The 57,671-nt window shown below is 59.6% G+C and carries 50 protein-coding genes and 1 tRNA gene (2 of these 51 running past the window's edge); 37 read left to right on the top strand and 14 right to left on the bottom strand.

The features are described from left to right. The 6 genes from ACYVI2_RS14465 to ACYVI2_RS14490 form a co-directional block, all read left to right on the top strand. Positions 1-193: the 3' portion of a YbaB/EbfC family nucleoid-associated protein gene (locus ACYVI2_RS14465; protein ID WP_415809038.1), read on the top strand. The gene continues 134 nt to the left of window position 1, outside the view; the window shows 193 of its 327 coding nt (coding positions 135-327); the start codon falls outside the window, past its left edge; the stop codon is at positions 191-193. An 83-nt stretch (positions 194-276) separates the two neighbouring features. Further along, the gene (recR, locus tag ACYVI2_RS14470) at positions 277-885 is read left to right on the top strand and encodes a recombination mediator RecR (protein WP_415822565.1); all 609 of its coding nucleotides are present in this window, start codon (positions 277-279) and stop codon (positions 883-885) included. 162 nt (positions 886-1,047) lie between these two features. Beyond that, a complete protein-coding gene (locus ACYVI2_RS14475; protein WP_415822566.1) occupies positions 1,048-2,088 on the top strand; it encodes an ABC transporter substrate-binding protein in 1,041 nt (346 codons plus the stop codon). Further along, entirely contained in the window at positions 2,081-2,890 is an 810-nt protein-coding gene (locus tag ACYVI2_RS14480; RefSeq protein WP_415822567.1) for an ABC transporter ATP-binding protein, read from the top strand. Before ACYVI2_RS14475 ends, ACYVI2_RS14480 begins: the two co-directional genes overlap by 8 nt. Position 2,891: 1 nt before the next feature. Continuing rightward, positions 2,892-3,689, top strand: a complete 798-nt coding sequence (locus ACYVI2_RS14485) for an ABC transporter permease (protein ID WP_415809042.1) — start codon at positions 2,892-2,894, stop codon at positions 3,687-3,689. 86 nt (positions 3,690-3,775) lie between these two features. Next, the gene (locus ACYVI2_RS14490; RefSeq protein WP_415822568.1) at positions 3,776-4,303 is read left to right on the top strand and encodes a carboxymuconolactone decarboxylase family protein; all 528 of its coding nucleotides are present in this window, start codon (positions 3,776-3,778) and stop codon (positions 4,301-4,303) included. Positions 4,304-5,218: 915 nt separating this feature from the next. On the opposite strand, the gene tal is transcribed toward ACYVI2_RS14490, so the two are convergent. Continuing rightward, a complete protein-coding gene (gene tal / locus ACYVI2_RS14495; RefSeq protein ID WP_415821781.1) occupies positions 5,219-6,172 on the bottom strand; it encodes a transaldolase in 954 nt (317 codons plus the stop codon). 255 nt (positions 6,173-6,427) lie between these two features. Between tal and carA the strand changes: the two genes are divergently transcribed. The 3 genes from carA (at position 6,428) to ACYVI2_RS14510 (ending at position 11,715) form a co-directional block, all read left to right on the top strand. Continuing rightward, entirely contained in the window at positions 6,428-7,585 is a 1,158-nt protein-coding gene (gene carA / locus ACYVI2_RS14500; protein WP_415821782.1) for a glutamine-hydrolyzing carbamoyl-phosphate synthase small subunit, read from the top strand. Positions 7,586-7,595: 10 nt separating this feature from the next. Then, entirely contained in the window at positions 7,596-10,838 is a 3,243-nt protein-coding gene (gene carB / locus ACYVI2_RS14505) for a carbamoyl-phosphate synthase large subunit (protein ID WP_415821783.1), read from the top strand. A 118-nt stretch (positions 10,839-10,956) separates the two neighbouring features. After that, on the top strand, positions 10,957-11,715 hold the full coding sequence (locus ACYVI2_RS14510) for an SDR family oxidoreductase (RefSeq protein ID WP_415821784.1): 759 nt from the start codon (positions 10,957-10,959) through the stop codon (positions 11,713-11,715). A gap of 355 nt (positions 11,716-12,070) precedes the next feature. On the opposite strand, the gene ACYVI2_RS14515 is transcribed toward ACYVI2_RS14510, so the two are convergent. The 5 genes from ACYVI2_RS14515 to ACYVI2_RS14535 form a co-directional block, all read right to left on the bottom strand. Beyond that, the gene (locus tag ACYVI2_RS14515) at positions 12,071-12,709 is read right to left on the bottom strand and encodes a histidine phosphatase family protein (protein ID WP_415821785.1); all 639 of its coding nucleotides are present in this window, start codon (positions 12,707-12,709) and stop codon (positions 12,071-12,073) included. A gap of 40 nt (positions 12,710-12,749) precedes the next feature. Beyond that, entirely contained in the window at positions 12,750-13,691 is a 942-nt protein-coding gene (locus ACYVI2_RS14520; protein ID WP_415821786.1) for a LysR family transcriptional regulator, read from the bottom strand. An 8-nt stretch (positions 13,692-13,699) separates the two neighbouring features. Further along, positions 13,700-14,785 (bottom strand): ABC transporter ATP-binding protein, encoded by a 1,086-nt coding sequence (locus tag ACYVI2_RS14525; RefSeq protein WP_415821787.1) that lies wholly within the window; start codon positions 14,783-14,785, stop codon positions 13,700-13,702. Positions 14,786-14,787: 2 nt separating this feature from the next. Then, on the bottom strand, positions 14,788-16,491 hold the full coding sequence (locus ACYVI2_RS14530; protein ID WP_415821788.1) for an ABC transporter permease: 1,704 nt from the start codon (positions 16,489-16,491) through the stop codon (positions 14,788-14,790). Positions 16,492-16,567: 76 nt separating this feature from the next. Further along, positions 16,568-17,890, bottom strand: a complete 1,323-nt coding sequence (locus tag ACYVI2_RS14535) for an ABC transporter substrate-binding protein (protein ID WP_415821789.1) — start codon at positions 17,888-17,890, stop codon at positions 16,568-16,570. Between the two features lie 269 nt (positions 17,891-18,159). On the opposite strand from ACYVI2_RS14535, the gene ACYVI2_RS14540 reads away from it, so the two are divergent. Together ACYVI2_RS14540 and greA are read left to right on the top strand one after the other, a co-directional pair. Beyond that, complete coding sequence (locus ACYVI2_RS14540) at positions 18,160-19,482, top strand: solute carrier family 23 protein (protein WP_415821790.1); 1,323 nt, start codon at positions 18,160-18,162, stop codon at positions 19,480-19,482. A 345-nt stretch (positions 19,483-19,827) separates the two neighbouring features. Next, entirely contained in the window at positions 19,828-20,304 is a 477-nt protein-coding gene (greA, locus tag ACYVI2_RS14545; protein ID WP_415807848.1) for a transcription elongation factor GreA, read from the top strand. A 95-nt stretch (positions 20,305-20,399) separates the two neighbouring features. Here greA and ACYVI2_RS14550 read toward each other — a convergent pair whose 3' ends face one another. After that, entirely contained in the window at positions 20,400-21,008 is a 609-nt protein-coding gene (locus ACYVI2_RS14550; RefSeq protein WP_415821791.1) for a YhbY family RNA-binding protein, read from the bottom strand. A gap of 18 nt (positions 21,009-21,026) precedes the next feature. On the opposite strand from ACYVI2_RS14550, the gene ACYVI2_RS14555 reads away from it, so the two are divergent. The 5 genes from ACYVI2_RS14555 (at position 21,027) to ACYVI2_RS14575 (ending at position 26,919) form a co-directional block, all read left to right on the top strand. Beyond that, entirely contained in the window at positions 21,027-21,662 is a 636-nt protein-coding gene (locus tag ACYVI2_RS14555) for an RlmE family RNA methyltransferase (protein ID WP_094822496.1), read from the top strand. Positions 21,663-21,810: 148 nt separating this feature from the next. Beyond that, positions 21,811-23,700 (top strand): ATP-dependent zinc metalloprotease FtsH, encoded by a 1,890-nt coding sequence (ftsH, locus tag ACYVI2_RS14560; RefSeq protein WP_415821792.1) that lies wholly within the window; start codon positions 21,811-21,813, stop codon positions 23,698-23,700. Between the two features lie 27 nt (positions 23,701-23,727). Beyond that, positions 23,728-24,570, top strand: a complete 843-nt coding sequence (gene folP / locus ACYVI2_RS14565; RefSeq protein ID WP_415821793.1) for a dihydropteroate synthase — start codon at positions 23,728-23,730, stop codon at positions 24,568-24,570. Next, a complete protein-coding gene (glmM, locus tag ACYVI2_RS14570) occupies positions 24,567-25,910 on the top strand; it encodes a phosphoglucosamine mutase (protein ID WP_415821794.1) in 1,344 nt (447 codons plus the stop codon). The genes folP and glmM overlap by 4 nt, the downstream gene beginning before the upstream one ends. A gap of 208 nt (positions 25,911-26,118) precedes the next feature. Continuing rightward, positions 26,119-26,919 (top strand): GNAT family N-acetyltransferase, encoded by an 801-nt coding sequence (locus ACYVI2_RS14575; protein WP_415821795.1) that lies wholly within the window; start codon positions 26,119-26,121, stop codon positions 26,917-26,919. A 146-nt stretch (positions 26,920-27,065) separates the two neighbouring features. Here ACYVI2_RS14575 and ppx read toward each other — a convergent pair whose 3' ends face one another. Beyond that, a complete protein-coding gene (gene ppx / locus ACYVI2_RS14580) occupies positions 27,066-28,553 on the bottom strand; it encodes an exopolyphosphatase (RefSeq protein WP_415821796.1) in 1,488 nt (495 codons plus the stop codon). Positions 28,554-28,732: 179 nt separating this feature from the next. On the opposite strand from ppx, the gene ppk1 reads away from it, so the two are divergent. The 5 genes from ppk1 (at position 28,733) to pstB (ending at position 34,854) form a co-directional block, all read left to right on the top strand. After that, positions 28,733-30,802 carry a polyphosphate kinase 1 gene (gene ppk1 / locus ACYVI2_RS14585; RefSeq protein ID WP_415821797.1) on the top strand — a complete coding sequence of 690 codons (2,070 nt, stop codon included), beginning with the start codon at positions 28,733-28,735 and terminating at the stop codon, positions 30,800-30,802. Between the two features lie 143 nt (positions 30,803-30,945). Then, the gene (pstS, locus tag ACYVI2_RS14590) at positions 30,946-31,986 is read left to right on the top strand and encodes a phosphate ABC transporter substrate-binding protein PstS (protein WP_415821798.1); all 1,041 of its coding nucleotides are present in this window, start codon (positions 30,946-30,948) and stop codon (positions 31,984-31,986) included. 111 nt (positions 31,987-32,097) lie between these two features. Then, a complete protein-coding gene (gene pstC / locus ACYVI2_RS14595; protein WP_415821799.1) occupies positions 32,098-33,114 on the top strand; it encodes a phosphate ABC transporter permease subunit PstC in 1,017 nt (338 codons plus the stop codon). A 30-nt stretch (positions 33,115-33,144) separates the two neighbouring features. Further along, positions 33,145-34,002, top strand: coding sequence for a phosphate ABC transporter permease PstA (gene pstA / locus ACYVI2_RS14600; protein WP_415807859.1), 858 nt, complete (start codon positions 33,145-33,147; stop codon positions 34,000-34,002). A 42-nt stretch (positions 34,003-34,044) separates the two neighbouring features. Further along, on the top strand, positions 34,045-34,854 hold the full coding sequence (gene pstB / locus ACYVI2_RS14605) for a phosphate ABC transporter ATP-binding protein PstB (protein WP_415821800.1): 810 nt from the start codon (positions 34,045-34,047) through the stop codon (positions 34,852-34,854). Positions 34,855-35,048: 194 nt separating this feature from the next. Here the strand turns inward: pstB and ACYVI2_RS14610 are convergent, their stop codons facing one another. Beyond that, positions 35,049-37,283, bottom strand: a complete 2,235-nt coding sequence (locus tag ACYVI2_RS14610) for a TonB-dependent siderophore receptor (protein ID WP_415821801.1) — start codon at positions 37,281-37,283, stop codon at positions 35,049-35,051. Positions 37,284-37,474: 191 nt separating this feature from the next. Between ACYVI2_RS14610 and ACYVI2_RS14615 the strand changes: the two genes are divergently transcribed. Continuing rightward, positions 37,475-38,485 (top strand): helix-turn-helix transcriptional regulator, encoded by a 1,011-nt coding sequence (locus ACYVI2_RS14615; protein WP_415821802.1) that lies wholly within the window; start codon positions 37,475-37,477, stop codon positions 38,483-38,485. Positions 38,486-38,511: 26 nt separating this feature from the next. Here the strand turns inward: ACYVI2_RS14615 and ACYVI2_RS14620 are convergent, their stop codons facing one another. The 3 genes from ACYVI2_RS14620 to ACYVI2_RS14630 all read right to left on the bottom strand — a co-directional run bounded on the left by ACYVI2_RS14620 (position 38,512) and on the right by ACYVI2_RS14630 (position 41,753). Then, a complete protein-coding gene (locus tag ACYVI2_RS14620) occupies positions 38,512-39,369 on the bottom strand; it encodes an amidohydrolase family protein (protein WP_415821803.1) in 858 nt (285 codons plus the stop codon). 220 nt (positions 39,370-39,589) lie between these two features. After that, on the bottom strand, positions 39,590-40,753 hold the full coding sequence (locus ACYVI2_RS14625; protein ID WP_415821804.1) for a mandelate racemase/muconate lactonizing enzyme family protein: 1,164 nt from the start codon (positions 40,751-40,753) through the stop codon (positions 39,590-39,592). 34 nt (positions 40,754-40,787) lie between these two features. Beyond that, positions 40,788-41,753, bottom strand: coding sequence for a Bug family tripartite tricarboxylate transporter substrate binding protein (locus ACYVI2_RS14630; protein ID WP_415821805.1), 966 nt, complete (start codon positions 41,751-41,753; stop codon positions 40,788-40,790). Between the two features lie 112 nt (positions 41,754-41,865). Between ACYVI2_RS14630 and ACYVI2_RS14635 the strand changes: the two genes are divergently transcribed. Further along, on the top strand, positions 41,866-42,789 hold the full coding sequence (locus ACYVI2_RS14635) for a LysR family transcriptional regulator (protein ID WP_415821806.1): 924 nt from the start codon (positions 41,866-41,868) through the stop codon (positions 42,787-42,789). Between the two features lie 393 nt (positions 42,790-43,182). On the opposite strand, the gene ACYVI2_RS14640 is transcribed toward ACYVI2_RS14635, so the two are convergent. Both ACYVI2_RS14640 and ACYVI2_RS14645 read right to left on the bottom strand, forming a co-directional pair. Beyond that, positions 43,183-43,782, bottom strand: a complete 600-nt coding sequence (locus ACYVI2_RS14640; protein WP_415822327.1) for a nitroreductase family protein — start codon at positions 43,780-43,782, stop codon at positions 43,183-43,185. Between the two features lie 132 nt (positions 43,783-43,914). Then, positions 43,915-44,562 carry a phosphatase PAP2 family protein gene (locus tag ACYVI2_RS14645; protein WP_415822328.1) on the bottom strand — a complete coding sequence of 216 codons (648 nt, stop codon included), beginning with the start codon at positions 44,560-44,562 and terminating at the stop codon, positions 43,915-43,917. Between the two features lie 17 nt (positions 44,563-44,579). Between ACYVI2_RS14645 and ACYVI2_RS14650 the strand changes: the two genes are divergently transcribed. The 14 genes from ACYVI2_RS14650 to ACYVI2_RS14715 form a co-directional block, all read left to right on the top strand. After that, positions 44,580-45,482: a hypothetical protein gene (locus ACYVI2_RS14650; RefSeq protein ID WP_415822329.1), complete on the top strand. Its 903-nt coding sequence runs from the start codon at positions 44,580-44,582 to the stop codon at positions 45,480-45,482. A 10-nt stretch (positions 45,483-45,492) separates the two neighbouring features. Beyond that, a complete protein-coding gene (locus ACYVI2_RS14655; RefSeq protein ID WP_415822330.1) occupies positions 45,493-46,131 on the top strand; it encodes a hypothetical protein in 639 nt (212 codons plus the stop codon). Positions 46,132-46,139: 8 nt separating this feature from the next. Then, positions 46,140-47,516: a YcaO-like family protein gene (locus tag ACYVI2_RS14660; protein WP_415822332.1), complete on the top strand. Its 1,377-nt coding sequence runs from the start codon at positions 46,140-46,142 to the stop codon at positions 47,514-47,516. Between the two features lie 29 nt (positions 47,517-47,545). Then, on the top strand, positions 47,546-48,346 hold the full coding sequence (locus ACYVI2_RS14665) for a SagB/ThcOx family dehydrogenase (protein WP_415822333.1): 801 nt from the start codon (positions 47,546-47,548) through the stop codon (positions 48,344-48,346). 48 nt (positions 48,347-48,394) lie between these two features. Further along, on the top strand, positions 48,395-48,778 hold the full coding sequence (locus ACYVI2_RS14670; RefSeq protein WP_415822334.1) for an RNA-binding S4 domain-containing protein: 384 nt from the start codon (positions 48,395-48,397) through the stop codon (positions 48,776-48,778). A gap of 143 nt (positions 48,779-48,921) precedes the next feature. Then, positions 48,922-48,998: transfer RNA gene (locus tag ACYVI2_RS14675), tRNA-Pro, on the top strand. Positions 48,999-49,151: 153 nt separating this feature from the next. Beyond that, a complete protein-coding gene (locus tag ACYVI2_RS14680; protein ID WP_415822335.1) occupies positions 49,152-49,538 on the top strand; it encodes a VOC family protein in 387 nt (128 codons plus the stop codon). Between the two features lie 313 nt (positions 49,539-49,851). Further along, positions 49,852-50,808, top strand: coding sequence for a tripartite tricarboxylate transporter substrate binding protein (locus ACYVI2_RS14685; protein WP_415822336.1), 957 nt, complete (start codon positions 49,852-49,854; stop codon positions 50,806-50,808). Positions 50,809-50,998: 190 nt separating this feature from the next. Continuing rightward, positions 50,999-51,919: an AraC family transcriptional regulator gene (locus ACYVI2_RS14690; RefSeq protein ID WP_415822337.1), complete on the top strand. Its 921-nt coding sequence runs from the start codon at positions 50,999-51,001 to the stop codon at positions 51,917-51,919. Positions 51,920-52,184: 265 nt separating this feature from the next. After that, entirely contained in the window at positions 52,185-54,359 is a 2,175-nt protein-coding gene (locus tag ACYVI2_RS14695) for a TonB-dependent siderophore receptor (protein ID WP_415822339.1), read from the top strand. A 40-nt stretch (positions 54,360-54,399) separates the two neighbouring features. Then, positions 54,400-55,338: a Fe2+-enterobactin ABC transporter substrate-binding protein gene (gene fepB, locus ACYVI2_RS14700; protein WP_415822341.1), complete on the top strand. Its 939-nt coding sequence runs from the start codon at positions 54,400-54,402 to the stop codon at positions 55,336-55,338. A gap of 20 nt (positions 55,339-55,358) precedes the next feature. Continuing rightward, positions 55,359-56,417, top strand: coding sequence for a FecCD family ABC transporter permease (locus ACYVI2_RS14705; RefSeq protein ID WP_415822342.1), 1,059 nt, complete (start codon positions 55,359-55,361; stop codon positions 56,415-56,417). Then, positions 56,414-57,490 (top strand): FecCD family ABC transporter permease, encoded by a 1,077-nt coding sequence (locus tag ACYVI2_RS14710; RefSeq protein WP_415822343.1) that lies wholly within the window; start codon positions 56,414-56,416, stop codon positions 57,488-57,490. Before ACYVI2_RS14705 ends, ACYVI2_RS14710 begins: the two co-directional genes overlap by 4 nt. Further along, a protein-coding gene (locus ACYVI2_RS14715) for an ABC transporter ATP-binding protein (RefSeq protein ID WP_415822344.1) crosses the window boundary here: on the top strand, positions 57,487-57,671 show its 5' portion. 676 nt of this gene lie beyond the right edge of the window; 185 of the gene's 861 nt are visible here — the first part of the coding sequence; it begins with the start codon at positions 57,487-57,489; the stop codon falls past the right edge of the window. The genes ACYVI2_RS14710 and ACYVI2_RS14715 overlap by 4 nt, the downstream gene beginning before the upstream one ends.

The following is a 57,671-nucleotide window of genomic DNA, read 5'->3' on the forward strand; positions in this document are numbered from 1 at the left end:
GACTTGCCGCCACGACGTCAAGCGTGTCGAGATCGATCCGAGCCTGTTGGCCGACGATAAAGACATGCTCGAGGACCTCGTAGCAGCGGCGTTCAACGACGCGCTGCGCAAGGCCGAAGCCACTGCGCAAGAAAAAATGGCCGGCGTGACGGCCGGTATGCCCTTGCCGCCGGGAATGAAGCTGCCGTTTTAACCCTGTCAGGTGAGCGGGTGCGTATTTTTTGCGCGCCTGATTGCCGCTTTTCGTCGTTTCTTTTCGTTGTTTCTGTGGCCGAGATGGATCCTCAACTGCCTGAACCTGAGCCGCTGGTCTCGTTGATCGAGGCGCTGCGCCGCCTGCCCGGCGTCGGTGTGCGTTCGGCCCGGCGGATGGCTTATCACCTCATGCAGCACGACCTGCAGGGGGCCGATATGCTGGGCAGGGCCTTGGCAGGAGCTGTGCAGAATCTGCGTCATTGCGCGCGCTGCAACAGCTTTACCGAGGACGAGATCTGCGCCACCTGTGCCAATCCCAAACGCGATCCGTCGTTACTCTGCATTGTCGAAACGCCGGCCGATCAAAATATGATCGAGGCCAGTCACGGTTATCGTGGTTTGTACTATGTGTTGATGGGCCGTGTGGCGCCGCTTGAGGGCATTGGCCCTCGCGAGCTGGATTTCGATCGTTTGCTCGAACGGGTCTCCGACGGGGTGGTACAGGAGGTCATCCTGGCCACCAATTTCACGGCCGAAGGCGACACGACCGCGCATTTCCTGAACGAGGTCCTGGCCGACAAGGGTCTCAAGGTCACCCGTCTGGCACGTGGTGTGCCGGCCGGCAGCGAGCTGGAATATGTCGACGCGGGGACGATCGCCTGGGCGCTGATGGAGCGCAAGTCGGCATAGCTCCCGATGTATGATGCTGCGGCGATGGTCGAACAAGGTGTTCGCTGGCGTGATCGGCATGGTCGCGTCCGAGCCCCGGTTTTGGCCCTGCATAATGATTACGTGACGGCCAGTCAGGCCGCAATGGACACACAGGCCGCGTAGCGGCAAAGGAGACCCTCCATGTCAATCACTCGTCGTGATTTACTCAAACTGGCCGGTGCGGCCGGTGCGATGAGCATGGCGCCAGCCATTGTGCGGGCCCAGAAATTAGAAAAAACGAGCGTGCAGATCGCCGTGGGCGGCAAGCCCCTGATTTACTACCTGCCGCTCAGTATTGCCGAGATCAAGGGCTACTTCAAAGACGAAGGCCTGGATGTCAAGATTGCAGACTTTGCCGGCGGCTCCAAGGCCCTGCAGGCCGTCGTGGGCGGTAGCGCCGATGTGGTGTCCGGTGCCTTTGAGCACACGCTGCACATGCAGTCCAAGGGGCAGTTCTATCGTGCCTTTGCGCTGCAGGGACGCGCACCCATGATCGGTTTCGGGGTCTCGAAAAAGACTGTGCCCAACTACAAGAGCCCGGCCGATCTGAAAGGCAAGAAAATCGGTGTGACCGCGCCTGGCTCGTCGACGAACATGGTGGTCAGCTTCTTCCTGGCGCAACACGGCTTGACCGATAGCGATGTGTCGTTCATCGGCGTCGGGGCTGGCGCGGGGGCAGTGACGGCTTTGCGCAGCGGCCAGATCGATGCGATGTCCAATACAGACCCCGTGGTGTCGATGCTCGCATTGGCCGGCGATATGGACATCATCGTCGATACTCGCACATTGAAAGACACCCAGGCTATCTTTGGCGGCAACATGCCTGCGGGCAGCTTGTATGCCCCGCAAGTCTTTCTCGATGAAAATCCCAACACGACGCAGGCATTGACCAATGCGATCGTGCGCGCCGACAAATGGCTCCAGCAAGCCAGCGCCGATGAGATCGCCAAGACGGTGCCGACCCAGTATCTGTTGGGAGAGCCCGACGTGTACAAGGCGGCGCTCGAAAAGAGTAAAGAAGGCTTCTCGCCTGATGGCGTGATTCCCGAGGACGGTGCCGCTACCGCTACGAAGGCATTGGCCGCCTACGTCAAGGGTTTCGACGCCTCCAAGATCGATCCGTCGAAGGCCTGGACCAACGAATTTACCCAACGTGCTAACCAGAAATACCCCAATGGCTGACGCCGCACTTTTACTCGACCACATCACTTGCACCTTCGTGTCCCGCGATGGCGCAGACAAACGCTATACCGCTGTGCAGGACACGACCTTGGCTATCGCACCGGGCGAGTTCGTCTCGGTCGTGGGGCCTACGGGCTGCGGCAAATCCACCCTGCTGAACGTGGGGGCGGGTTTGTTGCGCCCGTCGTCGGGGCAGGTCAAAGTCTTCGGGCAACCCTTGCAGGGCATCAATACTCGTGCCGGCTACATGTTTCAGGGCGAGGCGCTGTTGCCGTGGCGCAGCGCCTTGGAAAATGTCATCGCCGGCTTGGAGTTTGCAGGTGTAGACCGCGCCGAGGCGCTGGAGCGTGGCCGTGATTGGATGCGGCGCGTGGGCCTGGGCGGCTTCGAGGAACGTTATCCGCACCAGATGTCGGGTGGTATGCGCAAGCGCGCCATGCTGGCGCAAACGCTGATTCGCGATCCCGACATCATCTTGATGGACGAACCCTTTTCGGCACTCGATATCCAGACGCGTCAGTTGATGGAAAACGAGGTGCTCGATTTGTGGATGGCCAAGCGCAAAGCCGTGCTGTTCATCACGCACGATCTGGACGAAGCCATCGCGATGAGCGATCGGGTGGTGGTGCTATCGGCGGGGCCGGGCACGCATCCCATCGGTGAGTTCGCCATTGATCTGCCGCGTCCGCGCGACGTGGCCGAAGTGCGTACCCATCCGCGCTTTGTGGAGTTGCACGCCGCGATCTGGGGCGTGTTGCGTGAAGAAGTTCTGAAGGGCTATGCCCAGCAAAAGCGAGCCTGATATGTCGAAATTGTCTAAACCGGGCTCGTCGTTCAGCCTGCGCTTTTGGCAGCTGTTGCTGCTGGCCGTCATTCTCGTCGTGTGGTACGTCGTATCGCTGGATCCCAAGGTTGCATTCTTTTTTGGCCAACCGCTCGAGGTCTCCAAGCGCATCTGGGCATGGTTCATTACCGACGCTGATATCTATCGCCATTTGTGGGTGACGCTCTCGGAAACCGTGCTGGCGTTTTTCATTGGCACGATATCGGGTTTGGGTTTCGGGCTGTGGCTGGGGCTGTCGAATACCGCCAGTGCCATTCTTGATCCGTACATCAAGGCTGCCAACTCGATGCCGCGCGTGATTCTCGCGCCGATTTTCGGGATGTGGTTTGGCCTGGGGATCTGGTCGAAGGTCGCGCTGGCAGTGACGCTGGTGTTCTTCATCGTGTTCTTCAACGTCTACCAAGGCGTGCGCGAGGTCAGTCCGACGTTGTTGGATAACGCGCGTATGCTTGGCGCAGGCCGCCGTCAATTGCTGCGCCATGTGTACCTGCCTTCGGCAACGAGCTGGGTGTTTTCCAGCTTGCATACCTCGGTGGGCCTGGCGTTCGTCGGCGCAGTCGTGGGCGAATACCTCGGCTCGGCCAGTGGCGTGGGTTATCTGATTTTGCAGGCCGAGGGCACGTTTGACGTCAATACGGTATTTGCGGGCATCGTGGTGCTGACGGCCTTTGCACTGTTGCTCGACTATCTGGTCGGCATCGGCGAAAAACGATTGATGAAGTGGCAGCCCAAAACGGGTGAGACCGAAAAAATCTGAGCGGAATCCGCCCCAAGAGCCACGTGGTTTTTGGGGCTTTTTTTGCCTTGCGGCTGCCTGCATGAGTTTTTTTAGGAGATTGCATCATGGCACGTCTTTCTTACGCGGATTTATCGCATCCAGAGGCAAAGCCTCTCGTCGATCGCATCGTTGCCGAGCGTGGCAGCGTCCTGCATCTGTATCAGATGCTGCTGCACAGCCCGGCCGTAGCCGGCGGCTGGCTGAATTATCTGACCTCCATTCGCCAATTGAGCACCTTGCCGGGTGATCTGCGCGAACTCGTCATCATGCGTGTGGCTGCTATCAACGGCGCGCCGTACGAGGCAGATCAGCATGCTCCCATCGCTTTGCGCGAGGGCATCAGCCAGGCACAACTGGACGCGCTCGAGCAATGGGAATCGTCAGATCTTTTCTCGGAAAAAGAGCGTGCAGTGCTGGCCTATACCGACACGATGACGCGCAACGTTCAGGTGCCGCAACCGGTATTCGATGCGGCACGCCAAGCCGTCGGCAGTGATAAATTGATGGTTGAGCTTACCGCGACAGTGGCCGCCTACAACATGGTGTCGCGCTTTTTAGAGGCGCTGCAGGTGCATTCGCACGATCATCGGTGAGTTGTTCCGCGGGGAGTGGCGTGCTTATGGACGTCGAGCCGAGGCAATCGGGCCGTGGGGGCTTCACAAAGCCGGTCCGGCCCGCCGGGGCCGGACACCGTGTTCGCTCGTCTCGTCCGCGCCTTCGCGCTACCTTCGACTTCCGCTCCACTCGGCTTTGAGGCGCCCCCACGGCCCGATTGCCTCGGCTCGACTCGCAGTAATTCAAGCTCATCACACCGCTGGCACGAGTTTCCTGCTTGGCGTTTTTTTGTTGCTCTGATGGTAAAGAGAAAGATCTTGCAGGGCACACGCGAATCGCTATCGGTCCAGGCATGCGACGGGGTGGCGTGGTGCTTGGTTGGAAGATCTGCTTGGCTAGAGTTAATGCATGCGAAGATGCGTCGCACATCTTTGGATATCGCGAAGTCGTGGTACGAACAGTCGTCTGCTGATTTATGAGAAATCGTTGCTCGAAAGATCTTCTGTTGATCTATGAGAAATCATCGCTCGAGAGATCGTCTGTTTATCGCCAATGCCAAAGCCTTCGCATGCAGATCACGAACGCTATTCATAGGCGCGCCAGTAGGCGCCTATGAATAGCCGCCCTGCCAGATTTTATCCTTGCAAAAATCCGATCCTACGAAGCCTACGTAGACCGCTCGTGCCAGCGACGAGGGAATCAGAGACGATGCGAGTCGAAGCGGGGCAGTGACCGTGTTGGCGCGCCTCGGAGTCGCGCGAGCGGAAGTCGAAGGAAGGCCCGAAGGGGCCGTACGAGACGAGCGATGCGGCAGTCGGACGCGAAGGCGGCCGACCGACTCCGTGAAGCACCAACACGGTCACTGCCCCGCTTCGACGCCCAATAGAACTCGATCCCCGCCCTGCCCACAACTGCAAACCTGAACGATCAAAACAGGGTCGATTCAGACCCGACTAATTGGCAGCGGCGAGCAAAGCGTCGAGTTTGACCGCATCGGCCGAGAACAAACGAATCCCCTCGGCCAGTTTTTCCGTCGCCATCGCATTTGCGTTCAACTCGGTGCGGAACCAGATCTCGTCAGCCGTACGGTGCGCGGGGACGTCCGTACCTATATTGTCGATGCTCAAGCGCGCGGGCACATCGCCTTCGGTCTGATCCAACTCGGTGAGCAATTCCGGACTGATGGTCAGCAGATCGCAACCGGCCAAGGCCCGGATCTGGCCGGCATTGCGAAAGCTCGCTCCCATGATCTCGGTCGCGATGCCGTGACGCTTGTAATAACGGTAGATCTCGGTGACGGACTGCACGCCGGGATCATTTTCCCCGGCACGTTCGGACTCGACCCAGTCGGCGCCGGCGGATTTCTTGTACCAGTCGTAGATACGGCCCACAAACGGCGAGATCAATTGCGCGCCTGCGTCGGCGCATGCCATGGCTTGCGGCAGAGAGAACAACAGCGTCAGGTTGCAGCGGATGCCGTCGGCTTGCAGCGCGCGGGCGGCCTGGATGCCTTCCCAGGTGGAGGCGATCTTGATCAGCACGCGTTCGCGCGCAATGCCGGCCGCCTCATAGAGCGCGATCAGGCCACGGCCCCGCTCGATCGTGGCGCGGGTGTCGAACGACAAGCGGGCGTCGACTTCGGTCGATACCCGGCCCGGTACGATTTTCAGAATCTCACGGCCAAAGGCGACCAGCAATCGATCCGTCTGTTCGGCCGCAGACGCGCCTCGATGTTCTTGGACAACCTGTTGCAACAACGGCCGATAGGCGTCTTTCTGGACGGCCTTCAGGATCAGCGAAGGATTGGTCGTGGCATCAGTCGGGCGTAATGCCCGCATGGCTTCGAAATCGCCGGTATCGGCAACAACCGTGGTGTGACTGCGTAAAGCTTCAAGCTGGCTAGACATGGGACGGGTCGGCGTAGGCAAAGGTTGACGATAAAGGCCTAGGGTATCACTACGCGCAGCCCCTTTTTTTGACAAAAAGTACCGCCAAGCTGCGTTTTCGGCTCTCCGCCCTGACGGAGCATTTATTACATTTTGTGGAGGTTCCTCAGCCGAAAATACGGCTCCCGGCCTTAATTGGCGCGGTTTTCGGGGAAAAATGGCCCGAGAGGGTATAATTACAAGGTTTGATTATCGATTCTGAAACCGGGGTTTACTGTGCTGCCGCAACTTTTTCCCGAGGGCGCTGATCGCTTCCCTCCTGCAATTCTAGCTTTGGCGGACGGTACCATTTTCCGAGGCGTGTCCATCGGCGCGCCGGGTCACACAGTCGCCGAGGTCGTGTTCAACACGGCCATGACAGGCTACCAGGAAATTTTGACCGATCCTAGCTACAACGGCCAGATCGTCACACTGACTTATCCGCATATAGGCAATACCGGCGTCAATGCCGAGGACGTCGAAACCTCTCGCGTCCTGGCGTCTGGCCTGGTGGTGCGTGACTGCCCGTCGCGCGTCTCGAATTTCCGTGCGACGCAATCGTTGCCCGACTACCTGGCTGCCCAGGGAGTGGTTGCGATTTCCGGTGTGGACACGCGCAAACTCACGCGTATTTTGCGTGACGGCGGCGCTCAGGGTGCTTGTATCCTGGTCGGCGACGATGCCGATCGCGCCGTCGAATTGGCTCGAGGCTTTCCCGGCATGGCCGGCCAAGACCTGGCCAAGGTCGTTTCCGTCAAAGACTCGCTCGACTGGAAACAAGGTACCTGGCAATTGGGCGAGAGCTTCACGTCGCCCGCCCAAGACCGCTTTCACGTGGTCGCGTACGACTTCGGCGTGAAATACAACATCTTGCGCCTGATGGCCGACCGTGGCTGCCGTATTACGCTGGTGCCGGCCCAGACGTCTGCCGAAGACGTGCTCAAACTCAATCCGGACGGCGTGTTCCTGGCCAACGGCCCTGGCGACCCAGAGCCTTGCGACTATGCAATCGAGGCGACCCGTGTGTTCCTCGAACGCAAGATCCCGACGTTCGGTATCTGCCTGGGCCACCAGATCATGGGCCTGGCTGTTGGCGGCAAGACAGTCAAGATGAAGACCGGCCACCATGGCGCGAACCACCCCGTGCAGGACCTGCAATCCAAGCGCGTGTTCATCACCAGCCAAAACCACGGCTTTGGTGTGGATGCGGCGACCTTGCCGGCCAATACCCGCACGACGCACGTGTCGTTGTTTGATGGCACCTTGCAGGGTTTTGAGCTGACCGATCGTCCTGCTTTCTGCTTCCAGGGCCACCCCGAGGCCAGCCCGGGCCCGCACGACATTATCGTGCTGTTCGACAAATTCATCAGCCTGATGGCCGGCCAGAAGAAATAAATACCGCATTATGCCCAAGCGTACAGACCTAAAAAGCATTCTCATCATCGGTGCCGGCCCCATCATCATCGGGCAGGCATGCGAGTTCGACTATTCCGGCGCCCAGGCGTGCAAGGCGCTCAAGGCCGAGGGTTACCGCACCATTTTGGTGAACAGTAACCCCGCCACCATCATGACCGACCCGGAAACGGCCGATGTGACCTACATCGAGCCCATCACCTGGCAGGCCGTGGAAAAAATCATCGAACGCGAAAAACCCGATGCGCTGCTGCCCACGATGGGCGGTCAGACTGCATTGAACTGCGCGTTGGATCTGGCCCGTCAGGGCGTGCTGCAAAAGCACAACGTCGAGCTGATCGGCGCCAACGAACACGCCATCGAAAAGGCCGAAGACCGCCAGAAATTCAAGCAGGCCATGACCGATATCGGTCTGGAGTCGGCCAAATCGGGCGTGGCGCACAGCATGGATGAGGCCTGGGAAGTCCAGCGCCGCATCGCCAGCGAAACCGGCACGTCGGGTTTCCCGGCCGTGATTCGCCCTAGCTTCACCATGGGCGGCTCGGGCGGCGGTATCGCCTACAACGCCGAAGAATTCGAAACCATCTGCCGTCGCGGCCTTGAGGCCTCGCCGACCAGCGAACTCCTGATCGAAGAATCCCTGCTGGGATGGAAAGAGTTCGAGATGGAAGTCGTGCGCGACAAAGCCGACAACTGCATCATCGTTTGCTCGATCGAAAACCTGGACCCCATGGGGGTACACACCGGTGATTCCATCACGGTGGCGCCTGCTCAGACGCTGACCGACAAGGAATACCAGATCATGCGTAACGCATCCATCGCGGTGCTGCGCGAGATCGGTGTGGATACCGGCGGTTCGAATGTGCAGTTTGCGGTCAATCCGGACAATGGCCGGATGATTGTCATCGAGATGAACCCGCGCGTATCGCGTTCGTCGGCACTGGCCTCGAAGGCCACCGGTTTCCCTATCGCCAAGGTCGCCGCGCGCCTGGCCGTGGGCTATACCCTGGATGAGTTGCGCAACGAAATCACCGGCGGCGCTACGCCGGCTTCGTTCGAACCGTCCATCGACTACGTCGTCACCAAGGTGCCGCGTTTCGCGTTCGAAAAATTCCCGCAGGCCGATTCCCGCTTGACCACCCAGATGAAGTCTGTGGGCGAAGTCATGGCCATCGGCCGCACGTTCAAAGAGTCCTTCCAAAAGGCTCTGCGCGGCCTGGAGGTCGGTGTCGACGGCCTGAACCAGAAAACCACCGATCGCGAAAAACTGCAGATCGAGTTGGGCGAGCCGGGCCCCGAGCGTATTTGGTACGTGGGCGATGCGTTCGCACAAGGCTTCACCCTGGAAGAAGTCCACCAGATCACGCACATCGATCCGTGGTTCCTGTCGCAGATCAAGGAAATCGTCGACATCGAGCTCGCGCTCGAGCAAAAGACGCTGGCCGATCTGGACTACGACACGCTGTGGCACCTCAAGCGCATGGGTTTCTCGGATCGCCGCCTGGCGTTCCTGTTGGATTCCGTTGAGTCCGAGATCCGCAAACTGCGTCATCAGTTGAATGTGCGCCCGGTCTACAAGCGCGTAGACACCTGCGCTGCCGAGTTCGCCACGCGTACTGCCTACATGTACTCCACGTACGAAGACGAGTGCGAGGCGCAGCCGACCGATCGCAAAAAGATCATCGTGCTGGGTGGCGGCCCGAACCGTATCGGTCAGGGTATCGAGTTCGACTATTGCTGCGTGCATGCGGCATTGGCGTTGCGCGAAGATGGTTACGAAACCATCATGGTCAACTGCAACCCTGAAACCGTGTCCACTGACTACGACACGTCCGATCGTCTGTATTTCGAGCCGTTGACGCTCGAAGACGTATTGGAAATCGTGCACAAGGAAAACCCTGTCGGCATGATCGTGCAGTATGGCGGTCAGACCCCGTTGAAACTCGCGCGTGCGCTCGAGGCCAATGGCGTGCCCATCATCGGCACCAGCCCCGAGTCCATCGACGTCGCCGAGGACCGCGAGCGTTTCCAGAAGCTGCTGAACAAGCTCGGCCTGCGTCAGCCGCCCAACCGTACCGCTCGTACCGAAGGCGAGGCGCTCGCCCATGCCGCCGAGATCGGTTATCCCTTGGTGGTGCGTCCCAGCTATGTGCTGGGCGGCCGCGCCATGGAAATCGTGCACGAGCAGCAGGATCTCGAGCGCTATATGCGCGAGGCGGTCAAGGTCAGCAACGATTCACCCGTGCTGCTCGATCGCTTCCTGAACGATGCGACCGAAGTCGACGTGGACTGCCTGGCCGACGGCGAAACCGTGTTCATCGGCGGCGTCATGGAACACATCGAGCAAGCCGGCGTGCACTCGGGCGACTCCGCCTGCAGCCTGCCGCCGTACTCGCTATCGCCTGAGATCATTGCCGAGATCAAGCGCCAGACCTCGATGATGGCGCGTGCGCTGAACGTCAGCGGCCTGATGAATGTGCAGTTTGCGATCCAGGGCGGCGACGTCTACGTGCTCGAAGTCAACCCGCGCGCATCGCGTACGGTGCCTTACGTGTCCAAGGCCACCGGCCTGCAGCTTGCCAAGATCGCGGCTCGCGCCATGGCAGGGCGTACGCTGGCCGACCAAGGCATCACGCGCGAAGTCGTGCCGCCGTATTACTCCGTCAAAGAAGCTGTGTTCCCGTTCGTGAAATTCCCGGGTGTGGACACCATTCTGGGACCGGAAATGAAATCGACCGGCGAGGTCATGGGTGTGGGCATGAGCTTTGGCGAGGCTTTCGTCAAATCGCAGCTTGCAGCCGGTGTGCGTTTGCCCGAAAACGGCACTGTCTTTATCAGCGTGAAAGACCAGGACAAAGCCCGCGCCGTCGAAGTCGCGCGTGGTTTGCACAACTTGGGCTTCAAGCTCGTGGCGACCCGCGGAACTGCCGCGCAGATTTCCGCTGCCGGCATTCCGGTGCAAATGGTCAACAAGGTCACCGAAGGCCGTCCGCATATCGTGGATATGGTCAAGAACGGCGAGATCTCGCTGGTGATCAATACCGTCGAAGAACGCCGCAATGCGATCGCCGACTCTCGTACGATCCGTACGCAGTCGCTGGCCGCTCGCGTGACGTTCTTTACGACGATCGCCGGTGCTCGTGCCGCGGTCGAGGGTATGCAATACCTGCGCCAAGGCCTCGGCCTGCAGGTGTATCCGCTGCAGGAACTGCACGCCAGTTTGCCTCAGCAATAAGCTCATCCGTCGCGCTGCGGTAAAAACAGGCCCTGTATGGGCCTGTTTTTATTTCTGGCTCTACTATCATTGACGAATATCCTCCTGGCCCGTGTTTGGGTCGATCTTGCGAGTTGCCATGACAGCGGTTTTTATTACGGGTGCTTCCAGTGGTCTAGGCCGGGCCTTGGCGTGGCGTTATGCCCGTTCGGGCGCACGGCTCGGCTTGGTCGCGCGACGTGGCCAGGCGCTGCGTGAGTTGGCCGATGAGTTACCGGGAGAACACCTTTGCTATGCGCTGGATGTGCGCGACCGCGATGCTTTGCATGCTGCCGCCCAGGATTTTTTGGCGGCGAATGAGGGGCGAGTCGATGTCGTCATTGCCAGTGCGGGAATCAGCGCGGGGACACTGACTGAGTACACGGAAGACTTCGACGTTTTCAAAGCCATCGTCGATACGAATCTGCTGGCTACTGTCGCTACGTTCGAGCCGTTTATCGAATCGATGAAGCGGGCGCAGAACGGCCGGCTTGTCGGTATTGCCAGCGTAGCGGGGATTCGAGGCTTGCCTGGCGCGGGTGCCTACAGTTCATCTAAAGCCGCGGTGATCACCTATTGTGAAAGCCTGCGGCTGGAGCTCGCGAGTGCTGGGGTCGATGTGGTCACGATTGCGCCAGGCTACGTAAAAACCGCCATGACCGAGAAGAACCCATACGGTATGCCGTTCTTGATGGAAGCCGATGCGTTTGCCGCTCGTGCTCAAGTGGCTATCGAACGCGGGGTGTCGTATACCGTCATCCCTTGGCAAATGGGCGTTGTGTCAAAGCTAATGCGCCTGCTGCCGAATTGGATCTACGATCGCGCGGCGCGCAATGCGCCGCGGAAGCCCCGGCGCTGATTGATGTTGGGCGCTATTGGTCGTTTGCTGGCGGAGATCAGCGCTTTGGGGGACGTCCCTGGCGGGTGCCTGAAAGCCGCACCGGGCCTATCGCGGCGACTCGGCCCATGAGCAGGGGCCTCGGCCCGCTTCGCGGGCTGAATCGCCACTCAACGGCCCGGCGCGGCTTTCAGGCACCCGCCAGGGACTCGCAATGGTTGCCCATCACGGGTGGCAATTGCCGCGCGTTACGGGTCAAGCGGTCCGCGCGAGTGTCAAACGTTGCGTGTTACGGGTATCAAAGGTTGCGCATTACGGGTATCAAACGTTGCGCATCAAGGGTGTCAATCGTTGCCGATCGCTGGGGTGGTGGCCGTTATGGCACGATGTCGCTTGTTGATTCCATGTCCAGGTGGGCGATGTCTGCCCATTCCAGGACGTGCCATTGGCGTCCCTCGATGCCGATGCGGTTGATGCTGGCGTTGAGTAATGGCACGGGACGCGGGCCGTCCAGGGCCACGCTGGAGGCGTGGCGCCAGATGATGTCCAGCACGCCGCCGTGTGTGACGGCGAGGATGCGTTCGTTGGCGTGGCGTTGCGCGAGATCGTTGACGGTGGCGATGACGCGGGCTTGGAATTGGCCCAGGGATTCGCCGCCTTCGATGGGGCGGTGCGGGTCGCGGCTTTTGCGGGCGGCCGCGGCTTCGGGCGCGAGTTCGTCGATGCGTCCCAGGTCTAGGCCTTCCAGGACGCCAAAGCCGCGTTCGCGGATGCCGGGTTCTGTGCGTATGCGCAGGCCCAAGCCGGCGGAGATGGGCTCGGCGGTGGCGTAGGCGCGCTGCAAATCGCTGCTGTAGAGCGCGTCGAAGGTCTGTTCGACAGTAGCGATGCGTGCGGCCAATTGGGCTGCCTGTTCGCGCCCGCTAGGGTTGAGTTCGATGTCTTGCCAGCCTTGCAGGCGGCCTTCGCGGTTCCAGGAGGTTTCGCCGTGGCGAATAAACCAGATTTCAGTCATGCGAGTGGTGGTGAAGGATAGGCCCGGAATGGGCGGTAGGCTATAGGGTAACCCGGTTGGTGGTTTGCTCGGCCGTAGCCTCGGGTTCCATAGGCAGTCGCCGCGATTTCCAGATTTTCTGCATGAGGGAGCTCAACGCGACCAGGACGGGTTCGCTGGCGCGTTCGTGGGGCATCATGAATCCCAATGTGGCGTCGGCGCGAGCCTGCCCCCAGACGATGAAATCTCCGCCGGCAGCACCCGCGAGGGCGGTTTCCTCCCGGAGCAGGGCGCAGCCGGCACCGGCTCGGACCAGTGCATCCAGGTTGGCCTGGTCGTCGTGCTGCATGACGATGCGCGGGGCCAGACCATGCCGTTCGAACATGTCGCGCAGCAATAAATGGGCGTGACTGCCCGCCGGGCCATCCAGCCAGGGAAGCTGCGCGACTTCGCGCCAGCCGCCGCGCTTGAGCGCGTTGGCCAGCGGTAACGGGAGCGCGATCCGGTAGCGGACGCTGCGTAACGGCATCCAATGCACGGCGCGAGGCGGATTGGCGGCGATGGTGAGCGCCGCATGCAGCCGGCCGGTGCTGATGTGTTCGTGCAGGACCGAGGTGGGCAGTGTCAGGGTCTTGAGTTCGATGAGCGGCAGTTGTTCCCGCACCGCCGAGGCGAGCTCACCTAGCCGCAGAAAATCCGGTTGTTCGCTGGGAACGCCCAGTTCGATGGCGCCGTGCAGGCTGCCTTGCAGTTGTTGCGCCTCGGCTTTGAGCTGAGCACCCAGGACCAGCAAAGATTCTGCGGTCGGCAACAACACCTCGCCGGCTTTGGCCAAGGTCAAGCGGCCTGCGGCGCGCTCGAACAGTGCGACGCCGAGGCTCTGCTCCAGGGCTTTGATCTGGGCTGTGACGGCGGGCTGTGTGAGCGAGAGGGCATCCGCAGCCTTGGTCAGGTTGCCCAGGCGGGCTACCGTGACAAAGGCGCGAATTTGATAGATCTCCATGACGGCGATTATGCCGCCAGTAGGCGAATCTGAGAGGGCTCCAGTCCGATCGAGACCGGCGACCCAACGGGAAAGGGCGATAGGCCCGCCAGATGGGACTGATCGGCAGTAACGCGATGATCGCCCACCTGTACCTGATAGCGGGTGAATTCGCCCAGGAATTCGCTGGTTTCCACCACACCTGGCAGCCAGACGTAGCGTGCATCTCCCAGTCCATCGGCCATGTCGATCTGGACCGTGTGCGGGCGAAAACTCGCGGCGAGTTTGTCGGAATCGGGAGCTTCGTTTGTCAGAGGCAGATGCAGGTCGCCGACGCCGGGTACGGCCAGTATCAGATTGCTGCGACTGCGTTCGCGCACCGTGCCCTCCAGGACGTTCATCGTGCCGACAAAGTTGGCGACGAAGCGATTGACGGGGAAGTCGAACAATGTGGTTGGCGCACCGATCTGCTGGACGATGCCGTGATCCAGAACAGCCATGCGATCGGCTGTGGTCATGGCTTCTTCCTGGTCATGAGTCACGAAAATGGTCGTGATGCCCAGGCGGCGTTGCAGATTGAGCAAGTCCTGGCGCATCTGTACGCGGAGCTTTTTATCCAGATTGGATAGCGGCTCGTCCAGCAACAGCACCTGGGGCTCAATGACTATCGTGCGGGCCAGCGCGACGCGTTGTTGTTGTCCTCCGGATAGTTGATTCGGCCTGCGGTTGCCGTACTGCGACAAGCCGACCAATTCCAGTGCGGCCTCGACTTTATTGCGTATCTCGGCACGCGGCAGGCGGCGCTCGACCAGACCAAACGCGACGTTGTCCCATACGGTCATGTGCGGCCACAAGGCATAGTTCTGGAACACCATGCCGATATTGCGTCCCCACGGCGGCGTGTTGCCAATGTCCTTGCCGTCGATCAGCAGTTGGCCATGGCTTTGTTGATTGAAGCCGGCAATCAAGCGCAGCAGGGTGGACTTTCCTGAACCAGAAGGACCGAGCAAGGCGAAAAACTCGCCCGGCTCGATGTGAATATTGACGTCTTTCAGGACTTCGGTTTTGCCATAGGACAGCCGGATATTGCGGCATTCGACGCTGACTTTTTTCATCGTTATTCCTCATTGCGCACAGGGCGTTGGCGCGCCGACGCGCGCTCGACCAACAAATGCGATACGTATGTGCCGATGCCAACCGCGATGACGGCCAGTACGCCTAGCGCAGCGCCGGGACCGCGTCCGGCAGCGCTTTGCATGTAGAGATAAATGCCATAGCTCATGGGGGCCTGGCTGTCGCGGGTCACCAGCATGATGGTCGCCGATAACTCCACCGCCGCCGTGACGAAACTGGTCACAAAACCCGCCAGCATGCCGCCGGCCATGAGCGGTATGACGACACGCCGGATGGTGCTCATCCGGTTTGCCCCCAGCGACTCAGCGGCCTCCTCGAGCGAGACATTGATTTGCTGCAGCGCCGCCACGCATGATCGCAACGCGTACGGCAGCCGCCGCACCGAATACGCGATCATGATGAGCAGCCACGACGATGTGATCAAGGTCCCCGTCAACGGAAACTCGAGCCCGCGGAAAGTACGCAGCATGCCGATCGCCAACACAATGCCCGGGATAGCCAGCGCGGCAGATGCGAGAAAATCCAGCCATTGCCGGGCCGGCAGACGCGTACGCAGCATGAGATACGCAATCGCTGTTCCCAGGATCACGTCTACCCCTGCCGCCAGACCGCAATACAGCAGCGTGTTGGTGATCATGCCGTGTGATTCGGTAAAAATCGCGGCGTAGTGTTCCAGGGTGTAGCCATCAGGCAGCGGGGCATAGCTCCATACCGTAGCGAGCGATAGCAGCAGCACCCCGAAATGAGGTGACAGCACCAACAGCAGGACCAGCGCGATCCAGCCATAGGCGAGGATGCTTTCTCCCGTGTTGAGTTTGCGTTTCTGGATCGAGCTGCCGCCTTTTTGCAGCGTGGAGTAGTCCTTGCCTTTGAGGACGCGCGCCGATAGCCATAGCGCCAGAATGGAAAAACCGATCATGATGACGCTGATCACATAACCCAGCGGGTCTTCCAGGCCGACTTGGGTAATACGCAAATAGGCTTGAGGCGCCAGCATATTGGTGGTGCCCAACACCAGCGGCGTGCCCAGATCATCAAAGACTTTCACAAACACGAGCGAGGTGCCCGCGACGTAGCCGGGCAGGGCCAGTGGAAAAATCACGCGGCGAAACAGCCGAAAGCCACGGGAGCCCAAGTTGAAAGCGGCTTCTTCCATGGACCCATCGATGTTGCGCAACGCGACGACCAGGTTCATCAGGATGAACGGAAAGTAGTGCAATGACTCGACAAAGATGACCCCGTTCAGGCCCTCCATGAACGGGATGGTGAATCCGAACCAATCATCCAGCAATAGATTGACTGTGCCTGATCGGCCAAAGATCAATTGCATCGCCACTGCGCCGACAAAGGGCGGCATGATCAGAGGCAGCACGCCGAGCGTCTGAATCAGCAAGGCGCCGCGAAACTCAAAGCGCACAGTGAAATACGCCAACGGCACGGCGATGAGCGACGCCAATAGCGCCGACCAGCCCGCGACATAGAGGCTATTGAAAAAAGCCTCTTGCATCAGCGGCTGGGCGAAAAAAGCGCCAAAATGCCCGAGCGTGAAGCTGCCGTCGGCGTTGACAAAAGCGGTGTAGAACACCGTGCCCACCGGTACCACCAAGAACAGGCCCAGAAAGGCCAGTACCAGTAGCGCCGTCAGCAGCGGACCGGCGGGCAGGCGCGAGCGGCTCGCGAACGTCATCAATGGCTCCGAGAAAGCCCCGCGAGTTCACGCGGGGCAGGATGTCAAAACATCATCGCAACAGTTTGTGCGGCCATTACAGCGCGGCGGCTTGCCGAGCCAGTTTGACCGCTTGCTCGTAGTTCGCCTTGGCTTTGCCGCTCCACTCGCCTTCGAGTTGGGTGATCTGCTTGTTGGTCGAGGCGTCCTTCTTGTCGCGGGTAAAGACTTTCAGGAACTCCGGATCCGCGGCGGTTTTGGGATCGATCAGCGGCGACCATGCCAGCTTGCGGGCTTGGTCCAGCAGCTCGGCAGCCTGGCCTGTCTTGGCCTTGTCGCCGAGTTTTTGCTCGGCTTCGTAAATGGCTTTGGTGGCGGCCTGCAGATCGCTTAAGCGAAACGTGATGGTCTGGTCGAACAGCGCTTGGACGACGTAATAGCGCGTCTGGGACAAGTCGGCATCGAAATGCACCTTGCTGCGCTGGGCAATTTCAGCGGGATCCGGATAACCCTGCGGAATCTTTCCGGCCAAATCCTTGTAGGGCAATACCGGCAGCCGCGAAATCTTGGGCTCCAGCAGCAGTTCCTGCCCGGCTTTGCTGAGCGTGAATGCGATGAATTTTTTGCCTTCTTCGGTATTCTTGGCGCCCGCAATCAACGCAATATTTGCGGGCACGACCGAAGTTTCAGACGGATAGACGAACTCGACCGGGAACTTGGAATATTTGCTGGACAAGCCAAAGAAATCGATGACAGGGCCGGCTCCGAATTGGCCGTTGTTCACTCCATCGGGGACACCAAATGATCGCTCTGTCATCTGGCTGGCGTTACCCGACATGCGCAGCAGCGTTTGCCATCCATCGGCCCAGCCTTCGCCTTGCAGTATGGTCTCGACGGTCAAGTGCATGGTGCCCGAGCGTGACGGCGCGGTCATGCCCAGGTGGCCAAACCATTGCGGCGCCAGCAGATCTTTCCATTCGACCGGCGGCGTGAGCTTGTGGGCTTTGATGTACCGGGTGTTGTACATGATGCCGTAGCCGGCCAGGGCCTGACCCATGTACAAGCCGCCCGGATCATTGATGGGATAGCTGCCGATTTTGTCCGGGACCTCGGCATTGGCGGCGTCGGGCGCGGGGCTCAACAGTTTTTCGCGGCCCAGCACTTCAAAGGCATCGGGGGCGCTGGCCCAGAACACCTCGGGCCGTTGGCCTGCTGGCGTCTCGCGTACGTAGGCAATGCCTGACACCGTGTTTTTGTTCAGGATTTCCAGCGTGATGCCGGGGTTGGCTTTTTCGAATGCTGATTTATACGCCTGGGTCAGGTCCTTGGGAAAAGACGTGATGACCGTGACGGTGCCGGCCAGCACGGGCGCGCAGGCAGCCAGCAGGGCTGACGCGAGGACAGTGCGCATGATGGGCATGATTTGTCTCCGTAGTGTTTTGAAATTGTTGGAACAAGGTAGCGACGGAGGTGCCTAGCGTCCAATCACAAATTTTGATGCGGCCCATTAGTCAGCGTGGTTTGCTGCAATGCATTTGAATGTGCATCGGTTCGTCGATAGCGGGCTTATTTACTCAATATGATCAGCGTCTTTCCCGTTCACGGGCTTAACCGGATTGCCGGCAAACGCGCTGGCCCCTACACTTCCGCCCGCCGACCAATTATTCCTGTCTGAATACAGGGGATTCCATGCCCAATTCTTATTTTCCGCGTTGGAAACTGGCCGACGATACCGTGCCTGGCGTCGTCATTGCGCCCGATGAGCGCCTGTCCGGGCCCAAAAACATTGCCATGGGTGCTCAACACGTGGTGGCCATGTTCGGCTCGACCGTACTGGCGCCGTTGATCATGGGCTTTGATCCTAATGTCGCCATCCTGATGTCGGGGATCGGCACGCTGATCTTTTTCCTGTTTGTGGGCGGTAGGGTGCCGAGCTATCTCGGATCCAGCTTTGCTTTTATCGGCGGCGTGGTGGCCGTCACTGGCTATGCGGGATCGGGCCCGAACGCCAATATAGGCATAGCGCTAGGCGCCATTATTGCGTGCGGCCTGGCCTATACCCTGATCGGGATCATCGTGGCCGCGGCCAATGCGCGGGGCGATGGCGGCGCTGCCTGGATCGAACGTCTGATGCCGCCGGTCGTGACGGGCGCGGTCGTTGCCGTGATCGGACTGAACCTGGCGCCTATCGCAGCCAAGGGCGCGATGGGCAGTTCGGGGTTTGAAACGGGGATGGCGATCGTGACCGTGTTGTGCGTGGGCGGGATTGCCGTCTATACGCGTGGCACGATTCAGCGTCTATTGATCCTGGTGGGGCTGCTCTTGGCCTGCGTGATTTATGCGGTGTGCGCCAATGGCCTGGGCTTGGGCAAACCCATCGATTTTTCGGGGGTTGCCGCGGCGGCGTGGTTCGGTTTGCCTCACTTCACCGCGCCCGTATTCAAGGCCGACGCCATGGGCTTGATCGTACCGGTTGCGATCATCCTGGTGGCCGAGAACCTGGGGCATATCAAGGCCGTCAGCGCCATGACCGGGCAGAATCTGGACCGTTACATGGGACGTGCCTTCATCGGCGATGGGGTCGCCACGATGGTGTCCGGCGCGGTCGGTGGAACGGGCGTGACCACCTATGCGGAAAACATCGGCGTGATGGCCGTGACGCGCATCTATTCGACGCTGGTGTTCGTGGTGGCGGCGGTGATTGCGATCCTGCTGGGGTTTTCGCCTAAATTCGGCGCGTTGATTCAGACGATTCCGGGGCCGGTATTGGGCGGTATGTCAGTCGTGGTGTTCGGGCTGATTGCCGTCGCGGGCGCGCGGATCTGGGTGGTGAATCAGGTCGATTTCAGCGATAACCGCAATTTGATCGTGGCTGCCGTGACCTTGGTGCTGGGAGCCGGCGATTTCACGATCAAACTCGGGGATTTCACCCTGGGGGGAATCGGTACTGCCACGTTCGGCGCGATCATTTTGTACGCTTTGTTGCAACGCAGCGGCCGCCAGGTGGTGTAAAGCCCTAGAGGCTTTTTGCGCTGAACTGCCTGGAATAAGGGGTTCCTGGACGGCTTGCAATTCTGGCGGATTTTGACCACAATGATGTCTTGCTTGCCCCGGTTCCAAATCCGAGCCGGGGTTTTGTTTTGGTCGCCGGCATACGTATTTGTGCCTATGGGCTGACCGGGACGAGAGGCCAGGAACCCTACTAATAATCGGGCCCGATATCGTTCCTGCCTGTTCGATCTTTAGTTTGTATCATTGACTTGTCCCGCCGTCGTGGCGCAGGGCTTAAGTCTGATTGCCTTTTTTTACCGAAACGCTCCCATTCGGGGCGTTTTCTACTTTTTGTTGGGAAACGACATGTCTGCCATTCCTCTGACCGCGCGCGGAGCCGAGCGTTTGCAAGCCGAATTGCACAGGTTGAAAACCGTTGAGCGCCCCTCCGTGATCAATGCTATTGCCGAGGCCCGTGCCCAGGGTGATCTGTCGGAAAATGCCGAGTACGATGCTGCGCGCGAGCGCCAAGGCTTCATCGAAGGCCGCATTTCAGAGCTCGAGGGCACGCTTTCCAACGCGCATGTGATTGATCCGGCTGCATTGAATGCAGAGGGCCGTGCGGTATTTGGCGCAACGGTGGATATCGAAGACCTGGATTCGGGCGATCGCCTGTCCTATCAAATCGTGGGGGATCTCGAGGCTGACATCAAATCCAACCTGATTTCGGTGTCCAGTCCGGTCGCTCGTGCGTTGATCGGCAAGTCCGAAGGCGATGTCGTCGAAGTAAAGGCCCCCTCGGGCATTCGCGAATACGAAGTCCTGAGCGTTCGCTACCTGTAATGTGATGGGTATCCGCCCCAAGCGATGCCAGGCCAGAGCGGGTGTTGGCATTGAGTTGGGGCTGGCCTGCTGCCAGGCCAGCTTGCTTCACTGTTTTATTTTTTGGTGGTCTTGCGTCCTGCCGAGGCGCGCAGCCCGCTGCGGGCGCCGGCTCGCAGGCTGAGCGCGCTGCCCGAACGGCGCGGAATGCCATGCGCTGTGGTGCTGGATTTTTTCTTGGTCGACGGGCGCATCGGGCGGCCAGCGCTATTGAGGTCATCGCGTCCGACAAAGGACTTTTTGGCCGGCGCTTCGGGCGTGGCTCGTTTGCGAGCGGGCGCTGATTTGGACACGGTTTTGCCCTCGGCCGCCATTTTCTTGGGGGTATGAGGGTCGGATGCCTTGCGACGTGCGGGGGTGCCTTCTGCCGGGGCAGAGGCTACATTACCGGACAGCGGGCGGAACAAGATCAACATCTTGCCCAAATGATGCACCGGTGCGCACGACAGCGTGTCGCAAATGGTCGCCAGCATGGCCTCGCGCTCGTCGCGGTCGGCGCCGCCTGCGCGTACCTTGATCAGCCCGTGGGATGTCAAGGCGCGGTCGATTTCTTTCAAGACCGCGTCGGTCAGCCCGTTGTCTCCGATCAGGACGACCGGATTGAGGGGATGGGCGGCCGAGCGCAATTCGCTGCGCTCGCGTGAGGTGAGTTCTAATATAGGCATGCGTGGAATTGTACGGTAATGGCCAAAAAGAAATTCTCTAAAGACTGGATCCACCAGCACATCAACGACCCATATGTGAAGATGGCGCAACAAAAGGGCTATCGGGCGCGTGCTGCCTTCAAATTGATCGAGATCCTCGATGCCGAAAAACTGATGCGCCGGGGCAACATCGTGGTCGATCTCGGCTCGGCGCCAGGCAGTTGGTCCCAGGTGGCGCGCGAGCGTCTGGCCGGTCCCGGCGGCGCAGTCGATGGCCGCATTATCGCGCTGGATCTCCTGCCTATGGAACCTGTCGCCGGCGTCGAATTCATCCAGGGTGATTTTCGCGATGACGACGTTTTGCAACAGTTGCAAGAATTGGTGGGTGGTCAACCGGTAGACCTTGTTATTTCGGACATGGCCCCCAACTTGTCAGGAGTTGGTGTCGCCGATTCGGCTCGCATTCAGCATGTTTGCGACCTGGCGCTGGAATTTGCCTGCAACCACCTCAAGCCCGACGGCGCGCTGATCGTCAAGGCTTTTCACGGCAGCGGTTTTTCGCAGATCGTGCAAAGCTTCAAACAGCGCTTCAAGCGTGTGGTGGAACGCAAGCCCAAAGCCTCCCGGGACAAGTCCTCGGAGACATTTCTAGTGGCGCGTGACCTGAAACTTTAGGTTTTTTGACAATGATGTATCAGGCGCCTATCGGGCTTTCAGACGGAACCCCTCCCGACAGGGTAGAATGAACTATTGACATACTTGTGACTGTGCCATATGCGCGGGGGCGCGGTCACCGGTCGGAATCAAAAGCAGGAGATCGACCTTGAACAACTCATTTTCTAAAGTCGCGGTCTGGATGGTGATCGCACTGGTCCTGTTCACGGTATTCAAACAGTTCGATGGGCGTGCGCAATCGCAAGACGGCGTGAGTTACACCCAGTTCATGGAGGATGCCAAGGCAGGCCGTATTCGCAAGGTAGACGTGCAGGCGGATGTTCTGTATGTCACCCCTGATACGGGCCGTTCGTACACCCTGACGTCGCCGGGCGACATCTGGATGGTGTCCGATCTGCTGAAGTACGGCGTGGACGTCTCGGGCAAGGCCCGCGAGGAGCCGTCCCTGCTGATGAGCATCTTCGTATCGTGGTTCCCCATGCTGCTGTTGATTGGCGTCTGGGTATTTTTCATGCGACAGATGCAGGGCGGTGGCAAGGGCGGGGCGTTCAGCTTCGGCAAATCGCGTGCCCGTATGCTGGACGAGAACACCAACCAGATCACGTTTGCTGACGTGGCTGGCTGCGACGAGGCCAAAGAAGACGTCCAGGAACTGGTCGATTTCCTGCGCGATCCCACCAAATTCCAGAAACTCGGCGGGCGTATTCCGCGCGGCGTGCTGATGGTCGGTTCGCCCGGTACTGGTAAAACCCTGCTGGCCAAGGCCATCGCTGGCGAGGCCAAGGTCCCGTTCTTCAGTATTTCAGGTTCTGATTTCGTCGAAATGTTCGTCGGCGTGGGCGCTGCCCGCGTGCGCGACATGTTCGAGAACGCGAAAAAACAGGCGCCTTGCATTATCTTTATCGATGAAATCGACGCCGTGGGGCGCCAGCGTGGTGCTGGCCTGGGCGGCGGTAACGACGAGCGCGAACAGACGCTGAACCAGATGCTGGTCGAAATGGACGGCTTTGAGTCGGGCCAGGGCGTGATCGTGATTGCCGCGACCAACCGTCCCGATGTGCTGGATCCTGCTTTGCTGCGTCCGGGTCGTTTCGACCGCCAAGTCGTGGTGCCGCTGCCCGACATCCGTGGCCGCGAACAGATCCTGCGCGTGCATATGCGCAAGGTTCCGCTGTCGACCAACGTCGATGCCAGCATCCTGGCGCGCGGTACTCCGGGTTTCTCGGGCGCTGACCTGGCCAACCTGGTCAACGAGGCCGCCTTGTTTGCGGCGCGCCGTAATGGCCGCACCGTCGACATGACCGACTTCGAAAAGGCCAAAGATAAGATCATCATGGGCGCCGAGCGCCGCTCGATCGTCATGCCCGAAGAGGAACGCAAGAACACGGCGTACCACGAGTCCGGCCATGCCATCGTGGCCCGCATGCTGCCCAAGACCGATCCCGTGCACAAGGTCACCATCATCCCGCGCGGCCGTGCCCTGGGCGTGACAATGCAGTTGCCTGAAGGCGACCGCTACAGCATGGACAAGGACCGCCTGCTGAACACGATCGCCGTCTTGTTCGGTGGCCGTATTGCCGAAGAAATTTTCATGAACCAGATGACGACGGGCGCTTCGAATGACTTTGAGCGCGCCACCGCCATTGCCCGCGATATCGTCACCCGCTACGGAATGACGAGCGAACTGGGCCCCATGGTTTATGCCGAAAACGAAGGCGAGGTGTTCCTGGGCCGCAGCGTGACCAAGACCACCCATATGTCCGAAGCCACCATGCAAAAAGTGGATTTCGAGATCCGTCGCATCATCGACGAGCAATACGGTGTGGCGCGCAAGATCCTCGAGGATCACCGCGATATGGTCGAGGCAATGACCCGCGCGCTGCTCGAATGGGAAACCATCGACGCGGATCAAATCGAGGACATCACCTCGGGCCGTCCGCCGCGTCCACCCAAGACGCCGCAAGGCCCGGCAGACAGTACCGATACGCCTCCCTCCGGGTTGGCGCCGGGTGGCAGTGGTACGCCAGCCGCGGTCTAAGCTGCTTTCGAGTTTTTATCGTTTTCTATGGCCAACACCTTTTTGTGCGGGCGCTTCGAGTTTGATCTCGAGCGCCCGCTCGTCATGGGCATCGTCAATATCACGCCCGATTCGTTTTCCGACGGGGGCCAGCACGCAGATACCGATTCTGCAGTGAGCCACGCGCGGCGTTTGATTGATGAGGGCGCGCAGATTCTGGATCTGGGCGGCGAGTCCACCCGGCCGGGAGCCGATCCAGTGCCGGTTCAGGACGAGCTGGCGCGTTTGCTGCCTGTCATCGAGGCGCTGCGCGATTGTGGCGTCCCGTTATCCATCGACACTTTCAAACCAGAGGTCATGCGCGCTGTGCTGGATGCGGGCGCCGACATGATTAACGACATCTACGGCTTTCGCCAGCCTGGGGCCATCGAAGCCGTGGCGCAGTCGCGTTGCGGGCTGTGCATCATGCACATGAAGGGTGAGCCCGGCACGATGCAGCAGGCGCCGGAATACATCGATCTGCTCGGCGAGATCGGCGTATTCCTGGGGGCTCGTGCGCAGCGTCTGCGTGCCGCCTGGGTCGATCCGCGGCGTATCGTCCTGGATCCGGGATTTGGCTTTGGCAAGACGGCGGATCACAACTATCAACTATTACGCAGGCTCTCCAGTCTGCGCGTATCCAGTTATCCATTGCTGACAGGGTTGTCACGCAAAACCATGATTGGCGACGCTACCGGCAAGCCCGTGGCCGATCGCCTGGCCGGCAGCATTGCCGGTGCGCTGGCCTGCGTGGCGCACGGATCCTCGATCGTGCGCGTGCACGACGTGGCCGAGACGGTAGATGCCCTGAAGGTCTGGTACGCATCTGAACAAGGAGCTATTCGAGCATGACGCAACGCAAGTATTTCGGGACTGACGGGGTGCGCGGCGAGGTTGGCGGCGAGGTGATCAATGCGGCTTTCGCTTTGCGTCTAGGATACGCGGCAGGACGTGTGTTGGCGCGGCAGTACAGCGTGCGCGGCCACGGCCGCCCGCAAGTAGTAATCGGCAAGGACACGCGTATTTCCGGTTACATGCTTGAGTCGGCACTGGAGGCGGGCCTGTCCGCCGCTGGCATCGACGTGTTGCTGGCCGGTCCTTTGCCGACGCCGGCCGTGGCGTACCTGACCCGCACGTTCCGCTTGGCGGCGGGCATCGTGATCAGCGCGTCGCACAATCCTTACCAGGACAACGGCATCAAGTTTTTCTCGACGCAGGGCATGAAGCTGCCCGATGAAGTCGAGGCCGAAATAGAAGCTGCGCTGGACGAGCCCTTGGGTTGCCTGGGGTCTGAAGCACTGGGCCGCGCCCGCCGGATGCAAGATGCACAGGGTCGCTATATCGAGTTTTGCAAAAGCACGTTTCCCAACGAGCTGGATTTGAATGGTCTGAAGATCGTTGTCGATGCCGCGCATGGCGCCGCGTATAACGTCGCACCGCACGTATTTCGCGAGCTGGGCGCCGATGTGCACGCCATTGGCGTTTCGCCTGACGGTTTCAACATCAACAAAGGCGTGGGGGCGCTGCATCCCGAGTCGTTGGTGAAAGTCGTCCAGGCGCGGGGCGCAGACTTGGGCATCGCCCTGGATGGCGACGCCGACCGGCTGCAGATGGTCGATGGCGAGGGCCGCATCTATAACGGTGACGAGCTGCTGTACGCCATCGTGCGCGAACGCATGATGCAGGGGCCGGTCGCCGGTGTGGTCGGGACCTTGATGACCAACTATGGTTTCGAGCGGGAAATGCAACGCCTGGGTGTCGGGTTCGAGCGCGCCAAGGTCGGCGATCGCTATGTGCTGGAGCAAATGCAGGCACGCGGCTGGTTGTTCGGCGGCGAGAGCTCCGGGCACCTGTTATGCCTGGATTGCCATACCACCGGCGACGGCATCATTGCCGCCTTGCAAGTGCTGACGGCTTTGCGCCGCAGTGGCGAAAGCTTGGCCCAATGGCTGGGTGACCTGCGCATGTATCCACAGAAAATGATCAATGTCGCCTGGACACCTGGGACTGACTGGAAATCGCATCCGGGCCTCGTAGCGGCAGCGCAAGCCGTCGAAGCCGAATTGGCAGGGCGTGGCCGTGTGCTCATTCGAGCGTCTGGCACCGAACCTAAATTGCGATTGATGGTCGAAGCAGAAGACGCTGCTTTGGCTGAGGCTAGCGCTGAAAAATTGGCGGCCAGTCTCAACTGATTCACTGTCATGAGTACTAAAGGGGGGCCGGGTCCTGGTGGAGCCGGCCCTTTATTCGTCAAACGGGTTTGTTTGATTTATTTTGATTTATATTGCTTTAATTCGAGACTATTCGGATGGGCGTAAACTTCATAGTCATGTCATATTTTTGTCAGAAGCCTGACATATCCGGCCTCCACACTGTGCATACCTCAAGGAGTCCTGTGCAATGCTCGAATTAGCACGTATCGATGCCCGGCGTGACAACGCCGAACCCTGGACGGGTTCTGCGGCGCACGTCCTGGTCGTTGGCTTGGCGAGCACGGCCGATGAGGTCGAGCAGATTCAGCGCCTGCGGTACTCCGTTTTCACCGAGGACATGGGGGCGGTATTCCCTGATGCGCATGACGGCATCGAGCAAGACCGCTTCGATCCCTGGTGTGAACACCTCATGGTGCGGGAGCTCGAGACCGGCCGGGTAGTGGGCACCTATCGTATCCTGACCCCCGAAAAGGCCCTCGCAGCGGGCGGGTATTACTCCGAGTCCGAATTCGATCTATCCGGGTTGGGCGCGCTGCGCGGGGAATTGGTCGAAGTCGGCCGTTCTTGCACGCATGCGGCACACCGTAGTGGCGCTGCAATCATGTTGCTGTGGTCGGGTCTGGCAGAGTTCATGCGTCGCGGCGGCTATCGCTATATGCTGGGTTGTGCCAGCGTCAGTCTGCGCGATGACGGTGTGACGGCTGCCGAGGTGTGGCGCAATGTCGCCACCCACCTGAAAGACCTCGACGCTCCGCGCGTCAAGCCGCTGCATCGTTATCCCGTCGAGTTGCTGAACAGCACGTTGCCCGCACGCGTGCCGCCGCTCATCAAGGGCTATATGAAGCTGGGCGCGCGTATTTGCGGTGAGCCCGCCTGGGACCCGGATTTCAATGCCGCGGATTTCCCGGTGCTGTTGGATATGACCCAGATGGACAGCCGTTATCGGCGCCATTTCGGGTTGGATTCCGCCCCTGTCGAGGTGATTTGATCATGCGAGGGCTGCTCTCAAGGAAACGCGGAGTTGCCCCCAAATCCCTTTCTGCCCGAGGAGGGCGGAGTGGGCGCAGCCCCGTTCAGAGGGCCCTCAGAAGACTGCGCATCCGGCTCATTCGGCGGGCCACGCGTCCGTTCCGGTTAGAACTCAAGCAGCTCGAAAGAGAAACCGACTTTTCGCCATTCTGATTCTTCGGCACGCAACGTAAAGTCGCTGAGCGGATGCTTGGTCAGCCATTCTTGCTTGACTCGCACCACGATCGACTCGCCTCGCACCGACACGCTGAGCGGCAGTTGCGGAATGTCGGTGCGGCGGCGCATCAGCAGCACCGCCAGGCGCAGGCACAGGATGGCAACCCACTGGCTGCGGTCTCGGACCAGCATTTCGAGTTTTGCCAGCTTGCCTTGATGCCCCAATGCCAACAACGCCAGCAGTTGCTGGTCGGCCCGCGAAAAGCCGGGCATGTCCGCGTTGTCTAGCACGTAGGCTGTGTGCTTGTAATAGGCATTATGGGCGATTGACAGCCCGACTTCGTGCAGATCGGCGGCCCAGCCCAATGCGTTGCGCAGCTCGCTGTGGCCCTCCTCAGCGGGATAAATCGAGTCGAAGAACGTGAGCGCCGCCTGGCGTACACGTTGGGCCTGACTGCTATCAATGTGATAACGCTTCATGAACTGGTGAACGGACTCGTCGCGCTTGTCGTGTGCGGCGTCGCGGCCCAGCAGGTCATACAGCACGCCGACGCGCAGAGCGCCTTCGCCAGTGTGCATCCGATCGATGCCCAATTCATCAAAGAGGGCGCTCATGATCGCCAAGCCGCCGGGCAATACGTCGGCGCGTTCCAGCTTGATGCCGGGGAGCTCCTCGGGAATAACCTGGCCCGAGCGGATGATGCGTTCTTTCAGTTTGTTCAGGCCCGCGCGCGTGATGGCGTCTTCGGAAAAACCGCACTCTGTCAGGATCGCATACAGTGCCTTGGCCGTACCCGAGGACCCGTAGGCCTCTTTCCAGCCGGTCTTGCGGTATTGCTTGGCGATGACTTCGATTTCCCGGCGTGCCATGAGTTCGGCTTGCTTCATCTGATGGGCGTCGACCACGCCGTCCGGGAAAAACTGCCGGCTGTAGCTGACGCAGCCCATATAGAGCGATGACATCAGGCCCGGCTCAAAGCCCTTGCCGATGATGACCTCTGTCGAGCCGCCGCCGATGTCGATCACCAGCCGCTTGTTGGCCGACGGAGGCAGGGAATGCACCACGCCCAGATAGATGAGCCGGGCTTCTTCGCGCCCCGCAATCACCTCGATCGGAAAACCCAGCGCCGCCTCGGCGCGGGGCAGAAATTCCTGGGTATTACGAGCGACGCGAAACGTGTTGGTCGCTACAGCGCGCACCCGGCTGGGATGAAAGCTGCGCAGGCGCTCCCCAAAACGCTCCAGGACAGACACTGCGCGGTCCACCGCCTCGTCGCTGAGCTGTTTGTCCTGATCCAGTCCCGCGGCCAGCCGCACCGTTTCTTTGAGGCGGTCGATCTGATAGATCTGGGGACCGCCTTCTTGTTGGACGACGCGTCCGATAGACAGGCGAAAACTATTGGAACCGAGGTCTACGGCGGCCAGGAGGTGGTCCATGCGGGATGTCGATAAGGCTGTAAGAGCGCCAATTATAAGGAACCGATGTGACAGCGCCCCACAATCGCCACCGGATGTCATCGTTTTGGCGTAGGCTAGGCATATATTTCAGACTGTCATGGAATAGTCACACAATTGCAGTAAAACCGCAGCCTTTGTCTCTAGAATTGGAACCCGGTATGTCTACGTCGCTGGTTGAGCCTCCGTTTTTGAACCGTGAACTGTCCTTGCTGAAGTTCAATGAACGGGTGCTGGCGATGGCGGAAAATCCTCAGGTGCCGCTGCTCGAGCGCTTGCGCTATGTCTGTATCGTCAGCTCGAATCTGGACGAATTCTTCGAGATCCGTATTTCCAGCCTCAAAGAGCAACTGCGTCAGAATCCTGCCTTGGTCGGCGCTGACGGCCTGACGCCGGCAGAGGCTTTTGCGCGTGTCCAGGAAAAGGTCCACGTTCTGGTGGACCGCCAATACAGCCTGCTCAACGATGAGATTTTTCCCTGCCTGGATGCCGAGGGAATCGCGCTGTTGCATGCTTCGGAATGGAATGCCGAGCAACAGCAATGGGCGCACGAGGTATTCAATCGCGACGTGATGCCTTTGCTCACGCCGATCGGTCTGGACCCGGCTCACCCCTTTCCGCGGGTCTATAACAAGAGCCTCAACTTCATTGTGGCCTTGTCAGGCGCTGACGCGTTTGGCCGCCAGGCCTCGATTGCCATCGTGCAGGCGCCTCGGGCCCTGCCGCGATTGATCAAGATGCCGCCCGAGCTCTCGGGCAAACCCGACGGCTATATCCTGCTGACCTCGTTGCTGCGCGCCTTCGTCGGCGAGTTGTTCCCGGGGCTGGAAATGCTGGGTTGCTATCAATGGCGTGTGACGCGCAACAGCGACCTGTTCGTCGACGAAGAAGAAGTCACCAACCTGCGCCACGCTCTGCAGGGCGAACTGTCGCAGCGCAACTTCGGTGCGGCCGTACGTCTGGAGATCGACCGGTTGACGCCCGATGATCTGGAAACCTATCTGCAACGGGAATTCTCGCTGACGGCCGATGATACCTATCGCGTGAATGGCCCCGTCAACCTGTCCAGGCTGATGCAGTTGTGCAACGTCGACAACCGTCCGGATCTGTTGTTTACGCCTCACCACGGCTCTGTCCCTGCGCCGCTGGACCGGGTTGCGGACAAACCCGCAGAGTTGTTTGCGGCCGTCGCCCGTGCCGACCAGTTGCTGCATCACCCCTATCAGTCGTTCCAACCCGTGATCGATTTCCTGACGGCAGCGGCAGTGGATCCGGACGTGATGGCGATCAAGCAGACCATCTATCGCACTGGCGAAGATTCCGAGTTGATGAAAATCCTGCTGGCTGCGGCGCGCGCCGGTAAGGAAGTGACTGTCGTGGTGGAGCTCATGGCCCGTTTCGACGAGCAGACCAATATCAATTGGGCTGCTCGCCTGGAGGAGGTGGGAGCACACGTGGTGTATGGCGTGGTGGCGCACAAGACGCACGCCAAGATGGCATTGGTGCTGCGCCGCGAAAAAGGGCGGCTGCGCCGGTATGCTCACCTGGGCACCGGCAACTACCATCCGCGCACGGCGCGCCTGTACACCGATTTTGGCCTGCTGACTTCGGATCCCGACCTCTGCGAGGACATGGACAAGGTCTTTGCCCAGCTGACGGGGTTGGGCGCCCGCCGGACGCTGAAGTCGTTGCTGCAATCGCCGTTTACCATGCACGAGACCATGATGTCTCTGATCCAGGCCGAAATCCGTGCCGCGAAAGAGGGACGCAAGGCCAAAATCATGGCCAAAATGAATTCTCTGCTCGAGGAACAGATCATCGCCGAGCTCTACAAAGCCAGCCAGGCGGGGGTCAAGATCGACCTGGTGGTGCGAGGCGTATGCGCGCTGCGGGCCGGGGTGCCGGGCCTCTCGGAAAACATCCGGGTACGGTCCATCGTGGGGCGGTTCCTGGAGCATTCCCGCGTGTTTTATTTCTATGCCGATGGCGACGAGCCCGTGTATTTGTCCTCGGCCGACTGGATGGACCGGAATTTCTTCCGCCGCGTCGAAATAGCGTTCCCGGTACGGGACAAGGATCTGAAAAAAAGGGTCATAGACGAGGCTTTCACCTATGCCTGGCGCGACAATCAGCTCGCCTGGGACCAGCAGCCCGACGGCACCTATAGCCGCGTGCGCAACCGCCGTGCGGCGTTCAATATGCACGAATTCCTGATGGAACGCCTGAAATAAGGCCCCATACCCAGCCTGACACATTTCGTGTATGTGACTGTCATGGTCTTGTCATGTTGGGATTCTAAGATTCGTTACGTCGATGATCGGACGGGCGGAAACAGCCCGCCGCGACCTCCTAAACGAACACAGAAGGAATTCGAATGTTCAACCGCGTATTCAAACAAATTACCATCGGTGTTGCGCTGAGCGGCGCCGTTTTTGCTGTGCAGGCTGCTGATATCACCGGCGCTGGTGCTTCGTTCCCGTACCCGGTCTACGCCAAGTGGGCGTCGGAATACAAGGCCGCGACCAATACCGCAGTGAACTATCAATCGATCGGTTCGGGCGGCGGTCAGCAGCAGATCAAGGCCAAGACCGTTGATTTCGGTGCTTCGGACGATCCTCTGAAGGCCGATGACCTGGAAAAGAACGGCCTGCTGCAATTCCCGGCCGTGATCGGCGGTACCGTGGCCGTGGTCAATATCGACGGCGTTCAGCCGGGCCAACTGAAGCTGTCGGGTCCCGTATTGGGCGACATCTTCCTGGGCAAGATCAAGAAATGGGACGACGCCGCGATCAAAGCGCTGAACCCCGACGTGAAGCTGCCCTCGGCTGACATCATCGTGGTGCACCGTTCGGACGGCTCGGGTACGACCTTTGGCTGGACCAACTACCTGTCGAAAGTCTCGCCTGAGTGGAAAGAAAAGGTCGGCGAAGGCAAAGCCGTCAAATGGCCCACCGGCCAAGGCGGCAAGGGTAACGAAGGCGTCGCCGCCTACGTTGGCCAGCTGAAGAATTCCATCGGCTACGTCGAATACGCCTACGCCAAGCAAAACAAGCTGGCCTGGACGCAACTGCAGAACAAAGACGGCAAGTTCGTGCAACCCGAACAAACCGCTTTCGCTGCCGCTGCCGCGAACGCTGACTGGAAGAGCGCACCTGGCATGGGTGTGGTCCTGACCAACGAACCGGGTGCCGCTTCGTGGCCCGTGACGGCTGCTACCTTCATCCTGGTGCACAAGGTTCAAGACAAGCCCGAGCAAGGCCGCGCCGTGCTCGAGTTCTTTGACTGGGCCTTCAAGAATGGTGCCAAGTCCGCCGAAGCGCTGGACTACGTGCCGCTGCCTGACAACGTGACGGCAGAAATTCGCGCCACCTGGAGCGAAATCAAGTCCGCTGACGGCAAGCCCGTCTGGAAATAAGCGTCTTAGTAACCACTAAGACTTAACGATGCGCGGGCCCATCAAGGTCCGCGCATCGTCTGCGCCGCCAGGCCCGAGTATCTCTAAGCGTATTTCAAGGAAAGCCCATCCATGAGCGCGGTAATGGATAATGGTGTGCCACGCCAGTCTCATCAGACGGACTCCGTCACTACCGGTACGCCTTCGCCTATGAAGCAAAACAATAACGCGCTAATGGATGCGCTGTTCAAGAACGCCACCCGGCTTTTTGCCTTCCTGGTGTTCATCCTGCTGGCAGCCATTATGCTGTCCCTTATTTACGGCAGCCGCGAAACACTGGCCAAGTACGGCTTGTCGTTTCTGTGGACCAACGATTGGGATCCTGTCCAGCAGAACTATGGCGCGATTGTTCCGATTGTCGGCACGCTGCTGACCTCGGCGATTGCCTTGATCATCGCGGTACCTGTGTCATTCGGTATTGCGATATTTTTGACCGAGTTGTCACCCGCATGGCTGCGCCGTCCCTTGGGTACGGCCATTGAAATGCTGGCTGCCATCCCGTCCATCATCTACGGGATGTGGGGCTTGTTCGTTTTTGTGCCCATTTTCCAGCAATATGTGCAGCCGACCTTGATTTCCGTGCTGGGCGGCATTCCTGTGATTGGCGGTATCTTCGCAGGGCCTCCGTTCGGGATAGGTATTTTCACAGCCGGCCTGATCCTGTCTATCATGGTCATTCCGTTCATTACCGCCGTGATGCGCGACGTGTTCGAACTGGTGCCCACCATGCTGAAAGAGTCCGCCTATGGCCTGGGCAGCACGACCTGGGAAGTCATGTGGCGCGTGGTGTTGCCCTTTACCAAGACGGGCGTGATCGGCGGCATCATGCTGGGGCTGGGCCGGGCACTGGGCGAAACCATGGCGGTGACCTTTGTGATCGGCAACGCCTTCCAGTTTCCGGGCTCGCTGTTTGCGCCGGGCAACTCGATTGCGTCTGCACTGGCCAACGAGTTCAACGAAGCCGGAGGCCTCCAGAAATCCGCGTTGCTGGAACTGGGTCTGATTCTGTTCCTGATCACCACCGTCGTTCTGGCTCTGTCGAAAGTACTGCTGTTGCGTGCGACAGCCTCCGAAGGCAAAAAGAGCTGATCGGTCTGCCGGACGTTAATGGGAAGAAACATGGCTGAATCTGCAATCAACATGAGCAACGGCATTTATCGCCGTCGCAATCTGGTCAACAAGGTCATGTTGACCATCTCGCTGACCACGCTGGTGTTCGGATTGTTCTGGTTGTTCTGGATCATTCTGACGCTGCTGTTCAAAGGCGCACCCGCCTTGTCGTTCACACTGTTCACCGAGATCACGCCGCCTCCGGGCCAACAAGGCGGTTTGATCAACGCGGTGGTCGGCAGCGTGCTGATGGCCGGTGTCGGTACGCTGATTGGCACGCCGATCGGCGTGCTGGCTGGTACCTATCTGGCCGAGTATGGCCAGCGCGGCTGGCTGGCGCCGGCGACGCGTTTCTTGAACGACGTGCTGTTGTCCGCGCCGTCGATCATCATCGGCTTGTTCATCTATGCCGTATACGTGTCCCAGGTCGGCCACTATTCGGGCTGGGCTGGTGCGCTGGCGCTGTCCATCCTGGTGATTCCGGTGGTGGTGCGTACGACGGACAATATGCTGCTGTTGGTCCCCAATAGCTTGCGTGAGGCGACGGCAGCCCTCGGTTGCCCCAAATGGCGCATGATCACCCTGGTCTGCTACCGCGCTGCCAAGACCGGCATCATCACCGGTATCTTGTTGGCCATCGCCCGCATCTCGGGTGAAACCGCGCCGCTGCTGTTTACCGCACTGTCGAATCAATTCATGTCGTGGAACATGAATGCGCCCATGTCCAACTTGCCGGTTGTGATTTACCAATACGCGGCGAGCCCATTCAAAGACTGGAACGATCTGGCCTGGGCCGGTGCCACGCTGATTACGCTGCTGGTGCTGAGCATCAACATCCTGGCTCGCAGCCTGTTCCGCAAATCGTAATTGCCATGCCGGCGCCGTGGGGCGCCGGTGATAGGAAGACAAATGCAAAATACTGTTCTCGCCGACAAAGCAGCCAACGCGGCCGCCGCTTCCGCAGCCAAGTCCAAGCTCGAAGTCAAGAACCTGAATTTTTACTACGGCAAGTTCCATGCGATTCGCAATGTGAACATGTCGATTCGTGAGAACAAGGTCACCGCGTTCATCGGCCCGTCGGGTTGCGGCAAATCGACCTTGTTGCGCACGTTCAACCGCATGTTCGAACTGTATCCCGGCCAACGTGCCGAGGGCGAGATCCTGCTCGATGGCGAAAACCTGCTGACGTCCAAGACCGATATTTCCTTGATCCGCGCCAAGGTCGGCATGGTGTTCCAAAAACCCACGCCGTTCCCCATGAGCATCTACGACAACATCGCTTTCGGCGTAAAGCTGTTCGAGCGTCTGTCCAAAGGTGAAATGGACGAGCGTGTGGAATGGGCCTTGAGCAAGGCTGCGCTGTGGAACGAGGTGAAAGACAAGCTGCATCAAAGCGGCAATAGCCTGTCGGGTGGTCAGCAACAACGTCTGTGTATCGCACGCGGCGTCGCCATCAAACCCGAAGTACTGTTGTTGGACGAGCCTTGTTCGGCCCTGGATCCGATCTCGACTGCAAAGATCGAAGAACTGATCGCCGAGCTCAAGAGCGATTACACCGTCGTGATCGTGACCCACAATATGCAGCAGGCCGCTCGTTGTTCGGACTACACCGCCTATATGTATCTGGGCGAGCTGATGGAATTCGGCGACACCGACCAGATCTTTGTGAAGCCGGCTCGCAAGGAAACCGAAGACTACATTACGGGTCGTTTCGGTTAATAGTTGGCAGCACAAAAAAACGCCAGACATGTCTGGCGTTTTTTTTGTTGCCGGGCCGCCCCAAAACAAAAATACCCCCTTGGGGGGCAGCAAGCCGAAGGCGCAGCGTGGGGGCTTTTTTCCTCCATCCGCCGAGAAAATCGGCGATTCAGTCAGAGCGAAACTCCTGTCGGAGATTCGCCCTGAGCCTGCGATCAGTACGTCACGGTCATCGTCGCATAATAAGCGCGGCCAGGCTCGTTGTACGTCGCAGCGCCCGCGGAACTGGCGTTGCCTTCGCGGTACTGTTTCTTGTCGAACAGGTTGCTCACCCCGACGCGGAAACGCAGATGGCTGTTCGGCTCGTAGCCTACGCTCAGGCCGACCAGGGCGTAGGGGCTGATCGTCTGGCGGCCATCGCCTTCCAGGGTTTCACCGGTACGTTGGTTCATCGACGGGCCTTCCTGCTTGCCGTAGTACGTCACGTTTGCCTGGAACGACCATTCGGGGGTGTAGAACCAGTCCAGCGTGCTGTTGATGGTGTACTTCGGAATGACGCTCAGCGGCTCGCCCGTGTCCTTGTTCTTGGTCTGCATCATGTAGGTGAAGTTGGTGTTCCAGTCCAACGTCGGGGTCAGGGGGATGAACAAGTTACCCTCAAAACCTTCTACTACTGCTTTACCGCTATTACCCCATTGCAGCACGCGCGCGCCGTTGTTCAAGCGGTACAGATACTCGGTATCGGCAACGATCTTGTTTTTGTAATCGTTGCGGAAATACGCTGCGCTGGCTCGCCACGTGCCCGGGTCGTATTCGAAACCGATTTCCTTGTTGACGCTAATTTCGGGGCGCAGGTCTTCGTTGCCCGCGAGGTAGCAGCCGCCCGAGTTGCTCTCCGCAGCCCAGCAACCCTGTCCACGGCTGTAGAGTAGGTAATTGGGATTGGACTGATACAGGTTGGGCGCCTTGTAGGCGCGAGCGATACCGCCTTTCAGGCGCAGCGAATCCGTCGCTTTGAACGACAGGTTCAAACTCGGGCTGAAGTTGCCACCGAATTCACTGTTGTGGTCGTAGCGCAAGCCCGGGGTCACGATAGTGCGCGTGCCAGCCTGGATGTTGTCCTCGAAAAAGAGCGCATAACTGTCTTGACTGGTCCGGGTCGGACGCTCGCCGCTCGCCGTGCCGTCGATGCCGTTACCCGTTGTCCCAGTATCGTAGGACTGACGCAAGGACGACGGATCGTCCAGCGATTCATGCAGGTATTCCACGCCGACGGTGGCGACTTGCTGGAAACCGAGCGTGAAGGGGACGTTGACCTCACTGGCGGCACGCAGGCTGCGCAGGCGTGCCGTCGATTTACCCAGGTCAGTAGGCGCGCCTTCGGGGCCACCGGCCAGGCCTTCGGCCTGACGAGCGTTGCGCGTATAGTCGTACGACAGTTCTGATCGTGACGTGCCCCAGTCGTAGTTGCCACGGTGCGTCAAGCCGAAATTCTCGCGGTACATGGCATTGGTTTCTTTGCCATACAGGCTATCGGAGAACTCGCTGTTGGCGTTGTTCATCGTGTCGCCGGCATAGATGTTGCCTTGGCGGCTGAAACTCATTTCGAATTCGAGCGTGTTCTGGGTATCCGGGCGCCATGCAAACAGGGCATTGATGTCCTGATTGATCACCCCTTCGCGGCCAGAGGTATTGGCAACGCCGTTTTCATCGACCGTCGCATGACCCGCGTTGATGTTGCGGTCATCGGCATTGGTCTTGCTGTAGTTGGCATAGACCCGCATGCTGAGCGTGTCGGAGATCGGCGTGGACAAACGCGCGTTGACACGGTTGGTATTGCCCTCGTCGCTGTCTTCCGGCTGGTTGATGTAGTAGGTGGCGGAGGCCGTGGGTTTGTCGCTGGGCTGTTTGGTGATGATGTTCACCACACCACCCATCGCACCCGATCCATAGCGTGCGGCGGCAGGGCCGCGGATGACCTCGATGCGTTCGACTTCTTCGGCGGGGACCCAGTTGGTATCGCCGCGGGTGTCGCGATCGCCGTTCCAGCCGTAGCGTACGGAGTTGCGCGACTCCACCGGTTTGCCGTCGATCAGGATCAGCGTGTTTTCCGGGCCCATGCCACGGATATCGATTTGGCGGCTGTTGCCACGTGCGCCGCTGGAGCTGTTGCCCGTCAGGTTCACGCCGGGTTCGCGACGGATGATGTCGGATAAATCATTGGTGGGCGGGCGGCGCTGAATTTCTTCAGCAGTGATGACGGACACCCCCAATGATTCTTTCACTTCTTCTTCGGCCGTACCGAGAACCTCAACGGCAGACATTTCCTGTACGACGGCAGGGTCGTTAGGCAGGGGAGCGTCAGCCTGGCTTTGGGCCAGAGCGGTGCCTGAGAGGGCGAGAGTGATCAGGGCGCCTAGATACTGGCGCTTGAAGGGTGGCGTGGACATGCCGATTTCTCCGGAGTGCGCAATAGATAGCGCGCCACCCGTTACAATTTGGGGCGCGCCTGATAGTGTTATTAGGAATGATTTACAATATCATTTTGACGTCAGGATTATGTCAGCAAAGTTCAGGTACGGGCTTTGCCTGCACACTAGATTGTTTTGCTAAATCCCCATTTCTCTCTTTTCGTATCTGTATGAGTTCGGTATCGCTCAGTCGTAGCGCGGCATTGCGCCGCAATGCACCCTTGCTCGACGAACCCGCCTTGCACCGGCAGGCACGTCATAGCGCGGAGCACTACGCCGTGGTGGCGCCTGGCGCCAACCGTCCCATGTTTGAGGGGGTGGTGGACACGGTGCAATTGGCCGACGGTCTGAGTCTGCATCGTGTGGACGCCCGCGACCTGCAGGGCGTTGCCGTGCATGCCCACCTGCAACCTGGGCTGCGTATCGCCCTGACTGTGGGTGGCAAGGCCGATGTCAGCTATGACGGATACCGTTTGCTGTTAGGGCCACGGCCCGATGGCGGCGCATGCGGGGCGGTGGTGGCCTTGACGCAGCCTGCTGCGTTCAAGCGGCAGTCCCGTCGAGGCGATATCGAGCGCAGTGTCAGCCTGACACTGAGTGAGGCGTGGTTGCAGCAGCGTTTAGGGGAGGCTTTGCCGTCATGCCTGGCATTCGCTCGCCAGCATCTATCAGTCCATCCTTGGAATGCGTCTGCGCACGCCGTTGCGTTAGTCGAGCAACTGTTGGCTCCGCCCGAGCTGGACGGCGCATTGCTGCGCATGTATCAAGAGTCCCGGTCGCTGGGCCTGGCGGTGGAGGCGTTGAGCAGCGTGAGCGGCGCGGTGCTGGCACCAGTGGCTCACGGGTTGCGGCAGCGCGAGCGGTCTCGGATGGAGCAGGTGCGCGAGTTGCTCGACAGTGGCCAAGCCGATGAGATGAGTCTGGTGCAGATTGCGAAGCATGCCTGCCTGAGCGTGAATACCCTGCAGCGCCATTTCCGTGCGGTCTGGGGCAAAACGGTGTTTGCCTATCTGCGCGATGCACGTCTGGACCGTGCGCGTATGGCCCTGGAGCGCGACGCGATCAGTGTGACCCAGGCGGCATTGATTGCCGGCTATTCCAGCCCGGCGAATTTTGCGACGGCATTTCGTCAGCGATACGGCATACCGCCCGGACTGGCTGGGCGGCGGATGCCCGACTGACGACGCTCAGGCATTTTTTCAGGGCTTCAGAATCCGTACAGTTCCGCCGGGTTATCCACGAGGATGCGAGCGCGTAATGTGCTATCTGGCACCCAGGCGTGAAGCGCCGCCAATGTCGATGCGGTAGCGGGCGGCGCGGGCATCTCCGTCGGGTGGGGCCAATCGGATCCCCACACCAATCGTTCAGGTGCAGCCTGCAATAGTTCGTTGGCGACAGGCGCTGCCGAGTCCACGCCGCCTGCCAGATAATGACCCGATAGCTTGACCCAGCCTGTGCCTCGTTGCAGCCGTGTATGGACGACTCGCCGCGCTGCTTCATAGGTCTCTGTCATTGGCGCCATACGACCCAAGTGATCAAACACCACCGTGCAGGGCAGGCGCAAAATCATGTCGGCATTTTCCGCAATCTGGGTGGGTGTCATGTGCAGTTGTACGTGCCACCCCAGCGAGGCAATGCGCTTGGCCAGCGGCTCGATCATATCGATACGCACAATCGAGGTATGGGCGATGGCGACAGTAAAGCGAATGCCGCGGATACCGCCTTGATGCAGCGTTTGCAATTCGCTATCAGACACGTCAGGGAACACCACACCGACACCGCGCGTCTGGCTGGCGCCCAACTGTTCGATGGCGTCCAGCGTGACGCGGTTGTCCGTGACATGCGGCGCGGGCGTGACGACCACGGCGCGCTGCAGGCCCAGGCTGTCTCGTACTTGCCGATAGGCCTGCGCGGTGCAGGAGGCGAGAGGATTGGGCGCGGCGGGTGCAGCGATCAAGTCCGGGTTGTAGATGTGGATGTGTGAGTCGCAGGCATTTGCGGGCAGAGGTCGTGCCTCGTGCGATGTGGCTGGGGATTCAGGGGCGGATTGAGTCGGTGCGGTCACGAGAATTCCTGCGTGCTGTCAATAAGGCGAGCTCGGTCCATTGTGGACGGCAAACCCTGATTTTAAGCATGTGAGAATAAAGGTCCGTCTCGTGCGGGCACGGTGGCCTTCAATATCGCGCCTTTTTGCCGGTGGCTCTATCAGAAACAATTCACGCGAGAGGCCCATGGCATATCGCCGGCTCGCGGCACGAGCCGGCGCATGGGTTCTGCTGTATCGCTTATTGATCGACGACGAAGCCGTCAAAATGATGTCGCATTGAAATGGGTTTGGTCAGCGGTGGACGAATCTTTTGGGCATCTGGCAGCAGATTCATACCTAGGCCTGGCCCTGTCGGGATGTCGACGAAACCATCTTTCGGCAGAGGCACTGTATCGACGACGTCGCTGCCCAGGTGTTCTGCGCGGGATTCGAAAATCCCTGCCTCGAACCCCGTTGCATACTCCTGAATGGCAAAGTTGGGAATGGCGGCAGCGACCTGCAAGCACGCCGCCAGCCCGATAGGCGAGAGGGGGTTGTGCGGCACGACCTGGACCTGATGGGCTTCGGCGATGGCCGCGACCTTTTTGGCGCCCGTAATGCCGCCGCATAGACACAGGTCTACGCGTGCGTACTCCGCGCCGTTTCTCGCCAGCAGCGCTTCGAACTCATACAGCGTCGAAAAACGTTCGCCCGTCGCGATCGGAATATTGATTTTCTCCGCCACACGCGCCATCGCATCGTTGCTTTCAGGGCGAATGGGGTCTTCGATGAACATCGGATGAGTGTGTTCGATACCGTGGGCAAAGGTAATGGCCTCTGCCGGCGTCAGCCGCCGATGGATTTCGATCAGCAGGTCCACGCGGTCTCCAACGACCTCGCGCATACGCTCCGTGTTGTCGATCGCATCACGCATCTTTTTGATATGCGTCTTGAAGTAGACCTGATCGTGCCCTTCGTCCAGGAATGGATTCAAATGACCAAACGCGGTGAAGCCGGCATTCATTTTTGCTTCGCATTCGATCAGCATTTTTTCTATGGTGTTTTCGTAGATATGGCCGTAGATGCGAGCTTTGGTGCGCGCTGCGCCACCGAGCAGTTCATAGACCGGCACGCCTAGGGCCTTGCCTTTGATGTCCCACAATGCCATATCGATCGCAGAGATGGCGGCGTTTTCTGCGAGCCCCTGAAAATAGCTGAAACGATGCATGACGTTCCAATGATGCTCGATGGGGAAGGGGTCTTTGCCCTCTAGATACTCTGCAAAACGGGCAATGCAGGCCCCGGCCGCCTGGATGTGCCCCCAGGTCCCGGCTTCACCGAAACCGATCACGCCCGCGTCGGTCGTGATGCGGACAAACATGAATTGGCCTACGTGCAAAGGTTCTACTTTCTTGATCTTCATGCTGCTGAGTTCCCTATCGTTGATGCGTGGACTGTCAGTTATTGACGATGTTGGCTTTCTTGATGAGCGCGCCCCATCTCTGGGCTTCGTTCTCGATGAATTGCTTGGTCTGCTCTGGCGTCATCGTGACGGGCTCCGCACCCGCTGCGATAAGTTTGTCGCGAAAGCTCTGCTTATCCAATGCTTGCTTGAGGTCTGCAAATAAGGTCTGGCTGACCGCGCTGGGTGTTCCTTTGGGTACGGCAAATCCGAACCAATTGGCGACGCGAAACTCGGGGAAGCCGGCTTCTGCCGCTGTGGGTACCTTGGGCAAGGTGCTGACGCGTTTGTCGTGCGCGACGGCCAATACCTTGAGTCGGCCGGAATCGACATAGGGTGCGGCCGTGGGGGCGGCAGTAATCAATACATCGACTTGGCCGCTGAGCAGATCATTCAGCGCCGGCCCCGAGCCTTTGTAGGGCACGTGAGTCATATCGATGCCTGCGACGGATTTCAGGAGTTCGCCCGCCATGTGGGGGCCGCTGCCGACACCGCCCGATGCGAAATTGACCTTGCCGGGATTGGCTTTGGCATAGTCGACCAGCTCTTGCAGCGTGTTGACGGGCAGTTTTGAGCTGACGGTCAGTACATAGGGAGCTTCTGCATAGATAGAAACTCCGTCCAGATCTTTGATGGGGTCGAAGGTGAGGGACGGAAACAGACTGGGCACGATGGTCTGCGTCATTTCGTTGGACAGCAGGGTATAGCCGTCGGGCTGCGCGTTGGCGACGAAACCCATGGCGATCGTGCCGCTGGCGCCACCCTTGTTTTCGACCACAAAGGATTGGCCCGTGGACTCCATGAGCGCTTGCGAGGCAATGCGCGCCATGATGTCCGTTGTCCCTCCAGGGGAATAAGGAACGACTACGGTGACGGGGCGTGTGGGATAGGTCGTGGTGGCATGCGAGGCAAACGCAGCTACGCACGCGCCTATCAGCAAGAGTTTCTGTAATTTATGCATGTTGTCTCCGGTTTGTTTTATGAGTGGAAGTACTACATGCAGAAATTAGACACGCGTTATGGGTGTTTAAAATGGCTCAAAACTTACTCTACTTTTCAGCTCTAGGTTAATAATGAACGAGTTGACGGGCGCTTCTGCCGAGATGGCGTTTTTCAGTCTGTTGGTGAATGCGGGCAGCCTGACTGCAGCGGCCCGTGAGTTAGGGATTTCTCCGCCGGCTGCGACGCGCCGCCTGAAATTGTTGGAGGAACGGCTAGGCGTGGCGCTGTTGGCGCGGACGACACGGCGAATGAGCCTGACGGCAGAGGGGGAGGAATATCTCAGCCACGCCCGGCGCATTCTTTCGGATATTCAGGATTTTGAGCACTATCTATCAAAATCGCGGGTTGAGCCTCAGGGATTGTTGAGAGTCAATGCCACATTGGGTTTTGGGCGCAACCATATTGCGCCTCTGATATCGAGGTTCTATCAGCGTTATCCCAAGGTGCATGTCGAGCTGCAATTGACCGTCAATCCGCCGCCGGCATCGGATAACTCTTTTGATGTGTGTATTCGTTTTGGCGAGCCTCCCGATTCGCGTATGGTCGCGCGGAAATTGGCAGACAATCGGCGGCTATTGTGTGCGTCGCCGGATTATCTGCAAAAGCACGGGGTACCGAAGACGCCGCGCGATCTGGCGCGTCATCATTGCATTGCTATTCGGCATGGGGATGAGGCGCATGGCCTGTGGCGATTGTCCTCGGCGCAAGGGTCGGAGTTGGCCAAGATCAACGGGCCGCTGGTGACGAATGATGGCGACATCGCGGTGCAGTGGGCACTGGATGGGCTGGGCATCATCATGCGGGCGGAGTGGGATGTTGCCCGGTATCTGGAGAGCGGGCGATTGCAGGTGGTGCTGAGGAACTATCGGACGCCTGAGGCGAATATTTACGCGGTTTATCCGCAGCGACATCAGATGGCGCGGCGGGTGCGGGTGTTTGTCGATTTTCTTGGGGAGGCGTTTGTTCGGCTGTCCGGTGGGGCGGTTTGGCGGTAAAGGAGGGGGGCGCCGGGCGAGGTGTTCGTTGCCGTTCGTGGGCGTTTCTATGGAGACGTCCCGGTCGCGTGCCTGGGCGGGGCGCCGGGCCTATCGCACGGACTCGGCCCGTTAGCAGGGGCCTCGGCCTCGCTGCGCGAGGCTAAATCCGTGCTCTACGGCCCGGCACCCCGCCCAGGCACGCAACCGGGACTCGCATTGAGGTAATGCGACGGGCGGCGGGGCAATGCGACGGGCAATGAGGTAATGCGACGGACGGCGGGGCAATGCGACGGGCAGCGAGGCAATGCGGTGGACGGTGAGGTAATGCGGCGGACGTGATCGGCAAAGCTGCAGGGTGGCGGGGAGGCGGAACTGCAGGCTTTGCGGGTGCGTCGGGGGCTTTTTTGCCGTTTAGCCGATGACGCGGAAGCGTTCGGCGTCGTCCATGAAGGCTTTGTCGCCGAAGGGGGCTTCGTTCGAGCCAAAGGGCATCTGCGCGCGCAGTTTCCAGCTGGCAGGGATGTTCCATTCGGCAGCGACGGCGGCGTCGATGAGCGGGTTGTAGTGCTGCAGGCTGGCGCCTATGCCGGCGTTGGCCAGGGCTGCCCAGGTGGACAACTGGGCCATGCCGCCCGATTGTTCCGACCAGACGGGGAAGTTGTCAGCGTACAGGGCAAACTTTTCTTGCAGGCTGCGCACGACGTCTTGGTCTTCGTAGAACAGGACCGTGCCTACGCCGGCGGCAAAGCTCTTGAGTTTGGCTTCGGTTTTGTCAAAGCCTTCGGCGGGGGCGACTTTGCGGACTTCGTCAATCGCGATTTGCCAGACTTTGTCGCTTTCGGCGCCAAACAGGATGACGGCGCGCGAGCTTTGCGAGTTGAACGACGAGGGGCTGTGCTTGACGGCGTCCTGGATCAGGGCGGTCAGTTCTGCTTTCGAGGCCGACAGGTTGCGACCCAGCGCATATTGGGTGCGGCGTTGTTTCAGCGCTTCAAGAAAGGCGTTGCTCATGAAAGAAGTCTCCCGACTAATAGATAGACAGTAAAGTACGGGCAAATTCTAACTGTTGCGTCGCATCAAAGTCATCGGTTTTGGTCGGAAAACGCACGTTTTCGCGTAGGACAAATTGTTCCTCTGGTGGTGCTAATGCGAAACGGATCGCATGGGCCAGATCGCCAGGGTGGCGAACCCGACCGCCAGTCCAGTCGCAATGTCCCACAGATCGTGCTGCCATGTCGTGACCGTGGAAACCAGGATCAGCAGGCACCAGCCATGCCATGCCCAGCGAGCCAGGCGATGACGCTGTAACTGCGGCAACCACGCTAACCAAACCAACAGCAGGGTTGCCGCATGCAGTGACGGGAACATGTTGTACGGCTGCTCAAATGCCCTCAATTGGCTAAAGAGCAGGCCCGTTATCCCATCTGGCTGTGGCAGCGGGCGTACGTTGATCGAGGGAACGAGTGCAAATGCCGCAAAGCAGGTCAATTGCGCCGTCACTATGCGGGCAGCATGCCGCCGCAGCGCGTGTACATGCTCGAATGCGAAAAACGTGCAGGGAAAAATGAGGTTCAGGCTCAGGTAAGGCCAGATCGTCCAGGCCAGAAAAGGAATGTGGTCGTCCCATGCGGTATGCCATGACATGGCGTCGGTTTGGGCTGCCGCCCAGCCATTGGTCAGGCTGTAGCCGACGAGAAACAGCAGACCCGAAAGCAGCATCCAGCCGATGGCTTCTCGCCACGGGTGATCCGATCTCTCTTGAACACCGGTAAACTGCGATTCTTGCACCATTATTGTTTTGCAGGTTGATGACAGATAACTCGAGCGCGGCCTTATCTCATCCTGGCGACCGCTGGATCAACAGTCCAGCCTGGACGTTGCTGGAGCAGGCGCATGACGGACGTACGCTGCTCGTGTTGACCGGTGGCGCCGACGAAACCTATATCGTAGACGAAGCCGTCTCCGATACTTGCGTGCATCGCGTTTTTCAGGCGTGGCAAAACCAGAGCTTGTCCTTGTTGCTGGATGACCCGGAATGCGGCGCAGCGGCGCGGCAGATACACCGGGTCGGGGCATTGGTGCCGCCTCGTGCCTTGGCTGAGGTCAATCGTTTTTCCCTGGCGTGGCTCGGTGATCCGTGCGAGGCATTGATGCCGGCGTTGACCACGATGATGGCGGAATACCGTATCGCGTTGCCGGACGATGTGCCGCGCGATGTTGGCGCTGGTGCCAATATCGACGATCTCTTGCTGGTTGTGCGCACCAGCGCTCAATGGGCGTGCGCGTTGAGTACCTATGCCGCACTGCGGCCGCGGCAGCGGCACTTGTTCATCGATATCGCGTATCACCACACCGTCAGTATCGGCCCGTACGTGGTGCCGGGCGAGACGGCGTGCGCCGCATGCTTGGGTCATCGTGTCGCTCATCGTTGGGGCGATTTGCCAGGTCCGGCAAAGCCCGCCATGTCGAGCAGGCCACAATCGGTCGCGTCCTTGTTGGCTCCTCTTTTGACGGCGCCTGGCGGATTACTGCCTTTTCTCGAACATAGTGTCAGTTTGAATTTACAGACCTTGTCCAGTGTGCGGGACAAGGTCTTCCAACTACCCGGTTGCCCTGTATGTGAGGGCCCGCATGACTCGCCGGCCGGGGCGTTGAATCTACCTTGGCAGGTGTCGCCACCTGCCGCCTTATCCGGCCCGGTGGGGCATTGAGGAGTTTGCCATGTATCGTCTGCCTAATCAGTTCGATCCCGCCGGACGCCACGATAATCTGTCCGCGGCCGGGGGCGGGTCGACATCAACGACCTGCAGTAGTTGTCTGGTGACCGTGGGGATCGCGAGTGTCGCGACCTCGTCGATTTTCTCGGGGCTCGTGCCCGAGGCGTTGGCGCGAGCGCGTACATCCGATTCGGCCTCGACTGATGCGTCTAGCGCGTCTTCAACAGTGGTCGCGACTGAGCCGCCCTCGTTCGCTTCGACAGCGGCTTCAGCGGGTCATGTTGACGCGAATGGACAGCCGAGCGCCTCGCCTGTTCAGGTATCCACAGCAACCTCAGAGGCTGGTAAACATTATGACGCGCGCCTGTCCGCGGGCCTGCGCCAACCGATGTCGAAAGGCGAGCGTCGCACGATAGGCGCACTGTCGATCGTATTGGCCGTGATTGCGGGGATTCTCGGGTTTCTCGTACAGCCCTTGTTTGGTGCCATTGCTTTTTTCGCCGTCTATGTCGGCATATTCTGCGTGGTTTACGAGCGTTCGAACCAATCGCCCGGGAAGGGGGCTGCCGTCGCGCTGCTGATGTTGATCGGCATTGTGGCGTGCGCGGCGTTTGAGATGTACATCTGGATTGAGAACATGTGACGGCGGATATGCCTCAGTTGCTATCACGCCGTTTATTGGCGCAGGCGGCAAGCGCGCGTTGCGGGCTGGTGCTGCCCGTCAGTGCTGTCGATGCGCAGCCTTGTGACAGATTGGGACCGATATTCGATGGCAAGGCGCTAGCGAATGTCGCTGCGCCCAAAGATCCCGTGAATGCATGGCAAACGGTATCGGGGGCCGTCGCATTGGATTCGCGAGACGCGATCTCAGGCGCGATTGCCGAGGCGCTGGAGCGCCTGGCGGCGGCTCAGACTGCGTTGACGTTGCGCACGCGCTCACAACTGACCGACGAAGAATGCCTGGATGATGAGGCGTTTGCCTTGTTTTCGGCCGAGCAGCGCGCGCAGCCCGGTTTCCCGTGGCCGATGGTGCCATCGCCAGATGACATCTATGCGCCAGTCTATCGTCTGGCCGACAACCAGATGCGTTGGGTGCCTCAGGAACTGGTCGGGCTCGGTCCGCGGTCAGGACAGGCGCGCATGCCCTCGACATCCAGCGGCCTGGCCGCGTGGCGCGATGAGGCAGGTGGTCCGTGGCTTGCCGTCTTGCGGGCCGCGCAGGAATTATTAGAGCGTGATGCCTTGGCGGCGACATGGCTCAATGGCCTGGGTGGCCGCAAACTGAGCTTGCCTGCTGAATGGACCGATTATGTCGCGGCGAGCGGCGGTGAGATCGCGGCCTTTGACCTGACTCAGGCCTGGAATCCGCATCGCGTCATTGCTGTTGCCGGCGGTTTACCGTATGGCGGGCGTCCACGTTTTGTGTTGGGTATTGCGTGTCGCGCGAACGTCGCCGAGGCCTTGCATAAAGCGCTATTGGAATGGGCGCAGGCTTTGACCTTTGCATCGCATCTTGCAGATCGAGGTGATGATTTGCCGCATCAGCCGGACGCGTTGCGCCGTTTCGATCAGCATGCCGTGTTTTATACCTTGCGTCCGGAGTTGTGGCATCAGACTGCATTGATGGCACATGCCGAGCCTCATGTTGAACGCACGCCTGATGTCGGGATGACTACAGCGGGAACAGCAGTAGCGAGTGCCGAGGCCGCCGCTGCGGGCGGAGCTATCGCTGCAGAGGCTGGGCGCCGTGATGCTCCCGATCATGAGCAAACCCTGACGCAATTGCATCAGCTGCAGATGTCACTGACGAATAGCGGCATTGATCTTTACTATCGCGAGCTCACTACCGTCGATGTGGCGGCCACCGGTTTGCGCGTGATGCGAGTGTTGTCACCGCAATTGAGCGGATTGCATGCTGATGAGCGCGCGCCGTTTCTCGGTGGCCGTTGTGCGGATATTCAATGGCGTTATCCTGGCAGTGTGCGGCACACGGTTTTTCCCAATCCTTTTCCTCATCCGCTGGGCTGAGAGCCCGGCTCGTTGCCATGCCATCAGATATGCCTCCCGACTCAGATTCGCCATGGGCCGACGCGCCGTTGTTTCATCTGTTCTGGAAGAATGGCGAGCTCAACAACAGCCGGGCAATGGCGATGGGGCAGCGTATTGCGCGAGATGCTGTGCGGCCTGCGGGCACGCCGGCTCCTGTGCACCGCGCTGGTGTGGTTGCCTTGCCGGATGCGCCGGAATCCGATATCAATGCTTGGGAACGCCGCGTCAGTGAGCGCAGTTTTAGTGAGGCACCGGCGACTTTGCCAGACCTGGGCCGCATCCTGCATCCCCTGCGTATGCGGTTGCAGGGCACGACGAGGCTGTTGCCCTCCGGGGGCGCCAAGTATCCCATGCAGGTCTATGTGGCGTTGTGCCGACTCGATGGTCCCTCGGAGCTGACCGGGCAGATCGCATGGTATGACAATGCTCGTCACGGACTCGTACCGGTATGTGCTTGTCCCGCATGGCCGGAGCTGGCGCGCATGCTGGGCGTGGATTGGGAGCAAGCGCCAGCAGCCGTCTTGTTCATGATCGCTCGTCCGGAAAACATGCTGGCCAAATACGGTGAGCGAGGAGGGCGCTTTTTGCTGATCGAGGCGGGTGTTTATCTGGGGGCGCTGGGCTATCAGGTCGCGCAAGCGGATTGGAGCGGCTGCGCGATTGGTTCTTATCATGATGAAGCCGTGCTGTCGTTGCTGGGGCTTTCGGCGCCGCGTCATGTGGCGACGCTGGTTTATGCTTGCGGTCCGAAGCGCGGATCGTCGTGTTCGGGCGAGACAGCTGAGGCGCCGTTCTCTATCAGCGATTGAGGACGTCACCTCGCTTGTGAAGGCTATCGATGTCATAAAATGACGGCTATGGCAGACAAATTGCGACTGGACAAATGGCTGTGGGCGGCGCGCTTTTACAAGACGCGTAGCCTGGCCTCTCAGGAAATCGGCAAAGGGCGGGTGCTGGTCAATGATCAAGCCGCCAAGCCCGCACGTGAAATCGCTGTAGGCGATCGGGTGAGTGTGCGTAAAGAAGATCCGCCGATTCACGTACAAGTTCGGGCATTGAGTGCGGTACGCGGCCCGGCGCCGGCCGCGCGCCTGCTTTACGAAGAAACTGCCGAAAGCATTGCGGCGCGCGAGCGCGCTGCCGAGATGCGTAGACTGGCTCCCGAGCCGGCCCAAGGTATCGTTGCAGGACGCCCCACCAAACGTGATCGGCGGCTGATTGATCGAATGCGTGGCGAATGAGTCTGCAAAAGACAACTACTGTAACGAGGTAATCCCCAACCCGTGTCGCTTCTCGGCGCAGAGTCGTCGATTGTGGTAGCATTCCGTTCCCTGACGAGAACGACGCGTTTTTGTCGTTTACGGTCAGGACAAATCAGTACCCACGGGGCGTAGCGCAGCCTGGTAGCGCATCTGCTTTGGGAGCAGAGGGTCGCGAGTTCGAATCCCGCCGCCCCGACCAATCAAATCAAGGACTTACAAGCTTTTTGCTGTAAGTCCTTTTTGGTTTCTGGCCGAAGCACCTGCTTTCAACTACGCCGAGTACGCTCACCGCAGCGGGCCTACAATGATCTGCCTTGGCCTGCCGAGGCCGTCCTTCCCCGAGGAGCGATGCATGCTAGATCATGTCGAAATCCACGTGAGCGACTTCGAGCGCAGCCGGACGTTCTACTTGAGCGCGCTCGCGCCCATGGGTTATATCCCGCGCAAGGTCCTGCCCACCGGCACGGGCTTCGACGTTGGCGAGCCCGACGGTGAGGGCGATCCGGGTGGCGAATTCTGGATTCATCAGGGTACGCCCAGCACCCCGCGCGTGCATATAGCCTTTCGCGCCCGCAGCCGCGGCGAGGTCGACGCCTTCCATCGCGCAGCGCTGGCAGCCGGCGGTCGCGACAACGGCGCACCTGGCCTGAGACCGAAGTATCACCAGCACTATTACGGCGCCTTTATCCTGGATCCGGACGGCTACAACGTCGAGGCGGTTTATCACCGCGCCGTTTGATCTCGTTGTGTCCCGGGGGCGGGACATGGTGACACGTTGTGGCGCCAGTCGAGGTAATCGTCGGCGTCTCAGCCTATGACAGGGACTCCTCTATTACCCATCATCTGGTTCATTGTGTCTTGCAGGTTTGGCGATAGAAAGCCGGTCTTCAATGCGTCAACATTCAAATAATAAATAGCGCAGATAGAAAGCTCGGCCGTAGATATTTGTCGACTGAAGCGTGCAGCCGCATTTGCCCTTTGGCTGCACTCGTCAATGGTATTCACGACGGTACGCGGACCCATATCTGACGTGCATCTGTGGAGACCAAAAAATGAACTTCCGTCACGTGATTCTCGGATGGTCCTGCCTGATGGCGGGGGTTGCTGCCAACGCCGAGAGCGTCACCTATCCCACGCGATCCATATCGATGTCCGTACCCTACGGCACAGGCGGATCGACAGACGGCGTAGCGCGCAAATTTGCCCAGCTGCTAGAAGCCGAGCTGGGACAGCCTATCATTGTCCTCAACCAGCCCGGCGCATCCGGCACACTGCAACTGAGCAATCTATCTCGCGCCAAATCCGATGGATACACGATCGGATTCTATTCATACAGCACCGCCACTTTTACGTCGCAACTATTGAAGGTTCCCTATACCAGGGACGATTTCGAGTTGCTCGGTGGTGTGGCGGAATTCAGCTACGGTATCGTCGCTGCACCGGAGTCGCCCATCAACAATATCCAGGATCTGGTGAAACAGGCGACATCCGGCAAAGGCGTTTTCTATGGTGTGACGGGTGCTCCGAATAATTTTCCTTTTCTGCAGCTGCAGAAAGTCACCGGAGGCCAATTTGATCAAGTGACGTACAAGTCGTCGGCAGAATCTATCAATGCCGTTTTGGGAAAATACGTCGATGTCGCGCTGCAAGGCCCCTCGGAATACAACGAACTCGTCAAGGCAGGAAAGCTGAAAGTCATCGCCTCTGCGAGCAATTACCGGCTGCCGTGGTTTCCGGATACGCCAACTATCAAAGAACAAGGTTTTGATTTCGGTATCACGGGCATCATCGGCGTTGCTGCGCCCAAGGGCATTCCCGAGGACGCGAAGGCCAAGCTCGAAGCGGCCATCCACAAAGTCGTCTCCAGCAGCGAGTACGGGCAATACCTGGTGGACCGATTCGGAATCAAAAGCTATCCCGCAAGCGCGGCGGAATTCTCAAAATATATAGACGACGGGTTTCCGATCATGAAAACCATGATTCAGACCTACGATATTCAGGGCCTATGACGAAGTGTCTGCCCGGCACTGCTCAAAGCGTTGTATAGTAATGATTCTCATTTATTTGTTGGTTGAGTAAACCCGGCTATCCGGGAGGGATTCATTACTACAGTTGCCGGCATGCCAACTGCCAATGACACCTTGTGTGTTTCGTGGGCAGTGCGTGCGCTTGAGAATTGCCTTAGAGGCCATGACACCCATGCTGACCGCCCGTGAACGTACTAGCGACGAATTACGACACTTTCGCGTCATACGGCCAGGGTTGTCGCTGCATTTTGGCACCGAGGTCCAATGCGAAGAGTCAGTAGGGAATGCTGTCGTTCACGACAACATCCGGATCGTGCTGTTACTGGAAGGCGTCATCGATGTTTCTTATGGCCGCAGCCATATCCAGCTTTTTACGCCGCATCTGCCGGACCGCGGCCAACGTGGCCAGAAGCAGGATGCGGCCATCGTCACGATACGGGAGCCAGAAGAGTGCAGGCGGGTCGTGCGCCAAGGCGACAGCTCGCGGCGCATCAGCATCGGTCTTAGCAAGCAGTGGCTGGAGGAGTCTCTATGCGAGGGCATAGGTGACGAGGCGGTATACCCGTTAGGGGACCATCTGGACACTCGTATCTGGAACGTCTCTCCTCGAGCACGGATGCTCGCCGAGCAGATGTTCCATCCGCCTTCTATGCCGCACCACATTGCTGGCATGTATCTAGAGAGCCGGGCAATCGAACTCATTGTCGAAGCCCTTTCGGTGACTAGCTCAACCTCGGTACACGCGCCATCTGCCGACACGATGCGGCCAAAGACATTTCAACGGATGCGCGATCTCAAGGCATGGCTGTGCGAGAACAGTTCAGCCTCATTGAATATCGATCAGATCGCTCGGCATATGAATACGACCGCCACGACACTGCAGCGCCATTTTCGGATGGCGTACGGACAGACCGTGTTCGAGTTTCTGCAATGTCAACGTCTGAGGCAGGCGCGTCAAGCGCTCGAATGCGACGACTCAAGCGTAGAACAGGCCGCGACGCTCGCCGGCTATACCAATGCGGCAAGTTTCGCCACAGCTTTTAAACGGCAATTCGGTTTGACGCCCACGCAAGTGCGTCCCGGGCGCCGTTGAGCCTGTTTGCTGATCCTGGGCGATCGATCATCTATTAGAAGGGAAGCGGCAGATTGCCGCTTTGACGAAGATTTGCGCTGTCTTCACGAAGGCGCATCCGGCCGATTACTGGGAAAATTGAAAATGAGAACACGTCCCATTAACAAATAAAGTCTTTCCCGTGAAGATATTTTCCTCAGCGCCTCCGTCGATCGGCCCTACCGCTCCTGCAGCCCCCTCTGGCTCAGCCAAAATCGTCAGACCAGACCCTTGTCGCCTCGCTCGCATGGTGCCCAGCGCGCTGCTGTTCATCACGCTGGGCAATAATGCCTGGGCGCAATCCGCTATCGCTCCCACGGACTCAGACGTCGCGACGATGGACGCCGTCACGGTAAACGCATACCGGGCAGCGGAAACCATCGGCGGTTCGACCAAGACCGACACGGCGTTGCTTGAGGTGCCGCAATCGGTGTCGGTCATCGAGCGTGAGGAAATGGACGCGCGGGGCGTCAGCAACCTGAACGAAGCTACCCGCTATACGGCAGGGGTATTGCCTGAAAGCCAGGGGATCGATAACCGTGTCGATGACTTGTACATTCGCGGTTTTGATGCCGGCAGCTTTGGCACCAACGTGATGCTCGACGGGCTGCGAGCACCATCGGACAGCAACCTGAGCTGGAACCGTACTTCCTTCAATACCTGGAATATGGAGCGCGTGGAGGTGCTGAAGGGCCCGTCCAGCGTTTTATACGGGCAGCTTGCGCCTGGCGGCATCGTCAATCAGGTCAGCAAGATTCCAACACTGGGTCAGGAACAAGTCGTGCGATTGCAAGTGGACGGACACGGCCGACCCCAGACCTCGTTTGATGTGGGCGGCGCTAACGACAACGAAAATCTGCTGTGGCGGCTCGTTGGGCTCTATGGCGACGGTGACACGCAGATCAAGCATACCGACCATGAGCAGTGGTTTATCGCGCCCAGCGCCACGCTGCAGTTCAACGACAATCGATCGCACTTGACGCTGTTGGGAATGTTTCAGCGTGATCGCGGCGGCAGCACGTTTCAATTTCTACCGTACGAGGGGACGGTGGTCCCGGCGGCTGACGGTTATATAGATCATGACACTTTCCTGGGCGAGCCGAACTGGAACGTGTACAACCGCGATATCTGGACGGCTGGCTGGCAGTTCGAGCATCAATTCAACAATAACTGGAAGTTCAACCAGAACGCCCGCTACACGCATGTCGATTCGTTATATCGCGCCACAGTGGGCAACGGCGTGCGCGGTGCGGCGCTCACTCAGCTCAACACGCTGACCGATGGACATATCCTCAATCGGCGCGCCGTACAGGGCGAAGGCGATTCAGATGCGCAGACCATCGATAGCCGGATCGAGGGTAAATTCGATACGGGGGCGCTGGCACACACTGTGCTGGTCGGCTTCGACTGGCAGAAAACCAACTGGACTTTCCTGCGCCAGGCCGCACAGGTGTCGCCGACTGCCATCGCGATCGACGTCTACGATCCGGTCTACACCTACTACGACTTTGAGCCGACGCTGGCCAGCCAGATGTCGACGCGAGAAACCGATGAACAGTTTGGCCTTTATCTGCAGGACCAGATCGCTGTGGGCAAATGGCGCTTCACGTTGGGTGGCCGTCAGGACTGGACCCGCATCGACACTCTCGATCGTCTGACCGATACCCGCACTATTACCAAGGACAGCGCGTTTACGGGACGGGCGGGGGTGACCTATCTGTTCGACAATGGGCTTGCGCCGTATCTCAGCTATGCCGAATCGTTCCAGCCTACGGGCGGCCTCAAGCGCGACGGCAGCAGTTTTAAACCGGTGACCGGCTCGCAGTGGGAGGTGGGCGTAAAGTACGAGCCGCGCAACATCGACGGCATGATTACGCTCTCGGCCTATGAGCTGAATCAGGAAAACGTGCTGACCGCTGATCCCGAGAACCAAGGGGACGAGGCGTATCAAGTCCAGACTGGAAAGGTACGCGTACGCGGTGTCGAACTGGAAGGCCGCATCACGCCTTTGCGTGGCTTGAGCGTAATCGGCGCGGTCACACGCATGAGTTCCAAGGTCGTGCGCAACAACGACGGCTACACCGGCAATCGTATGGTGCGTGTGCCGGATTGGATGGGGTCGCTATGGCTGGACTACACCATCCAGAGCGGCCCGCTGCGCGGCCTGGGCATGGGGGCGGGTGTGCGCTACGTGGACGAGACCTACGGCGATCTAGCCAACAACTTGCGTATCCCGTCCTATACCTTGTTCGACGCGGCGTTGCGCTATGACGTGGGCAAGATCGGGGACATGCATCTGGACCTGGCTCTCAATGCCAGCAATCTGGCAGACAAACGCTACGTGGCTACTTGCACGGCGGCGACCTCGTGCTACTACGGTACGGGCCGTAGCGTGATGGCTACCGCCAGGCTGAGTTGGTAGTGTGCGCATGAGCTCTGGTACTGCGTTTGCAAGGCGTCGCATGTTGTTGTCAATAGCATGGCTCGGTATGGTTGTACTCGAGTTGGCGATCTTTGCTGGTGATGCCTTTGGGGCCGGAGATGATTGGCCGCGCCGGTTTCACAATGCCGATCACACCATCACTGAATTACCGGGGCCGCCCAGGCGCATTCTGTCTACCTCTGTCACCGTGACGGGTACCTTGCTGGCAATCGGCGCACCAGTAGTGGCCAGTGCTTCGGCTGCCAACGGCAAATTCTTTGCGCAGTGGGCTGACGTGGCCGAACAGCGCGGTGTGGAAAATCTTTGGCCTGCGGGCGGTGTAGATCTGGAGGCGGTATATGCTGTTGCACCCGATTTGATCGTCGTGTCTGCTACCGGTGCAGATTCTGCGCGCGAGCACCTTGCGCGCTTGCGCACAGCCGCGCCCACTATTGTGGTGGATTATGGACGGCAGAGCTGGCAGGACTTGGCGCGCGAGTTGGCACAGGCCATGGGCCTGGAGGCGCAGGCTGCCCAGCGCATTGCAGAATTCGATCGCCATGTGGCTCAGGCTCGCGACAGGTTGGCGTTGCCCGAAGGGCAGGTGAACGTCATCAGCTATAACGGTCCGGGCACCAGCAATCCCATCGCTACCCGCGACGGTGTGCATGGTCAGTTGCTCGGTTCGTTGGGCTTCGATGTCGAACGGCCGGACCCGAGTTGGCACAGTACATCCGATACGGCGAGCGACTTTGTCTGGGCGCAGTACGAGTTTTTACCTCAGCTCAAGGCGTCCACGACATTTTTGCTCCGCGCCGACGATAGTAGAACGGCCGCGATGCTCAACGATCCTGTTCTCGCCAATTTGCCTTCGGTGCGTTCGCGGCAGGTCTATGCGCTGGGCCTCCATGCGTTCCGGATCGACTATTACAGTGCCAGCGAATTGATCGATCACATCGTACGTCTGTTTGGCCGTTGAGAGATGTCGAGGAGCGAATCATGCAAACTCCAGTAAGACTCGCTCCAGGCCTGCCCGCCGTCGCGAATATCCGCATTGAACGGCAGCGTGCGCGTTTGCTCATCCTGTCTGCCGGACTCGTGGCGCTAGTGCTGCTGAGTGCAATCAGTCTCATCGTTGGTGCACAGGAGGTTGAACCGCACACGGCTTGGCAAGCTATTTTCTCTTTTGACAGTTCCAACAACGATCATCTGCTGCTGCGGCATCTGCGGATACCACGCGCCTTGCTCGCTATGGTGATCGGCTGTGCGCTGGGTGCGGGTGGGGTGCTGATGCAGGCCCTCACGCGCAATCCGCTGGCTGACCCAGGACTCCTGGGCGTGAACGCAGGTGCAGCAGTCGCCATCGCTGCCGCTATTGCGGCCTTTGGTGTGACTGGCATCAGCGGTCAATTAGGCTTTGGTTTCGTGGGAGCTGCGCTTGCCAGCGTGGCGGTCTATTTGTTCGGCGGCATCCGTCAAGGTTTTGATCCGCTGCGCATGGTGTTGGCGGGTGCGGCGTTATCTGCGGTGTTGCTGGCTGTCACGCAGATCATCACCATCAACAGTGATAACGCGGTCTTCGATCAGTTCCGTCATTGGGCTGTCGGCTCGTTGCAAGGACGTGGCTACGCTGTACTGAGGCCCGTCTCCGTAGCAACGGCGGGTGGTCTGGCGCTCGCTTTCGCGCTGGCGCGGGGACTGGACGCGGTGGCGCTGGGCGCGGAGTTGGGTATGGTGTTGGGTGCACGTCCGGCAATCGTGTGGTTGAGCTGTGCGACAGCCATTGTGCTGTTGGTCGGGGCGGCTACGGCCGCTGCGGGGCCCATCGTCTTCATTGGATTGATTGCGCCCCATTTGGCTCGCCATGCCGGAGGACCGGACCATCGGTGGCAGTTGTGTTTTTCGATGCTGATTTCAGCACTGCTCGTTCTCGCTGCTGATGTGTTGGGGCGTGTGATAGCGCGTCCCGACGAGATTTCTGTGGGCATCCTGTCGGCGCTCATTGGCGGTCCGGTGTTCGTGGCGTTGGTCAGACGGCGCAGGCTGGAGGTTTCATGACGAGGACGCCGCATCACATCACTACACAGCGTGCCTGGCGTGTGCAGGGCTACAGCGTTCTCGTACAGCCCCGGATGTTGGTTGTCCTGTTGGTTCTGCTGGCCGTGCTGCTGACCCTGGTTGCAGCTGCGCTGAACGTCGGGCGGACTGGCATGAGTCTGCCGCGACTGCTGCAGGTGCTTTTCGAACCACAGGTGGCTCTTGCAGGTGAACAGATGGTCCTGGACGTCCGCCTGCCTCGAGTGCTGACGGCTTGTTTTGTAGGCGCAGGACTGGGTGTGTCCGGGGCGGTGTTCCAGTCCATCACGCGCAATCCCTTGGGGTCGCCTGACGTCATCGGTTTCACGACCGGGGCGGCCACGGGCGCGCTGCTACAGATCGTGCTCTACGGTCAGTCTGCGTTGGGTGTGGCGATGGGAGCCATGATGGGTGGACTGGCCGCGGCTATGGTCGTCTATCTGCTGTCGGTCAGGAATGGAAAGGCCGGTGGACGCAGACTGGTGCTGGTGGGCATCGGGGTCGGCGCCGTTCTGCACGCACTCAATGGACTGATGCTGGTCAAGGGCGAGCTGGACAATGCCGTGATGGCGAATCTGTGGCTGGCCGGCACGCTCAATGCGCGCAGTTGGACCCATGCCTGGCTCGCCATCTCAGGTGTGGTGCTGTTCGTGCCGTTCGTGCTGCTGTCGGCGCGCCGGCTGGCGATGATGGAGATGGGCGACGAGGTCGCCAGTCAGCTTGGTATACCGGTGGAACGTATGCGCTTGGCCATGGTGTTCTGTGCGGTCATGCTCGCTGCGCTCGCGACTGGGGCGGCTGGCCCCGTGGCTTTTATTGCGTTGGCAGCGCCCCAGCTCGCCCGTCGCCTGGGCCGGGCCCAGGGCCTGCCGGTCGCGGGGGCGGCCCTGATGGGTGCCTGTTTGCTGGTCGGCGCGGATCTGCTCAGTCAATGGCAACCTTTGCGTCTGAACCTGCCTGTGGGCAAGGTGACGGGGATGCTGGGGGGGCTTTATCTCATCTGGTTACTCGCGGCTTCGTCCCGCCGTGGCCGTTTTTCAGGAAGCCAGACATGAAGCAGCAAGCCATACAGCGTGGCGACGAAGAGATACAGCACAGTGGTCCGGTGCTCGTAGGACAGGGGTTGAAGCTTTCCTACGATTCCCGGCTTGTCTCCGCAGACTTGGATGTCACGATACCGCGTGGCCGAATCACTGTGATTGTCGGTCCCAACGCGTGCGGCAAGTCGACACTATT

The organism is Bordetella tumbae (assembly GCF_054780995.1).

Excerpts from the sequence above, each read along its gene's own strand:
- recR (WP_415822565.1), top strand. The coding sequence starts at position 277 with ATGGATCCTCAACTGCCTGAACCTGAGCCGCTGGTCTCGTTGATCGAG.
- ACYVI2_RS14475 (WP_415822566.1), top strand. The coding sequence starts at position 1,048 with ATGTCAATCACTCGTCGTGATTTACTCAAACTGGCCGGTGCGGCCGGT.
- ACYVI2_RS14480 (WP_415822567.1), top strand. The coding sequence starts at position 2,081 with ATGGCTGACGCCGCACTTTTACTCGACCACATCACTTGCACCTTCGTG.
- ACYVI2_RS14485 (WP_415809042.1), top strand. The coding sequence starts at position 2,892 with ATGTCGAAATTGTCTAAACCGGGCTCGTCGTTCAGCCTGCGCTTTTGG.
- ACYVI2_RS14490 (WP_415822568.1), top strand. The coding sequence starts at position 3,776 with ATGGCACGTCTTTCTTACGCGGATTTATCGCATCCAGAGGCAAAGCCT.
- tal (WP_415821781.1), bottom strand. The coding sequence starts at position 6,172 with ATGTCTAGCCAGCTTGAAGCTTTACGCAGTCACACCACGGTTGTTGCC.
- carB (WP_415821783.1), top strand. The coding sequence starts at position 7,596 with ATGCCCAAGCGTACAGACCTAAAAAGCATTCTCATCATCGGTGCCGGC.
- ACYVI2_RS14510 (WP_415821784.1), top strand. The coding sequence starts at position 10,957 with ATGACAGCGGTTTTTATTACGGGTGCTTCCAGTGGTCTAGGCCGGGCC.
- ACYVI2_RS14515 (WP_415821785.1), bottom strand. The coding sequence starts at position 12,709 with ATGACTGAAATCTGGTTTATTCGCCACGGCGAAACCTCCTGGAACCGC.
- ACYVI2_RS14520 (WP_415821786.1), bottom strand. The coding sequence starts at position 13,691 with ATGGAGATCTATCAAATTCGCGCCTTTGTCACGGTAGCCCGCCTGGGC.
- ACYVI2_RS14525 (WP_415821787.1), bottom strand. The coding sequence starts at position 14,785 with ATGAAAAAAGTCAGCGTCGAATGCCGCAATATCCGGCTGTCCTATGGC.
- ACYVI2_RS14530 (WP_415821788.1), bottom strand. The coding sequence starts at position 16,491 with ATGACGTTCGCGAGCCGCTCGCGCCTGCCCGCCGGTCCGCTGCTGACG.
- ACYVI2_RS14535 (WP_415821789.1), bottom strand. The coding sequence starts at position 17,890 with ATGCCCATCATGCGCACTGTCCTCGCGTCAGCCCTGCTGGCTGCCTGC.
- ACYVI2_RS14540 (WP_415821790.1), top strand. The coding sequence starts at position 18,160 with ATGCCCAATTCTTATTTTCCGCGTTGGAAACTGGCCGACGATACCGTG.
- greA (WP_415807848.1), top strand. The coding sequence starts at position 19,828 with ATGTCTGCCATTCCTCTGACCGCGCGCGGAGCCGAGCGTTTGCAAGCC.
- ACYVI2_RS14550 (WP_415821791.1), bottom strand. The coding sequence starts at position 21,008 with ATGCCTATATTAGAACTCACCTCACGCGAGCGCAGCGAATTGCGCTCG.
- ACYVI2_RS14555 (WP_094822496.1), top strand. The coding sequence starts at position 21,027 with ATGGCCAAAAAGAAATTCTCTAAAGACTGGATCCACCAGCACATCAAC.
- folP (WP_415821793.1), top strand. The coding sequence starts at position 23,728 with ATGGCCAACACCTTTTTGTGCGGGCGCTTCGAGTTTGATCTCGAGCGC.
- glmM (WP_415821794.1), top strand. The coding sequence starts at position 24,567 with ATGACGCAACGCAAGTATTTCGGGACTGACGGGGTGCGCGGCGAGGTT.
- ACYVI2_RS14575 (WP_415821795.1), top strand. The coding sequence starts at position 26,119 with ATGCTCGAATTAGCACGTATCGATGCCCGGCGTGACAACGCCGAACCC.
- ppx (WP_415821796.1), bottom strand. The coding sequence starts at position 28,553 with ATGGACCACCTCCTGGCCGCCGTAGACCTCGGTTCCAATAGTTTTCGC.
- ppk1 (WP_415821797.1), top strand. The coding sequence starts at position 28,733 with ATGTCTACGTCGCTGGTTGAGCCTCCGTTTTTGAACCGTGAACTGTCC.
- pstS (WP_415821798.1), top strand. The coding sequence starts at position 30,946 with ATGTTCAACCGCGTATTCAAACAAATTACCATCGGTGTTGCGCTGAGC.
- pstC (WP_415821799.1), top strand. The coding sequence starts at position 32,098 with ATGAGCGCGGTAATGGATAATGGTGTGCCACGCCAGTCTCATCAGACG.
- pstA (WP_415807859.1), top strand. The coding sequence starts at position 33,145 with ATGGCTGAATCTGCAATCAACATGAGCAACGGCATTTATCGCCGTCGC.
- pstB (WP_415821800.1), top strand. The coding sequence starts at position 34,045 with ATGCAAAATACTGTTCTCGCCGACAAAGCAGCCAACGCGGCCGCCGCT.
- ACYVI2_RS14610 (WP_415821801.1), bottom strand. The coding sequence starts at position 37,283 with ATGTCCACGCCACCCTTCAAGCGCCAGTATCTAGGCGCCCTGATCACT.
- ACYVI2_RS14615 (WP_415821802.1), top strand. The coding sequence starts at position 37,475 with ATGAGTTCGGTATCGCTCAGTCGTAGCGCGGCATTGCGCCGCAATGCA.
- ACYVI2_RS14625 (WP_415821804.1), bottom strand. The coding sequence starts at position 40,753 with ATGAAGATCAAGAAAGTAGAACCTTTGCACGTAGGCCAATTCATGTTT.
- ACYVI2_RS14630 (WP_415821805.1), bottom strand. The coding sequence starts at position 41,753 with ATGCATAAATTACAGAAACTCTTGCTGATAGGCGCGTGCGTAGCTGCG.
- ACYVI2_RS14635 (WP_415821806.1), top strand. The coding sequence starts at position 41,866 with ATGAACGAGTTGACGGGCGCTTCTGCCGAGATGGCGTTTTTCAGTCTG.
- ACYVI2_RS14640 (WP_415822327.1), bottom strand. The coding sequence starts at position 43,782 with ATGAGCAACGCCTTTCTTGAAGCGCTGAAACAACGCCGCACCCAATAT.
- ACYVI2_RS14645 (WP_415822328.1), bottom strand. The coding sequence starts at position 44,562 with ATGGTGCAAGAATCGCAGTTTACCGGTGTTCAAGAGAGATCGGATCAC.
- ACYVI2_RS14650 (WP_415822329.1), top strand. The coding sequence starts at position 44,580 with ATGACAGATAACTCGAGCGCGGCCTTATCTCATCCTGGCGACCGCTGG.
- ACYVI2_RS14655 (WP_415822330.1), top strand. The coding sequence starts at position 45,493 with ATGTATCGTCTGCCTAATCAGTTCGATCCCGCCGGACGCCACGATAAT.
- ACYVI2_RS14660 (WP_415822332.1), top strand. The coding sequence starts at position 46,140 with ATGCCTCAGTTGCTATCACGCCGTTTATTGGCGCAGGCGGCAAGCGCG.
- ACYVI2_RS14665 (WP_415822333.1), top strand. The coding sequence starts at position 47,546 with ATGCCTCCCGACTCAGATTCGCCATGGGCCGACGCGCCGTTGTTTCAT.
- ACYVI2_RS14670 (WP_415822334.1), top strand. The coding sequence starts at position 48,395 with ATGGCAGACAAATTGCGACTGGACAAATGGCTGTGGGCGGCGCGCTTT.
- ACYVI2_RS14680 (WP_415822335.1), top strand. The coding sequence starts at position 49,152 with ATGCTAGATCATGTCGAAATCCACGTGAGCGACTTCGAGCGCAGCCGG.
- ACYVI2_RS14685 (WP_415822336.1), top strand. The coding sequence starts at position 49,852 with ATGAACTTCCGTCACGTGATTCTCGGATGGTCCTGCCTGATGGCGGGG.
- ACYVI2_RS14690 (WP_415822337.1), top strand. The coding sequence starts at position 50,999 with ATGCTGACCGCCCGTGAACGTACTAGCGACGAATTACGACACTTTCGC.
- ACYVI2_RS14695 (WP_415822339.1), top strand. The coding sequence starts at position 52,185 with ATGGTGCCCAGCGCGCTGCTGTTCATCACGCTGGGCAATAATGCCTGG.
- fepB (WP_415822341.1), top strand. The coding sequence starts at position 54,400 with ATGTTGTTGTCAATAGCATGGCTCGGTATGGTTGTACTCGAGTTGGCG.
- ACYVI2_RS14705 (WP_415822342.1), top strand. The coding sequence starts at position 55,359 with ATGCAAACTCCAGTAAGACTCGCTCCAGGCCTGCCCGCCGTCGCGAAT.
- ACYVI2_RS14710 (WP_415822343.1), top strand. The coding sequence starts at position 56,414 with ATGACGAGGACGCCGCATCACATCACTACACAGCGTGCCTGGCGTGTG.